This is a genomic window from Shinella lacus (genome assembly GCF_010994755.1).
Taxonomy (GTDB): Bacteria; Pseudomonadota; Alphaproteobacteria; order Rhizobiales; family Rhizobiaceae; genus Shinella; species Shinella lacus.
In genome coordinates this window covers 1-56357 of sequence record NZ_WHSB02000016.1, presented here as the reverse complement: position 1 = coordinate 56357, position 56357 = coordinate 1, and the positions used below count along the sequence as shown (strand labels likewise).

Sequence of the window (56357 nt, the reverse complement as noted above, 5' to 3'; positions counted from 1 at the left end):
ATGACGGCGGCATTGTCACCCAGCACCTGCCGGCAGATACGTTGCACCCGGCGCGCCATTTCTGAAGCCGCTCGCCGGGAAAACGTCATCAGCAGAATGCGCCGCGGATCGGCGCCGTTGACGATCAGATGGGCGACGCGATGCGCCAGGGTGTTGGTCTTGCCGGAGCCCGCGCCGGCGATGATAAGCAGCGGGCCGCCGATCTTCCCGTCGGGCAGACCAACGCCATGTTCGACGGCCTCGCGTTGCCGGTCGTTGAGTTTTTCGAGATGCGTAGCCGCCATTTGTCCCCAGCATGCCTAAGAAAAATTTCCTACCCCTCCGATCACCAGATATCTCCTTGATGCAGCTAAGGGATTCGTTTCAACGACTTAGCCGAGGAACAATTTCCGGACCGGAGGCCCGATTGACTCAGTTGGGCAATCGGAACAAATAATGAACATATCAGCTTAGAGAACCGCTGCAAACCCTGAAGGAGCAACAATTCTGCCGTGGCCAACCATGCCCTCAACCCCGTGCTGGCCGAGCTTCGCGAGCGCATTGAGCAGCTTGAAGGCGGCTCGCCGCGCGCAAGGCAGGTCCTGCCTTTCGGCGTTGCCGAGGTTGATCGGGTACTGCCGGGGGGAGGTCTGGCCTTCGGCGCTTTGCACGAGGTCGCCGGCGGCGGGGGAGGGACCGTCGATGGGGCCGCGGCTGCGTTGTTCGTCGCCGGCATCGCTGCCCGATCAAGAGGCAAGGTGCTCTGGTGCATGACGCGCCCTGACCTGTTTTTCCCTGCTGTCGCCCAGGCAGGGCTCCATCCAGACCGTGTGGTCTTTTGCGAAAGCGATCGGGAAGAGGAGGCGCTGTCCGCGATGGAGGAGGGATTGTCCTTCGGTGGGCTTGCTGCCGTGATCGGCGAGCTTGTCCGTCTGCCGATGACCGCCTCGCGGCGTCTGCAGCTCGCCGCCGAGAAGACGGGGGCCATGGGCATCGTGCTGCGGCGATGGCGAAGGCAAAACGAGGCCTCGGACTATGGGCAGCCGACCGCCTCGACGACGCGATGGCGCATCAGCACCTTGCCGTCGGAAAGACTGCCTGTTGCCGGCGTCGGGAGGGCGCGTTGGCTCGCAGAACTGATGCGCGTGAAAGCCGGCGAATGCGCCGAATTTGAAATTGGAGCCCCCGATGCCCAGGGTCGTATCTGTCTACTTCCCACAGCTCGCGACGGAGCGGATCAGACGGCACGCTGGCGAAGCCTTGCCGGCTGACAAGCCGCTAGTCGTGATTGCGCGCCGGGGATCCAAGCGATGGATCTCGGCCGCCGATCCGACAGCCCTGAAGCTCGGCCTGCGCGTCGGCATGGCCGCCAGCAAGGCGCAGGCTATGATCGCCGATCTCCTCATGGTCGACGCAGCGCCGTCCGAGGATGCGGCTGCGCTGGAGCGGCTGGCATTGTGGGCGCTCCGGCAATATAGCCCCGTCGTCGCCGTCGATGGCGCCGACGGTCTCGTTATCGATACCGAAGGCGCGGATCACCTGCGCGGCGGCGAGGCGCTGCTCGTGTCGGGCCTCGTCAACATGCTGCGCGGCCGCGGGCTGACGGCTCGCGCCGCTGTCGCCGATACATGGGGCGCCGCGCATGCGCTCGCCCGGCTGCTGGCGGCGGAAACGACGGTGGTGCCGGCGGGCGACGTCACGAAAGCCGTCATCGACCTGCCGATCGTCGCGCTACGGCTGCCGGCGGAGATCGTCCAGGGCCTGCGAGTCCTCGGCATCGACACGGTTGGCCAACTCTCGGCCATGCCGCGTGCGCCGCTGACGTTGCGGTTCGGGTCGGAGCCCGCACGTCGGCTCGACCAGATGTTCGGCCGCATCGCCGAACCGATCGAGCCGATCCGCACGCCGGAGCTTGTCGAGGTCGCCAAGAATTTTGCCGAGCCCATCGGTGCGCCGGAGACTATTGCCAAATATGTGCGCCGGCTGGTCGGCCAGCTCTCGGCGCGCCTTGCCGAGGATGGCCTCGGCGCGCGGCGCTGCGACCTTTTCATCCATCGCGTCGACAACACCAGGCAGCATCTGCGTGCTGGTCTTGCCAAACCTGTCCGCGATCCGGCCCGGCTGTCGAAGCTGCTCTGCGACCGCATCGAGACCATCGATCCCGGATTTGGCATCGAGAAGCTGGTGCTGGTCGCCGTCTTCGCCGAGCCGCTGGAGGAACGGCAGGTCGCTTCCTCGCTTATCGAGGAGGAGATCGCCGACATCACGCCGCTGGTCGACATCCTCGGCAATCGCGGCCACCGGCTGTTCCGTGTCGCGCCTGTCGCTTCCGACGTGCCGGAGCGTTCAATCCGGCGCATCGCCGCGACCGCGCCTGACATCGGCGAGGCCTGGGCGGTGAAATGGCCGCGACCGACGCGGCTCTTCGCAAACCCTGAACGCATTGAGGTCATCGCGCTCCTGCCGGACCAGCCGCCAGCGATATTCACCTGGCGCGGCAAGCGCCGGAAGGTCGTGCGCGCCGATGGCCCGGAACGGATTTTTGGCGAGTGGTGGCGCCGGCCGCGCGAGTTCCAGGCGGTCAGGGACTACTTCGTGGTCGAGGACGAGCTTGGCGGGCGTTACTGGGTCTACCGCGCCGGCGACGGTATCGATCCTGAGACCGGTTCGCATCTGTGGTTCGTGCATGGGGTGTTCGGATGAGGTATGCCGAGCTTCAGGTCACGACACACTTTTCATTTCTCCGCGGAGCATCCAGCGCCGATGAACTGTTTGCCACAGCGGCCGCACTCGGCATCGATGCGCTCGGCGTCGTCGATCGCAACAGCCTCGCCGGCATCGTGCGCGCGTGGGAGGCGGCCAAGGCGACCGGTGTTCGCCTGGTCGTCGGGTGTCGGCTTGACCTGACCGACGGCATGTCGATCCTGGTCTATCCGATGGACCGGCCAGCCTATTCGCGGCTGACGCGGCTGCTGTCGCTCGGGAAGAGCCGCGGCGGCAAGGGCAATTGCAGCATCGACTTTGCTGATGTCGCAGAGCATGCCGCCGGTATGATCGGCATGCTGGTGCCCGACGAAGCCGACGAGACCTGCGCCGTGCAGCTTCGCAAGATGTCAGAGCTGTTCGATGACCGGGCCTATGTCAGCCTCTGTCTGCGCCGACGGCCGAACGACCGCATGCGCCTGCACGGCATCGCCACCATGGCGGCGCGCTTCAAGGTTCGCACCGTCGTCACCAACGATGTGCTGTTTCATGAGCCGAGCCGGCGGCAGCTCCAGGATGTCGTGACCTGCATCCGCACCCGCACGACCATCGATGATGTGGGATTCGACCGCGAGCGTCATGCCGACCGCTTTCTCAAAACCCCGGAGGAGATGCACCGGCTTTTTGCCGAATACCCGGAAGCACTGGCGCGCGGACGCGAGATTGTCGAGCGGTGCAAGTTCGACCTCGCCGAGCTGCAATACCAGTATCCCGAGGAGGCGATCGTGCCGGGGCTCGATCCGCAGCAATCGCTGGTCAAGTTCACCTGGGAGGGAGCCGCCAATCGCTATCCCGAGGGCGTGCCTGACAAGGTCCAAAAATCCTTGCGCGACGAGCTGGAGCTGATCCGGGTCATGAACTATGCCCCCTATTTTCTGACCGTGTTTTCGATCGTCCGGTTCGCCCGGTCGAAGGGGATTCTTTGCCAGGGCAGGGGCTCAGCCGCCAATTCCGCCGTCTGCTATTGCCTCGGCGTCACCTCCATCGATCCCGATACCAATGACCTGCTCTTCGAGCGCTTTATCTCCCAGGAGCGCGATGAACCACCGGACATCGACGTGGATTTTGAACACGAGAGGAGGGAGGAGGTCATCCAGTGGATCTACAACACCTACGGTCGCAGCAAGGCGGCGCTCTGTTCGACGGTGACGCGGTATAGGGCCAAGGGCGCGCTGCGTGATGTCGGCAAGGCCCTCGGTCTGCCCGAAGACATGATCGGGCAGCTGTCGTCGGGCGTCTGGGGCTGGTCGGAAGGGGTTTCCGAACGCCAGATCCGGGAAAACAACCTCAACGCGGCTGATTACAGGCTGAAGCTGACGCTGGAACTGGCGCAGCAGCTGATGGGGGCGCCGCGCCATCTCGGTCAGCATCCCGGTGGCTTCGTCCTGACCAATGACCGGCTCGACGATCTCGTGCCGATCGAACCGGCGCGCATGGACGATCGCCAGGTCATCGAATGGGATAAGGACGACATCGAGGCACTGAAATTCATGAAGGTGGACGTGTTGGCCTTGGGCATGCTGACCTGCATGGCCAAGGCTTTCGCGCTGATGGCAGAGCACAAGGGTGAGGTTTGGGATCTCGCGTCCATTCCTTCCGAAGATTCCCGCACCTACGCCATGATCCGCAAGGCAGACACGCTCGGCACCTTCCAGATCGAAAGCCGGGCGCAGATGTCCATGCTTCCGCGCCTGAAACCGCGCACATTTTATGATCTGGTCGTGCAGGTGGCGATTGTTAGACCCGGGCCGATCCAGGGCGACATGGTGCATCCCTATCTCCGCCGGCGCGAAGGCAAGGAGCCGGTCGTCTATCCGACACCCGAACTGGAGGCGGTGCTCTCGAAAACCCTCGGTGTCCCGTTGTTTCAAGAGTCGGCCATGAAAGTCGCCATGGTCTGCGCCGGGTTTACTGGCGGCGAGGCGGACCAACTCCGGAAATCCATGGCGACCTTCAAGTTTTCCGGCGGGGTCAGCAAGTTCAAGGACAAGCTGATCGCCGGCATGGTTAGGAATGGCTACTCTGCGGAGTTCGCTGAGAACACATTCTCGCAGTTGGAAGGCTTCGGCAGCTACGGCTTTCCGGAAAGCCATGCTGCCAGCTTTGCATTGATTGCCTATGCGTCGAGCTGGGTCAAATGCCATCACCCAGATGCTTTCTGTGCCGCGCTTCTCAATTCACAGCCGATGGGTTTTTATGCGCCAGCTCAGATCGTGAGGGACGCCCTGCAGCATGGTGTCGAGATCAGGCCGGTCTGCGTCAACGCTTCGCGCTGGGACTGCACACTCGAGCAAGTCGATGGAAGCCGTCATTGCGCGGTCCGCCTCGGCTTGCGCATGGTGAAGGGGCTCTCGACGGCGGATGCAGCCCGGATCGTGGCGGCGCGCGCCGATGACCCCTTCGCGTCGGCCGACGACCTCTGGCGACGCTCCGGCGTGCCGACGGCTGCGCTGGTGAAGCTCGCCGAAGCCGACGCGTTTCTGCCATCGCTGCAGCTCCAGCGCCGTGATGCGCTATGGGCGATCAAGGGTCTGCGTGACGAGCCGCTTGAGCTTTGGGCCGCGGCCGCCGAGCGCGAGGAGCGGCGGATCGCTGAAATGCAGGAGCCGTCGGTTGCCTTGCCCTCCATGAGGGCAGGACACGAGGTCGTCGAGGATTACGCCCACACCGGCCTCACCCTCCGCCAGCACCCGATCACCTTCCTCCGCAAAGACCTTCGCCAGAAGGGCATGGTCACATGCGCCCATGCGATGGCCGAGCGCGACGGCCGCTGGCTGATGACCGGAGGTCTCGTGCTGGTGCGCCAGCGGCCGGGCTCGGCCAAGGGCGTGATGTTTCTGACGCTCGAAGACGAGACCGGCATCGTCAATGCGGTGGTCTGGCCGACGCTGTTCGAGCGTCAGCGCCGCGTTCTTCTCTCAGCTTCGATGATGGCGATCAACGGAAAAATCCAGCGGGAAGGTGATGTCGTTCATCTTCTGGCGCAGCGGCTGTTCGACCTGTCGGACGATCTCGGCCGGCTGGGAGAACAGGACGAGCAGTTTCTCTTGCCCCATGGCCGGGGCGACGAGTTCGCGCGCGGCAATGGTGCGCCGGATCCGCGCGAGCGGCCGAAGGCAGCGGCGCCGGCACGCGACATCTATACACCAGATCTTCTGATCGACCGGCTGAAGGTGAAGAGCCGGAATTTTCACTGATAGCCTGGGGCTCTCCGGCTCAGCGAAGAGCATTTCGCTCCAGCGTCCAGGCGGCGCCTATTCGATTTCCGGGAGGACGTATCGGGTAATCACGAGCGCGTCTTCCTCGACGGAAATCTCGATGATTTCATTGAGAAGCTCGTCACTGTTCGCCAGCTCGTCCAGCACGGTATCGAACATCTCGCGTTGCTGAGCCGGCAAAACTTGCGGGACGATGATGACGAGGCCCGCATGCAGCTCTTCCTTCGCATAGAGCTTTCGGAAGTCGCGGGCATTGTTCGTCACGAAGGTGAAATTGCCTTCGACGATGCGCGGCATGAGATCCCAATCGGTCTCTCCGCTCAATCCCAGCCAATTGACGTGAAAACACTCGTGGCCGCGGGTCTGAGCTACGGTCACGAGCGACGTATGAAGGCATTCATCAATCAGGAATTTCACGAATGCGAGCCTGCCGATGGCCGCGAGACGGATTTCAGAGGAACCTTCTTCGACTCCTTCAAGCGCAACCCCTGCTCGGAAAGCGTCTTGGGTCGGCCACGCGCCGGATGGGCGGCGGTCCAGATTTCTGCCAACTCGATCATACGCGTGGTGAGGGCAGGATAGCCGTCAAGCAACTCCTCAACCGCAGCGCCCTGTGCTCGCATGCCGGCGATAGCGCGGACGGGAACGCGGGTGCCTTTGAAAACGGCATCTCCACCGGCGACGCCTTTGACGCTGTGGATTGCAGCCTCAGCCTCCCGCAACGCATCGGCGCGAGCCGCCAGTTGCTGGCGCGCGCGGGCGACGTCGACGATAAGGTAATCGTCGGCCCGGACCGTCTCAGCTTTCGGATCATCGGCGATTGCATCGAAAAGACGCTTCCTGCGTTCGGCGGAGAGGATCGAACCAACACCATACCACAGCTTGAGGTGCAGAAGATCGTCGTCCGTCAACGCTCGACCGCCAGTCCTCGACGTCGCCGTCGAGACAATGCGCTTGTCGATGGCATTATGCACGGTCTTCACAGCAATCCCGCTGACCGCAGCTGCTTCAGCTGGGGTATACTCTCGATACGTCGCGGCCATAATTATTCTCCTTGTGGAGAATATATAAGTGGAATGGCCCAGAAAGTAAAGATGTTCAAGGCGGAAGCAGGTGAGGTCCTGCAAACCTATCAAGCGATGGTCTCGATGATTTCGTAGTTCGCAACAAACGCACCGGGTCCATCGTTCAGCAACGCCAAGACGCTGGACTGACAAATCGGGACCGTCTCCACCTTTTCGATATTCGTTGTCTCCCATTCCATGTCGGGATCGGCGGCGATGTCGTCGCGCATCGCAAGAACGGTGCTTTTCACGTCGTCGTAATTGTCGAAGAAAATATCGCGCAGCCCTGTCGGTTTCCAGCGCTCCTCGCGCGGGATGCGGGCGTCGGCATACGTGTAAAAAGTGAACACAAGACCTTCAGCCAACGGTTTCTCCTGAAGCAACTTCGGCGGTACGTCCCCGCCGTTCAATGCTCAATGACCCCATGATCGGGGGGTTGGAAACCGTGTGAAACGGCCCTGAGCTTTTAGTTCGGAGAACCTGGACATAGCGTCAGGCCCCCCGACCCAAAGGTCAAGGAGGTGATGCTGTATCGGCCAGCACCAACCGTTCACAGGGGTTTCCACGCCCCAAAGCGGCACGTACCGCTTCGGCGCGGAGGATAGGACATCCCGTTGAATTTGTCCTGAATTTCTTCGCGCGCTCGCGCGTGACACACCACTTTCCGAACCGGGAACGGGGGCGCGGGCGGCCGGGAATGGGGAGAGGGGATCGGCGGCGGGAGAGGGAGAGGGGGGCGGAACGGCGGCGGCGGGTTGAGAGGCTGGAGAGAGGCTCCGGCCGCTCGCCATGGAGCCGCACCATGCGTCACAATTCAAATGTGGATTCCGCGCACCAGCGATTTGCCACCCATAAGACACCGCCGGCGATATCGATTTCCCGCGCTTTCCCGTCGATTTCTATCCTTTCGCCGATCGCGGATCTTCTTGAACAAGGCGCGGCCGTCGCCATCGGCGTTTCGGGCGGAAAAGACAGCCAGGCCGCAGCCATGGCGACCTTCGACTATCTCGATCGGATCGGGCATTCCGGCCCGCGTCTACTGATCCATGCTGATCTCGGTTCGGTGGAATGGGCGGCTTCGCTGCCGACCTGCGAGCAATTGGCCGATCGCCTCGACGTCGAACTCATTGTCGTCCGCCGCAAGCAAGGTGGACTGATGGACCGCTGGGAAAGCCGCTGGCGATCCAACGTCGCGCGCTACGAAAACCTCAGCACCGTGACGCTCGTGCCATGCTGGAGCACGCCGGCGATGAGATTCTGCACGTCCGAGATGAAGACCTCGAAAATCCATGCCGAGCTTAAACGCCGGTTTTCCAGATTGCCGATCGTCAGCGTGACCGGCGTCCGGCGCGAGGAAAGCCCGCGGCGCGCCCGCTCCGAAATCTTCGATCACAAGCCGGGCGAGCGAATATGGACCTGGCGGCCGATACTCGACTGGTCCGAGGCGGAGGTCTTTTCGTCGCTGGATTTCTGGGGCATCGAACCCCACCCCGCCTATCGCCGATTTGGCCTCACGCGTGTGTCGTGCCGCTACTGTATCATGTCGAGCCTTCCCGATCTGGTAGCCGCGGCAGCGCAGCCCGAAGCACACGATCTCTATCGACAGATGGTTGGCCTGGAATGCCGCAGCACGTTTGCGTTTCAGAGCAGCCGGTGGCTAGGCGATATCGCCCCCCATCTCCTTGAGCCGAGAACCCGCGATCTCCTCGCCATGGCGAAGGAAAAGGCGGACCGCCGTCGTGAGGCGGAACACCGGCTGACGAAGCCGATGCTCTATGTGAAAGGATGGCCGGTTCGGATGCTGTCCGACAGGGAAGCAGACCTCCTCGCCGAGGTGCGCTCGGAGGTCAGCGCGATGCTGGGATTTCGTGCCCGCTACCGTGATCGGGCATCGATCCATGCACGCTATGCCGAGCTGCTCGACCTTCACGCCAGCCGGGGGAGGGCCGCATGATCGACACGTCACCCTCCCGCCGCCTGCTCATCCTGTCCTGCTCGATGACCAAACGCGGCGGCCCGCAATATATGCCGGCGCGCGACCGATACGATGGTCCGATCTGGCGCACACTCCGTCGTGTCGATCCCGACGAGCAGAAGGCACGGGTTGCCTTCCTGTCGGCCGAGTACGGTTTTCGCGAAGCCAAGACCACGATCGAAAACTACGATCGGCGGATGACGCCAGAAATCGCGGCCGTGATGAAAGCTGGCGGCCTCGGCACGCGATGGCCGCCGCCGAAAACGCAGCGGCGCGCGATACCATCGGGCGAGCATCCGGGCATGCACATTGCCTCGATGACGGAGCATGGTCGGCAACCGTTCGTCGATATCTGCCTGGTCGGTGGCGCTCTTTATCTCGACGTCATGCAGCACTTCGTCGACCTGTTCCAGGAGGATGGCTTTGTCACGGGGAGCGCGGCAATCACGGAAATCTGCGCGCCGATCGGCATCATGCGCCAGCAGATGACGATCTGGCTGAACAGGTGCTTGCGGGATGCCAGCGGCGACGCGGACGCTGGCGGCAGGCGGTGAGGGCGGTGGCCGGCAAAAGAGGGAGAGGGGGGAAGGGGCGTTCGTGGCGGATTGAGGTGGCTGGAGAGAGGCTCCGGCCGGTCCGCCGCGGAGAAATGACATGGCACAGGCCATTCAGAAAATCGCGCTCAACGTCGGGCGCGATATCCCCTTCAACAAGCTCGTCCTCAGCCAGCAGAACGTGCGCAAGACCAAGGCCGGCGTCTCGATCGAGGAACTTGCCGACGACATCGCTCGCCGCGGGCTGCTGACCAGCATCAACGTGCGCGCGGAACGCGACGCGGAGGGCAAGGAGACCGGCATCTACCGCATCCCGGCCGGCGGCCGCCGCTATCGTGCCCTCAAGCTGCTGGTCGACCGGAAGCAGCTGACGAAGACCACGGGCGTTCCCTGCATCGTCAGCGAAGGCGAAACGCTCGAAGCCGAGGACTCGCTCGCCGAAAACGTCAAGCGGGTCGACCTCCATCCGCTGGACGAGTTCCGCGCGATGATGGCTCTTCGCGAACAGGGGCTCGACGAGGAGGAGATCGCCGCTCGCTTCCACATCTCCGTTGCGACGGTGAAGCAGCGCCTCCGGCTGGCGTCTGTGTCGCCCCGCCTGCTCGAGCTCTATGGCGATGACCAGATGAAGCTCGGGCAGGTCATGGCGTTCTCGATCACCAAGGATCATGCCCGACAGGAGCAGGTCTGGGAGACGATTTCGCGCGCGCAAAGCACCGACCCCTATTACATCCGCCGGCTGCTGACCGAAACGGCGATCCGGGCGAGCGATCGCCGAGCGGTCTATGTCGGCATCGAAGCCTATGAGGCCGCTGGCGGCATTGTCATGCGTGATCTCTTCGAGCAGGACAACGGCGGATGGCTTCAGGATCCGGCGCTGCTCGAACAGCTCGTGTTGGAGAAGCTGACGGCTGATGCCGAAGTGCTGAAGGCCGAGGAGGGCTGGAAGTGGGTCGAATCCGCCATCGACTTCCACTTCGGCCACGCTTCCGGTCTTCGCCGCTTTTACGGCAAGCAGCCGGAGCTCACCGAGGAGGAACTCGCGCTGCATGATGCCCTGACGGCGGAGTTCGAGAAGCTCAACGCGGAATACGAAGCTGCCGACGACTATTCGGCGGAGACGGAAGGGCACCTCGATGATCTCGACGCTCAGCTGACGGCGCTGAATGAGCGCCCCTTTGTCCTCGATCCCGAGGACGTCGCTCGCGGCGGCGCCTTTATCTCGCTGGCCGGCAACGGCGAAATCAGGATCGAGCGCGGCTTCGTCCGGCCGGAAGACGAGCCTGTCATCGAGGCGCAGGATGGCGATGGCGCCGAGCAGGATGGTGACGATGGCGACAACACCGCCGCTGCGGCAGGGGGTGGTGTGACGATCAACGGCACGCCCGTTGGTGTCGAGGAGTCGGACGAGGACGACGGCAAGATCCGGCCGCTCTCGGAACGGCTCATCGAGGATCTGACCGCTGCCCGCACGCTTGCGCTCAGGAATGCGCTCGCCAACGAGCCGATGGTAGCCTTCATCGCTGTGCTGCACCTGCTCGTGCTGAACACGTTCTATCACTTCCGCACGACGTCGTGCCTGGAAATCTCGGTGCAGCATACGGTCTCGACCAAGACGCAGGGGCTTTCCGATACGGTCTGGGCGAAGGAGATCGAACAGCGCCAGGAAGCCTGGGGGCACGATCTTCCGGGTGACGCCGATGCGGTCTGGGCTTACCTGATTGCCCTCGATCACGACAGCCGGATGGCGCTGTTTGCGCATTGCGCGTCGACATCGCTGAACGCCACGATCCAGCAATGGAACCGCCGGACCAAGGAAAACAAGCATGCCGTGCAGCTGGCCCAGACGATCGGGTTCGGCATGGTGGGTGCGGGCTGGACGCCGACGGTCGACAACTATCTGGGCCGCGTGACCAAGGCGCACATCCTGCAGGCCGTTCGCGAAGCAAAGGGCGATCAGTCGGCCCAGCTTATCGATCACCTGAAGAAGCCGGACATGGCGCGGGAAGCGGCCCGGCTGCTCGACGGTAGCGGATGGCTCCCCGAAGTGCTGCGCTATCCCGCCGACGAAATCGCCGAGGAGGTCGGGACTGCGGAGACGAACGATGCGGTGACCGTTGACGACGAGGCCGTCGAAGCCGGCAACGTCATGCTGCCGGCCTTCCTGACCGAGGAGCTGGATGGCGAGCAGACTGCTGCCGACGCTGATGACGATCAGGACGGGCATCTCGAAGCCGCGGAATAAATCCTCGGACCAACAACGATCGATCCAGGGCCCGGCCGTCGCGCCGGGCCTTTCTGTTTCTCGAAACTCGGAGACGAACATGTCCGTCATGACCATCTACGAACGCGCGCCGATCGGCGCAATGATCGCCTTTCGCAATTCGGTTCCGAGGCCATCCGACGAGGACGCTGATGCCCTCGCCGCCTGGAAGAAATGCAATGGCACTGGTTGGCTCGTGCGGTGCACGCCGCCTCGTTCCAGCATCATCTGGTCGACGGCAGGCGCGATTACGCTCCTACCGGGCGAGTTTCAAATGGACCTCGATGCTGCGATCGCCGCCCGCGAAGCCTTTCCACTCGATAGCGATCTCTCGTTCGAGGTTGTCCGTCGCCCCGCCGCCGGCGAAGTTCGTGTTCTTCAGGAATACGGCGCCCACAGCATCCTGCTCTACCTTGCGGCAAACATGGCCGACGCCCGTCGTTGGATCGAAGAGAGCGGTCACATCAATATCCGCCTCGAGGAGGTTTGCGTCGAGGAAATCTGCGCGGATGCTGTCGAAGGGAGGGTGGCGTGATGTTGAACGATACCCCGCGCGCTGTGATCGTCCCCGACGAAGCCCGTCAGGATTTCCTGCCGGCCCTCTTCGGCCGTTCGCACCTGATCGTCGCCGAGAATGCCGTCTATGCCTGGATGGAAAGGCTTAGCCCTCTCGACTATCGTGGCGGTTCCTGGGATTTCTACGAGCATCAGGGCAAGCCGCTTTTCCTCGCACCGAGATCCAGGACACGTTTCCGGATTACCGGTGACGTCACATGCTTCCAGGGCGAGGTCACCGCGGAGGCCGCCGGCATCATCGCCACGATGTTCGCCTTCTCGCACCTGTCATTCCAGTTTCAGTCCGATCGACTCGTCGAAGGTTATGAGCACCTCTACGCTTATTCGGCGGATCATCCCGAGGCCTCCGAGATCTTCCAGGCAATCGATTGAAGCCCACTCGCACGACTGCGGGGCGCGGGTGTTCCGCAGTGAGCTGCGACCCACCGATCCATTCCCACTTCACCAGCCCGGTTGGCGCGATAGCGGCGACCGGGCTCTTTCGTTTCAGGAGCTTGAGATGCCCGACTATACCATTGAAACAAGCTACCGCCTGCCAGCTTACCGTCATCGCACCTACCAGGCCGACAGCGCTGCGCTCGCCTGCCGGCAAGCCATCGAGGACGATGACTGGTCCGGCGAGAAGCTCAGCTACGAAGACGCCGGCGAGAATTACATTTCCGGCATATGGAACGGAGTCGATGCCGCATATTCCGGCCAGGCGATCCCTGTTCCCTCGCACTTTTCAGAAACGGTCGAGCGAAAGGTCAGGCACTTCGAAATCCTGCTTGGCCTGCTGAAGCTGCTCCTCGCTGACGTCCAGGCCGGCCGGGCGGCCTCGGACGACTGGATCGAGCGCGCCATCTCTGCCGTCGCGCGCGGCGAGGCGATCCTCGCAGGCGCTCGCGATCCTGACGATCCTGCCGAGGGAGAGCGCCTATGACGCAATACAAAGTCGAAATCGGATTCTGGCTCAGCGCCTATGACGGGTTCTCTCGAGGCCGATAGCGATGCCGAGGCGATCGAGAAAGCCAAGGCAGCCGCCACCGTGGCCATGGAGGCATCCGATCAGCCGGAACACATCGAGATCGATCAACGGCGCGAAGGCACCATCATCTATATCGATCGCGTTACAGCGGACGGAACGGAACCCGTCATCGAAAATGTCGAGTTTGACGACGACCGCATTCACCCCGCGCCAGCGCGCTGAGCTTCATCCCTTTTCTTTCCACCGACCCGGCCCTCGCGCCGGGCTTTCACGTTTCAGGAGACGACTTATGAACACCATGATTTCCACCCCGCCCGCCGTATCCTCCGGCTTCAAGGTCGACATCTCGCGCGGCGAACGCATCGGCCGGGTATCGTCCGAATGGTTCTCTCGCCCGGACGACGAGCGTTATCTCTCGCTCTCCGACCTCCATCGCGCGGTCAGCGAGCGCACGGAACGCGCCCGTGTACGCACTGTCGAAAGCGCAGAGATCCGCGTCGAGGCGACGCGCGACAACGCCGAGCGCCTTTCCCTTGTGGTTCCCGGCAGCCGCGTGCCGCTGGCACCGACCCATTGGAGCTACGGCCAATTGTGCAGCCTTGTCGGCGCGCCGGCGAGCTACATGCGCCAGCTTCCCGCGCCGCTTGCTGCGATCAATCTCCAACATGGGCTGCTGAACCACAGCGCGGAACTGGTCAAGACCTTGGAAATGGACGACGGTCGCGTCGAGTTGCGCGCGGTGACCGGCCCCGAATACGGTCGTATCTGGGATAAGGAACTCGTTGCGGCGGTGATGAGCATCGCCGGGAACGGGACCGGCGACACGATCTGGAAGGTGCCTGGCGTCCTCGACTGGTCGACCATGACCCACAATCCTTTCGTCGACGTCACCAAGGATACGACGACGCTCTATGCCAGCGACAGGGACGTCTTCCTGTTCTTGGTGGACGACACGCACCCCATTGAGGCGGGCCGCCTGCCGAACGGCGAGCCGGACCTTTACTTCCGCGGCTTCTATGCCTGGAACTCGGAGGTCGGCTCGAAAACCCTCGGAATCGCGAGCTTCTACCTGCGGGCTGTGTGCATGAATCGCAACCTTTGGGGCTGCGAAAATTTCGAGGAAATCACCATTCGGCACTCGAAGTTCGCCGCAAAGCGCTTCGCGCACGAGGCCGCCCCGGCGCTGATGAATTTCGCGAACTCATCGCCCGCGCCGTTTATCAACGGCATCCGAGGTGCGCGCGAGAAGATCGTCGCCCGCAACGAAGAGGACCGGTCCAGTTTCCTGCGCAAGCGTGGTTTCTCGAAGGCGGAAACCGGCAAGATCATCGACACGGTGCTTGCCGAGGAAGGGCGCCCGCCGGAATCCATTTTCGATTTCGTGCAGGGCATCACCGCCCTCGCGCGCGGAAAAGCGCATCAGGACACGCGCCTGGAACTGGAGGGGAAAGCGCGCAAGCTGCTCGAAAGCGCGGCCTGACCACGTTCCGCTCCCGCACACACTCCCCCCTCTATCCCATCAGCGCCCGGCCACCGTGCCGGGCGTTCGCCATTCTGGAGAATTTGCAATGACCAGCTTTTCCTTTCACGCACAGGTCGCCGCGGAGGCGATCGAAAAGGTCGGCCGCCTTTTCAACGCCTCGATCGACGATATCCTCAACGAACTGCTCCAGAACGCACGGCGCGCTGGCGCCGCGAAGGTCTTGATCGACCAGATTGAGGATCCGCGGCTCGGGCCGGCAATCCGCATCGCCGATGACGGCGCGGGCCTCGACGATCCCCGCTCGCTCTTTTCTCTTGGAAAGAGCGAATGGTCGAAGGCTTTGTCCCAGTCTGAAGACGCCGCCGGCATGGGCTTCTTTTCTCTCGCCAATCGCGGAGCGAAGATTGTCGCCGGCCAGAAAGGCACGGACCAGACCTGGGCGATCGCGGCGACACCGGATGCCTTTCACGGCAAGGAACCGGTCACGGTCGATGCCGGTCCAGAGGGGCATCATGGGTTGACGGTGATCTTCCCGGAAAAGAAGGGTGAGCATTTTGCGGGTGCGGTCCGCCGCGCCGCTCGCTTTTTCCCTATCCCCGTCATCTTCAACGGCGAGGAAATGCCATCCTCGGACTTCCTCGACGGCGCGGATCATACCGAGGAATGGCAAGGAATCCGGATCGGCGTGTTTGGTCGGGACCTCTCCCGCTACCACGATGAGAACGTCAATTTCCATGGCGTGACGCTGAAAATTCCCTTGCCGGAGCTTCAGCAATCCTGGCATCGGAGCTATTTCGCACGCATCGATGTGGTCGATTGTGCCCACCTGAAGCTCGTGCTTCCGGCCCGCAAGGACGTTGTGCGCGATGCGATGTATGCCGCTCTCATGAAAGAGATCACGCGCCTATATTTTCGCATGGTCGCGGTCGGCGGTGCGCACAGCTTGAAGTTCAAGGACTATCACTTCGGCCGGACTCTTGGCATCGACCTGAAAGAGGCCGTCCCACTCCTGCGACCATTTACGCCTTCGTGCGCGGATACGGACCGGATTGTTGTTCTCGTGCCCGAGCCGGTCGAGGCAGGGGCGCTTGTCTTCGAAGGCGAGGGTCCGCTCGAAGAGCAGACGTTTGCCCGCGCAATCGCGCGACTGGACCGTCCTCCCCAGCTCTTCGAGCCTCACAGCGCGTTTAGCGGATACAGCTGGTACGACGGGCTACGTTGGATTCAGATCAGATCCTACAAGATGGAAGTTGGCGGCGCGGTCGAAGAAAAAGAGCCCTTCGATCTGTTCGCCGCAAACGGGCGGCCGGATCGCCTCGAACTGGTTCTGGACGTTTCGGGCGCAGAAAAGACGGAGTGGGTGCTGGACACCGACCTGATCGTTCAAGGGGTAGATTACGGTTCCCTGGACGAGGCGGAGATCCTCGTCACCATGCAGTCGTCTATCACGCCGTCAAATCTGACCACCTTCCTTGTCGATGCTCTCTATTCTCCCGCGGACGATGCGGAAGCCGGCTCCTACGAAGACCAGAAGCGATGGTTCTCCGACGAGGCGGAGGATCTGAGCATCGCCTTGCTGGAAACGGCGCACGCTGCCGACCTCAATGCGATCGTGCGTGTCGTCGAACGCGAACTGGTTTGGCGCGTGCCTCGCGAAGACGCGATTCTGATCAGGATCGAGCATCGAAAGATCTCGGTCGAAGGTCTTTCCCCACCTGTCGGTGGGTCGCCCGAGCCGCACGCGGCGACCTAGCCCCCAATCAAAAAACACCCATCAACCCGGCCATCGCGCCGGGTTTGTCGTACCGACTGAAAGGCAGTCCCATGAACAATCTCGAAACCCGAATTTACACCTATCCGCCAATTCCGCTTGCCGATATCACGCCGCTCGAAAAGCTCGTGCTGACCCACGTTCTCGAATGCAGCGAGACCGAAGCCGGGCTTGTCCTGTTCACCGACGTCGGCCCGATCAACCCGATCAATATGAAACGGCAGGCGCTTCTTGACGCCTTTGGAGCGTCGGCGCCACAGGCAGACAGCGCACTCAATGCCTTCATCGGCAGCCGCATTCTCGCGCTGTTGCCAACCTCGCCTGATGGTAATGATGTCGCTGCCGAAATCGATCTAAACGAGTTTCCGTGGCCATTCATCGTGCATGATATTGTTGCGCGCTCGCCGAGCCTGCCGGAGGTCACGGTGATCCAATGGATGAATCATCCTTCACAGCGGCTGGAGACCTACGGGGCCAGCGTTTCGCTCATCACCGGTAAAGGCATCCATCATGCGACAAGCGAGGAGCTGCTGAAGCGGTTTCGTTTGCAGGATCGTGCGCTCGTGCCGCCGGTCTCGCTGCCTGCGCTGCCAGACGGTTTTCCAGTCGTCGCCCCTCGTTCATTTACCGTTGGCGAGATGGAGACGGCTCTCTGCATCTGGGAGGCCATGCTCTATTTCCGTGGCCTTCACGAGGATCGCCGTCCGGTTCCCCATGGTGTTATCCGGATGTCCGAATTGTGGGATGCGACCGGCTGGCTGGCGATGCGGAGTCATGTCCTGGCGATCGTATCTCTTGCAGAGCAAGCGTACACCGATCTCTCGGATGCATTGGAGGAGGGCGGATTTACCTTCGATTTCGATTTCATTCCCGCTGTCGTAGGTGCTTTGGACTGGTCCGAATACGGGCCATATCGGGATGGCGAACCCGAGGAATTTCTCGAAACCGTCATGGCGTCGGTCGCCGGCCGCCGACGGGACGTTGCGGCCGAAGCACTCGCCAGCGAGAACCTCATCGCCCGAAAATCCTGATGCACGGTTTTCGTCAGTCTATGACGCGATCAGGCGCTGATTCCGGCAGGGGTCAGTGTCGCCTCGGATTCCGGCGACTGGCCGTGGGCCATCGAAGCAGCTTCGGTGCCCATCTCTTCGACCTCGACCACGTCGCTGGCGGCCTTCAGGTCGATGCGCCCCCAGATCGACGTTTCTTTCCGGGAGAGGCGTCGCCGATTCTTGAACTCGACGACGAACGGCTTTTTCTCAGGCTTCATGATGCTCCGGCTGAATGTGGCAGATGACTGTCTCCCGGCAGCTGTTCTTATTCGCGGCAACCTGTCAACGGCCTACGCAGGGAAGTCCACGATCAGGGAATTCGGGGGATCTCGCCATCGCCGACCCGCCAGATCCAAGGTGTGATCTCCGGTCTCGTCTCGATCATGTCGGCAAGCGCATGCTCGTATTCGTCGCCGGCACTCGCCGGCACGATGAACATCGCCACCGGCGCGGGCTTCTGCTCGGGTAGCGTCACCGACACGATCGGCGCGTCGCGCGGAAGGTTGAAGCGCAGGCCTTTCACGCTCTTCCGCTTCAGGTGGCTGAGCTTTTCCAGCAGGCGCAATTCGTTGATGTCCTCGAAGGGTAGCCAGTGCTCGTTCACCACCATCAAAGCGACTTCTTCGACCGACGCGATGCCGGAGGTCGAGATGCCGAAGGTGGCGATGACGACCAGATGGAACGCCTCGCTGGAACGCCACAGTTCGAGTTCGGTTTCGTAGCGGGCCGCCAGCCGCCGCCACGCGCCATCCTCGATCATCAGGGGGAAGGGCATGTGCCGCATCACGATCCTCTGTCCCTCGCGGGCCGGAGAGAACTCCTTCACCTCGGCGACGATCATCATCAGCTTGCGCGGCCCCGAACCTGCGGCCTGTACGGGTTTCAGCGCCGTGGCGCGCCGGGTGGCGATGCCGTCCTTGTCGTCTGCCTGATAGACCTCCGGCACATACAGCATGTCGCTGAGCGGTCCACCTCTCGCCGTCATCTGCGACGCCGCGTTGATTACGCTGGTGCGCACGCGGCCCCAGCCGCGCCGACCCGCCCAGACGGAACGCCATTCGGTCAGTTCGCCGGCCTCCCAGAGATAATGAAGCATCGCCTTGAGCGACAGCTTGCGCGGCTCGCTGCGAATAGCTGGCTCCGACTGTTCCGCCGCCGTACCGGCCGCGGTGCGCGGACCCCGTTTCGTCAGGGAGAAATCGAGCTTCAGATCGGCTTTGCCGCTGGCGTCGATCTGGATAGCGCTGCCGATGAGCGGCCCGAGGCCGGAAAGCTCGTATGGCGGTTCGTAGGAAGGGCAGGCCGGGTCGTGCTCGCGTCCGGATAGTGGCATGCGTTTTACAAGATACTGGTCGTCCATTCGGGCGATGTACATCGCAACAGCCGGCTGCCTGCACATGCACATCGGGCGGAGCCGCTCTTCATGGGCACGCGGAAGAAGCGCCCGGAATTCCGGGGAATTTTCCGAGAACACCTCATCGCCGATCGTGAATGTTCGCACTGTCGCTCTCTCCATCTCAGTCCCAACCCTGCGCGGCGTGGTGGCGTTATACTATCAAAAATACGTATAGTAAAACGTCGACCGTCGGCTTATCTGACCGGCCGAATAATGGGCGCAGCGCGATTTCCCGCAAGCACGAGCGCACTGCGGAAAGGAGATTGGCGATGTGGCGCGCGGCTGCTCACGCCTGAGGCACGTTTCTCCGCTGCCCCCTATGGACCGCCATCCATTCCAGCCGCCGGCAATCGCCGGCATTGTCCATTCCCCTTGAGCCCGGCCCCGCGCCGGGCTTTTGCAATTCAGGAGGTTCGTATGCCCGAAGTCATTGAAACCATGGTCTACAAATTCGAGGAATTGTCGGAAAAAGCGAAGGAGGAAGCTCGCACCTGGTACCGCGAGGGCGGCTTTGACTACGAGTGGTACGAGTTTGTCTTCGAGGATTTCGGCCGAATATGCGAATGCCTTGGCGTTCGCCTTAAAACGTCGCCGGTCCATCTTGTTGGCGGCGGCACACGGGATGAGCCAAGAATACACTTCACGGGCTTCTGGTCTCAAGGAGACGGTGCGTCTTTCCAGGCACTCTACTCCTATCGAAAGGGCTCGCCCCGGGCGATCCGGGACTATGCGCCGAAGGATACGACGCTGCACGGGATTGCCGACGGCCTGCGGGCGATCCAGCGCCGCAACTTCTACCAGCTTCGGGCCGATGTCAGCCATTGCGGGAACTACTATCACGAGTATTGCATGGCGATCTCTGTCACGAGGGAAAGTCTCAACTATCAGGACATGACCGCTGACGCCGAGGATACGGTCATCGAGGCTCTGCGGGATCTCGCCCGTTGGCTCTACCGTCAGCTCGAAAGCGAATACAACGCGCTGAACTCGGACGAAATGGTCGACGAGACCATCGTGGCCAATGCCTACACCTTCACTGCGTCCGGTCGTCGGTTCGGCTAATCCGACGGCGGCGCTCCTCCCCCTAGATCCGGACGCGAGGGAGAGGGCGGCTACGGGCCGGGCGGCCCGGCTGAGGTAAAGAGAGCGCGCCTTCCCGTGACAAAGTCGGTGGCATCTGCCACCGGCGTCATGTCCGCGACCGGATATCCCGCCGTTCATACTTTTCATGAAAGGATTCAACGATGACCGACATCACGGTTTTCCCGATGCGAAATCTACCGGACGGTTCTGCGGAAACCGCCGAGCATCCGTTTTTCCCGGAATTCTGGGACGTAGCCGTTCAGGCGGAGGATGGCGACCTTCTCGACGAGGCGGTGGATCTGGCCACCACCGAGGAGGCTGAGGCAGCTGTCGATGCGTTCCTCCTGAAATATCCCGAGGCAAACGTCAGCTACGCCTGACAGATTCCGCCGTGTCGGCTGTGCCCGTGATGCACGCTGGCCGACGCTCCCGTCGCCCGAACGACGCGCCCCGCGGCCCCACTGAATTTTGAACGGACTCCCACAATGTTGACCCACGAAACCCCGCGGCTCCGAGCCGCCGGGCGGCAACGCCTTTTGCGCGCGCTGAGCGGACGCCTGCTCGCAGTATGCTTTGGGGCCGGGGTGGATTCGACGGCAATGCTGATCGCCCTGCGTCTCGCAGGCCTCCGGCCGCACGTCATCACCTTCGCAGACGTTGCCGCCGAAAAGCCCGAAACCATGGCCCATCTCGACCGGATCGGCGCAATCCTGGCCGAATGGGGCTGGCCGCCGATCATCGTCTGCCGGAAGGTGCCTCTCGCATCGACCGGCTACGACAACCTCTACGGCAACTGCATCGTAAACGAGACCCTGCCGTCGTTGGCCTTCGGCATGAAAAGCTGCTCGATAAAATGGAAGCAGAAGCCGCAGGATCAGGCGTTGAAGGGATCGCGATCCGGCCCGAACGCCGCGCCACCGCACCCGATCTGGATCGAGGCGCGGCAGACAGGAAAGCGGATCGTCAAGCTGATCGGCTATGACTGCGGCCGCGCCGACATGCGCCGTTCACGCAATCTCCCGGCGGCCGATGCCGATTTCGACTTCGCATATCCTCTACAGATCCTTGGGTGGTCGCGGGAGGATTGCATCGACGTCATCACAGAGGTTCTCGGCCCCGAATTTGTGCCGATCAAGTCGGCCTGCTTCTTCTGCCCGGCGAGCAAAATCTGGGAGCTTTTCTGGCTTGCCGCACATCATCCGGACCTTCTAGAGCAGGCGCTGTTTCTTGAGCGCAACGCGCTGACCGGCAAGCATAGCCGGTTCGATGAGATCGAGTTCGGCGCGTCCTGGGAGGACCTCGTGCGCAACGCCGACCGCTTCCCCAGTTCGAACACCACGGTCGGGCTGGGGCGCAATTTTTCATGGAACCAGTGGGCGCGTGTCAACGGCGTCGTCGATGACGATTTCCATGTTCGGCGGGGCGACGCCAACCGCGCTCGCTTTCTGGCATCCGCCAGCGCGCATTGTGGGCACGCTATGCCGGATGACGGGGCGGCGGGCGGGGCGGCTGGCGGGCCGAGAGAGAGGGGGGCGGCGGGCCGGTCGGCCCGGCTGAAGGTTGGAGAGAGCGCACAGCCGGTCGGGCTCACCTCCGCGCGCTCCACGGACCACCGCCATGAATGATCCTCCCCTATCCGCGCCTTCGGCTTCGTGCGGATGCGAACTGGCGCACCGTTGTGCGCGCCGCTGCCTGCCAGATCGATCGCGGAATTCGGCATGACCCTGCCTTCCGCTTCGCGCGCAAGCGCTTTTACCGCTCGATGCTCGCAGAGCATCGAACCGACGCCGCGAACTTGCCAACGCCTTCCGCCTTTGACGTCTCGTAGCCCGAGGTATCGCCCTCGCCGGCGACCGCGACGCCTCACCTGTCTGGTGCCGGATTCTCCCCCGATGCGGTCGGGCGTCTTCGCTTTCCCCTCCACAAAAAAGGAATTTCACAATGCCGCAGATCGCGACAAACGTACTCAGGATTCTCGGCGCTGCCGTCGTCGAAGGCTCGAAGGTATCCTTGGTCGACCAGCTCGATCACAAGCTCTATGTCGAGATCGACAAGGTCCTTCAGGCCGCCGGTGGAAAATGGAACCGCTCCGCGAAGGCCCATATTTTCGAAGGGGATGCCGCCGAAGCGCTGGATCCGATCCTGCTTACCGGCGAATATTCCCGCACCAAACAGGACTTCGGCCAGTTCGATACGCCTCAACCCCTTGCCGGCGATGTGGTCGACCGCGCCGACATCAGGCCGCAGATGCGGGTCCTCGAACCGAGCGCCGGGCTCGGGAACATCGCCGTGGAAGCAATCGCCGCCGGCGGACAGGTCCATACAATCGAGATCGACGCAACGCGATGCGCTCGCCTGGCGCTCAGGATCGCAGATCTCCACATGCCGGCGGCATCATTCTGCACTGGGCAACAGGCCGATTTCCTCCGTATCCAGCCCGATGCTTCCTATGACCGCGTCGTCATGAACCCGCCCTTCGCCGGGCAGGACGACATCCGTCACGTCATGCATGCTTTCAGGTTCCTCAAGCCCAATGGCCGGCTGGTCGCGATCATGTCCGCCGGTGTGCTGTTCAGAACCAACAAGCTGACGGCAGCGTTTTGCGATCTCGTCGCCGACAACGGCGGAGCCATCGAACCACTTCCGGACGGCTCTTTCCGTTCGTCGGGAACGACGGTCAATACCTGCATGCTCACCCTGACGGCGGGAGGTGGATATGCCTAAGAAACTCTGGTTGATCGACTGGCGCATCGAAGGGACCCTGCAAGTTCTCGCCGAGGATGCTGACGAAGCGCAGCAGCTTTTCGACAAGGGATTCGGATCTCCGAATTTCCTCGATCCTCTGCGTGATGGCGAGGTTTCGAACGACCCGCCGTACCGCAACGCCACCAGAAACCGAAAGGAAGGCCACGATGCAAAATCGGCGTAAACCCCGTCCCGGCCAGCCCGGCTTGCATCTTGCCCATTCGCTCTACTCGGCCGAGCTCGGCGCACATGACCCCGGGCGATATCGCCTGACGCCGCCCTGCGCGCCCGATCTCCCGGCTCTGGTGCAGCCGGGCATGCCTGTTCGCACATCGTATGGGACGGGCGGCATCGTCGTCGCGGTCGAAGGCCCGACCATCCATCGCGGGCAGGATGGTCGTGAATATCCGCATTTCACGATCATCTATGTTCCGGCGAAGCGGTTCGGCCGGCATTCCGCCGCTGACCATTGCTGGATCAATGAATGCGTCGCGGTCGGCGGCCGCATCCTGATGCTGCTCGAAGCCAATCGCGACGAGGTTTTCATCGACACAGGTCCGTCTGCGAAAGCCTGACGGCAGCGGGCCGCCGCCCGCACCTCATCTTCATTTTCCCTGTCAGGTCCGGTCCTCCGAAAGGAGCGCCGGGCCTCTCCACATTTCGGGAGCGCACGAGAACCCTGTCCTTCCTGAAACAATCCGTCGAGACCGCGCCTGCGTCGCCTGATTTCATATAGCAGATCCCGCTCTCTCATCACGTCAACACCGACCTGCTCTGCCGCCGGGCACATAGCGCCCGGCGGCGCAGACGCCTGCACTAATGGAGAAGCATGATGCAGAACAAAACCAATTCCGCCCGCGTCGAAAACGTGGTCGGCGCGCCTGTGTACGGTGCGAGGGCGGCCCCTCGCTTCACCATCGCGGAGCATGTGCACACGTCGAGGGGCATCCCGATCTTCATTTGCGTTGTTGACGACCGAATCGATCAGGCCGAATACCGCGCACTCCGAAATCAGGCGCGCAAGCAGGGGGGATGGTACTCCCGTCCCTGGGAAAACGCGCCGGGCGGTTTCGCATTCATGGATCGTGCCGCGGCCGAACGCTTTGCCGAGCCCGTAGGTCCGGACGACGCGGAGGAAGCCGATTCTGCCCACGAGCCGGTTCCTCCCATTGCCGCGAAACTACGCGCCCTGGCGGAGGATATGCGGTTCGAGATTGACACCAACCTGGCGGAACGCTCGACCAGCACGCCGAAACGGCGGTTCTATGCAGCCCTAGCCTGGGTTGATGGCCACCGCCTTTTGCGCACCCAGGCCGCATTGTCTGCGCTCGCCGACGCTCACATCGCCAAGACGGTTCCAACCGAGCTCTCCGATATCGAAAGGATATCGGAGGTCTATGATCGCATGGGCACTCTGTTTGATCGATCCTCGGCCGAATATTATGACATCGGAATCGACACTGGCGAGCCGCAGTGCGACACGGCCGCGGCGCGCGCTCTTTGGCGTCTGATCGGGACCGAAGATCCCGTCGATCCCTCGGCCGAGCTCCTCGAGCAGGATGGCATATTGACATCCGCAGACCGCGCCTCAGATGATGCAGCAGGGCTTCCGAAGATGCAGCGCCTCGTAATTCATAAGCAGCGGCTGCCGATCTTAGCGGCACGCACGGATGAGATCTCGATCCCGCACTCCTCGACCCGGAGGAACTCCAAGGCTTCGACACCGATGAAATCGAACTCGTGGAATGACTGTGCTCAGTTTGAACATCATGGGCGCCGATGCGCCCACAACAGAGGAGGACATCGCGTGTTTCCCATCACGAAGGAGCAACGCCGCGCCATTCATCTGAAATGGCAACAGGCCGATCAGGGCCTTTCCTATCGCGCTTTCAGGAAGCTTGCCATTCCCGTCACCGCTGCCGACGGAGCCGTTGCACTCCCCTGGTGCGGGATGTGGTTGTGTATAGAGGCCGACGGCTACACGCATAGCTAGGCGGCCAATCCGGCCATTGGACCGCGTTTCTCGCTTGCGCAGCTGAACCTCAATGATGCGCGGGTGTCCCGATAGCGGTGATCCAGCCGCATTTCCAGAAGTTCTATCCGATCGATCAAACACGGTATCCGCCGCGGCATGCCGTGCGGACCCGTGCGTGACCTTATTGCCAGAAGGAGGAATCCGATGAAAAGGACCGTTAGAAAGAGTAGGCTTAAGGAGGGATCGCTGGTGTCAAAGCCTTTGACGCTCCGACCCGGCGAAACATTCTATCTCGACGACACTCGCGACGCGCCTGGAGCTCGACAGCTTTCCGGCGCCGTTCAAGCGGCGATGATCAATTCGCGAACGCTGACGGACCGGCGGTTCATTACATCCCGGTGGACCGCGGAGCAACCGTCGCCAGCCTGCGCCAAGCCCATTCTGGCGATCACCCGCGTCGACTCTGTCGCATTCTGGCAGCCGTAGGCGACTGCCCGCAATTCACCTTCCTCCCTCCCAACCAGGCCCGGTGCTCCGCAAGGAGCGCCGGGCCTTTCTGCATTTTCAGGAGAGCAACATGAGCCTTTCAGCCATCGCCTGCCCACCCATCGCCGCGCCGGTCTTTTTGAATTTCCGCTCCGAAGTGGTCGCGCCCGTGTGTTTCGCCATCGTCTATTGGGACGGTCCGGGCGACACACTCTACGCCTTCGAGGACCCTGACGCCTTCGATCGCCAGCGCCTCTGCGCCGAACGCAACCTCGTCCATGTCCAGCAACTGTCCGCCGTCGAAGCCGCAGCGTGGATTGCTGCAGGCGGCAAGGCTGTCCTGCACGAAGTCTCGGTCGGAGGCGTTGCGGCATTCGGAAACCTCAAGGTCGCGCCCGGCTGAGGGCCGGGCGCCGCCGCCCATGCCGCCGAGAGGGAGAGAGGGGCCGGGAAGGGGTGACCTGGCGGGCCTGGAGAGCGCCCGGCGGTCGGCTCTTTCCCGCTCTCGATGAGGTTTCCCATGAACGCTCGGTCCTCCTTTGCCACGAACCCGTTTGCCATCGCGCCCCGCTTGCCCGAACAACGCAGCCGCGCCAGCAACATCTTTGCAGCCGGGGGTGCGCTCCTGCCCCTTCTCGAAGCGGGCCAGTCCATCACATCGGCCCACCTGCGCGCCGTCCTCACCACGGAATCCGGCGGCTCGGACGCCGAGGGATTTTGGTCGTGGAAAGACGCCTACGAGGCGACCGAAGTCGCTCAGGTGCTCTTCCTTCGCAAATTCGGCTCGGCCATATCCGCACGGACGAATACGCCGGAGGCGGCCCTTTCCATCCTGACCAGGCTCGCGTCGCTCAACCCGACGCACACGCGCCGATCCGAGGAAACCCAGAGGCTCCAGCAGTTTTCCACGCCCGTCGAACTCGCCTATGTCGCAGCAAGGGCCGCCTCCATCATGGCGGACGACGTCCTGCTTGAGCCGTCCGCCGGGACCGGCCTCATGGCGATCTTCGGCGAACTCTCCCACGCGCGCCTCGTTCTCAACGAATATGCGCCGGTCCGTCATTCCCTCCTCGAACATCTGTTTCCCGGAACACCGGTCACGCACCACGACGCGGCCCATCTCGACGACTATCTCGATCGCGTCGCCCGTCCCACCGTCGTGCTGATGAACCCGCCGTTCTCGGCCGGCGTGCATGTGGAGGGGCGCATGGCCGATGCGGCGTGGCGGCATCTCACCTCGGCTTTCGCCCGCCTCGCGCCCGGCGGCCGCCTGGTTGCCATCACCGGCTCCAGCCTTTCTCCCGATAATCCGAAGTGGCGTGACGCCTTCGTTCGCTTGCAGGAGCGCGGTACGGTCGTGTTCAGCGCCGGGATCGCAGGCAGCATCTTTGCCCGTCACGGCACGACGATGGAAACCCGGCTGACGGTCATCGACAAGATTGCGGCTGCCGAGCCGACGAAGCTGGTCGCAAGCATGGGTGTCGCACCCAACCTCACCACATTGCTGTCCTGGATCTCGGGCCTGCCACCGCGCTCTCCGACGACCGCATCGAACTCCATCGGCGCGCTCTCCAACGGCATTCTGCGCGCCTGCGCCGCGAAGATGGCCGCGCGCAAGGCCGCCGAGACACTGCGCCCCGCCGCGGTGGCCGGATTGCGGTCGCGCCCCGCGCTCTCTCCCAGCGCACCGAACCGGGCGTCATTGACCCCCGCGCCCGTCCATGACGAGATCGTCGAACTCGCCTACGAGCTACGCGATACGCCGACGTCGACGAGGCTGGATGTCGCCGATGGCATCTACGAACCCTATGAGCTCCGGGCGATCCGCATTCCGGACGCCAGGCCGCATCCCGACAAGCTGGTCGAGTCCGTCGCCATGGCGTCGGTCGCGCCGCCCAAGCCCAGCTATCGGCCGCACCTCCCCAAGAATGTGATCATCACCGGCGATCTTTCGGACGCCCAGCTCGAAAGTGTGATCTATGCCGGCGAAGCCCATTCGGGCCATCTCGCCGGCTTTTGGAAAGTCGATGCCTCCTTCGACAATCTCACAGCCGTAAGCCCTGAAACCGAAGGCGCGGTGCGATATCGTCGAGGATGGTTTTTGGGCGACGGCACGGGAGCCGGGAAGGGTCGGCAGGCCGCGGGCATCATTCTCGACAATTGGCTGAAGGGCCGCCGGCGGCACGTCTGGATCTCGAAATCCGAGACCTTGATCGAAGATGCCCAGCGCGACTGGAGCGCGCTCGGCCAGGAGAAGCTGCTGGTCACGCCCCTGTCGCGCTTCCGGCAGGGCAAGCCGATCAAGCTGGACGAGGGCATCCTGTTCGTGACCTTCGCAACGCTCCGCAGCGACGAGCGCGAGGGCAAGCGGTCGCGCGTCCAGCAGATCGTCGACTGGCTCTGCGAGGGCGAGGATAAAGGGGGCACAGTCGATGAAGCCAGGATCTTCGACGGCGTCATCGTCTTCGACGAAGGCCATGCCATGGCCAATGCCGCGGGCGGAAAAACCGACCGTGGCGACAAGGCGGCCTCGCAGCAGGGCCGCGCCGGCCTTCGCCTTCAGCGCGCCTTGCCCGATGCACGCGTCGTCTATGTCTCGGCGACGGGTGCATCCGAGGTCGAGTCGCTCGCCTATGCGGAACGGCTCGGTCTTTGGGGCAGCGCCGACTTCCCCTTCGCCACGCGCAGCGAGTTCATTGCCGCCGTCGAGGATGGCGGCGTCGCGACCATGGAGGTGCTCGCCCGCGACCTCAAGGCGATGGGGCTTTATGCCTCTCGCTCGTTGTCGTTCGAGGGCGTCGAATACGAGATCCTCGAACATGCGCTGACCGAGGAGCAGGTCCGCATCTACGACTCCTATGCCGAAGCCTACCAGGTCATCCACAATCGGCTGGACCAGGCGCTGGAAGCCTGCAGCATCACCTCGGCGACTGGAACGCTCAACAAAAACGCCAAAGCCGCGGCGCGTTCCGCCTTCGAGAGCACGAAGCAGCGTTTCTTCAATCATCTTTTGACGAGCATGAAGACCCCGACGCTGATCGGCACGATCAACGAGGACGTGGCGGAGGGCCACGCCGCCATCGTCCAGCTGATTTCGACGGGACAGTCGATAACCGAACGCCGGCTTGCGGAAATCCCGACAGAGGAATGGAACGACATCCAGGTCGACGTGACCCCGCGCGAGATCGTCGCGGAGTACCTGATGAACTCGTTCCCGACCCAGCTCTTCGAGGAATATTCGGACAACGAGGGCAATCTGCTTTCCCGACCTGCCTATGACGGCGACGGCAATCCGGTCTTGTGCCGCGAGGCCGTCGCCCGCCGTGACGAATTGCTGGAAAAACTCGGTAGCCTGCCGGCGATCCCGGCCGCGCTCGACCAGATCGTCCAGCATTTCGGGGCGGACAAGGTTGCCGAGATCACCGGGCGCTCCCGTCGTATCGTTCGCCGGGATGGTGACGGTGCCTTTGCACGCTTCGCCGTCGAGAGCCGGCCGGGCAGCGCCAATCTCGACGAGACGCGCGCGTTCATGGACGACCAGAAACCGATCCTGATCTTTTCGGAAGCCGGTGGAACCGGGCGTTCCTATCATGCCGATCTCGGCGCGAAGAACCAGCGCCAGCGCCTGCACAACCTCCTCGAAGCCGGCTGGCGCGCCGATGTCGCGATCCAGGGCCTCGGGCGCAGCCATCGCACCAACCAGGCCCAGCCGCCGCGCTTCCGGATGGTCGCGACCGACGTGAAGGCCGAGCGCCGCTTCCTGTCGACGATCGCCCGGCGGCTCGACACGCTCGGCGCGATCACCCGTGGCCAGCGCCAGACCGGCGGGCAGGGCATGTTCCGCAGCGAGGACAATCTCGAATCCCAATACGCCCGCGATGCGCTCAGGCAATTCTACAAGCGCGTCCATAGCGGCGCGGTCGCCGGCTGCTCGCTGGAAACCTTCGAGACGATCACGGGCCTCTCACTCTGCGACGAGGAAGGGGGACTGAAGGATGAATTGCCGCCGATTCACACCTTCCTCAATCGCATGCTGGCGCTGACCATCACCATGCAAAACGTGCTGTTCGAGTCCTTCGAGGAACTGCTGGCAGCCCGCATCGAGGGCGCGATTGCCGCCGGCGTCTACGACAAGGGCCTGGAGACGCTGACGGCCGATCGCATGACGCTGAAGCATCGCAAGCTGGTCTACACTCATCCGGTCACGGGCGCGCAGTCGCACCTGCTGACCATCGAGCGCATGGACCGCAACCGGCCGATGCTCCTTGAGGATGCCCTTCATCTGGTAGCGCGAGATCCGCGCGCGAAGCTGATGATCAACGGAAAGTCCGATCGCGCCGCGGTCATGGCGCCGACGCGCTCCATCATGCTCGACGACGGCTCCGTGCAGCCGCGCGTCGCCCTGATCCGGCCGATGGACGAACTGCGCTTCGAGGTCCGCCAGCTTGAGGAGACGAACTGGGAGGAAGCGGACGAACAGGTGTTCGCCGCTGCCTGGAATGCTGAGGTTGCCAATGTGCCGGAATTCTCGACCTCGACGTTGCATGTCGTCTCGGGCCTGCTGCTGCCGATCTGGAAGCTGCTGCCGCAAGATTATTGCCGGGTCTATCGCCTGCAAACCGACGATGGCGAGCGCATCGTCGGCCGCGTGATCGCGCCTGCCGGCCTTTCACGGCTGTGCAACAATTTCGGGATCGACCGGAGCGAGGTGCTCGACCCGGAGCAGGCGTGGAGATCGGTGGTCGATGGCTCCTCCATCATCAGCCTTGCCGGTGAGATGACGTTGCGCCGCGTCCGGGTCATGAGTGACAATCGCGTCGAATTGACCGGCTTTACGGACGGCATGCGTGACTGGTTACGCTCCATCGGGCTGTTTTCGGAGATGATCGCATGGAAGCTGCGCTTCTTCATTCCGGTCACCGATGAAGGCGCTGCGATCCTTTCGCGCCTGATGCAGCGTCATCGCTTGCTCGATGTCGTCAGCCGGCACTGAAGGAGGACCGCTATGCTCTCGGCCTCCGAACTGGCGAACCGTCTCGCGCGCGATGCCGAGGCGGTCTGCCGGCATTATCTCTCCGCCGGCCGCAGGGCCGGCAACTACTGGATCGTCGGCGATACCGCCAACAGCAAGGGCAAGTCGCTCTATGTCCACCTCACCGGCCCGCGCGCCGGCCGGTGGGCCGACGGAGCCACGGCCGAGTATGGGGACCTGCTCGATCTCGTGCGCGAGACCTGCGGGCTGGTCGATTTCCGCGACGTTGCCGACGAAGCTCGGCGTTTCCTTAACGAGCCCCGTCCCGATCCGGCGGCGTCCCGCAGGGACGACGCCCGAACCGATCCGCCGGTCGACAGACCGGCAGACGAGCGCGCGCAGCGCCTGTTTCGCATGTCGCAGCCGCTGGCGGGGACTTTGGCGGACAGCTATCTGCGGCAGCGGGGCATCGTGCGGGCATCCCTGCATCCGTCGCTTCGCTATCATCCGTGCTGCTACTATCGCGATCTCGTGTCAGGCCGGACGACGAGTTTTCCCGCGCTGATCGCAGCCGTGACCGATCCCGGCGGCACGATCACCGGCGTGCATCGCACCTGGCTCGATCCCGACGGTTGCGGCAAGGCACAGGTCGAGGATCCGCGCCGCGCGCTTGGCGGTCTGCTCGGCAATGCGGTCCGCTTCGCCTTTCCTGTCTGCGGTCCCGTGCCTGTCATGGCGGCCGGCGAAGGTCTCGAAAGCATCCTGTCGCTGTCGCACGTCATGCCCGCCATGCCAATGGTCTCGGCGCTGACGGCCAATCACCTCGCGGCCTTCGAGCTGCCGCCTGAATGCGTGCGCCTCTACATCGCCGCGGACGCGGATGCAGCTGGCCGCAACGGCATCGAGCGACTGAGCCGCCGAGCGCAGGCTCGCGGGATCCTGCCGCTGGTGCTCGCTCCGGAACTCGGCGACTTCAACGACGATCTGCGGCTGGACCCGAGCCGGCTCATCGCCAGTCTCCGCGCACAGCTCGCCCCGGAGGACGCTACCGTCTTCCTGCCGTCGTGATGAGGCGGTGATGGGGAGATGCGGCGGGGCGGGAGCGTCAGAGGGGAGGGCAGGGCATGCCGGTCGCCGCACGGAGGAGCGCCCGCCCGCGGGCCTGCCGAGAGGCGACCCTTACCATCCGGCGTTCGGGCCTCCAACCGCCGGGGCCCCAAGTTTTTTCCCCGCGCCGGCGGAGCCGGCGCTCCTCGCGAAGCAAAAAACCTGTCCCCGGCGGCCCGGCGCTGCGCTGGGCCGCGGCGCGAGCGCCGCGGTTCCGGCCCGCTCGCCGGATGGAAGGGATCGCCGTCAGGCCGCGAGAGGCGCGGCCCCAACCGACGGAGACTATCATGAACGTCCTGCTTCCCATCGATGCCGCTGCCGAACCCCACGCCTCGTCCCCGACCGACCGCATCATCTACGAGATGCAGGTCTACGGTTATCGTCCCTTCCAGGACGAGCCGGACCCGCGCCCCCTGCCGGAGGAGCCGGTCGTCCAGTCCGCGCTGACCGCGATGTTCGACGCCATGTTCGAGATGCTCGGCGACACGCGCCTGGAACCCGATCTCGAAGACATGCTCTGGTCGACCGTCAATCTCTTCCACCGTGCCGGCGAGCGCATCCAGCGCGAGCTTCAGCGCAACGAGGACTCCCAGCGCAACGGACAGCGGGAGCAGGATGGATCGGAGGTGAAAAGCGTCGAGCTCGAACGCCATATCATGGAGGGCATCTCGCTCCTCGAGCGCCGCAACGCCTTCGAGTTCATGCGCGATTTCGCCAGTGACCTCTTCGAGGCCCAGACCGGCTCGACATGGCGGCCGCGAACCGGCTCCAAGGTCAATCACGCCAACATGACCGCGGCGATGATCGACTCCAGAGACTTCCTTTCTGCCCGCCGGCGCGCCGAGACCGAGGTTCTGATCCCGGCCGGCACCAAGATCGCCTTCGGAGGCGGCCTGGACTACAACGATCACGAGCGGATCTGGGCCGCCCTCGACAAGGCGCTCGCCAAGCACGCCGACATGGTGCTGCTGCACGGCGGCTCGCCGAAGGGCGCTGAACGCATCGCAGCGTGCTGGGCCGAATCCCGCGGCGTGACGCAGGTCGCCTTTAAGCCGAACTGGAGCAAGCACGCGAAAGCTGCTCCGTTCCGTCGCAACGACGAGATGCTCTCCGTGATGCCGGCAGGCGTCATCGTCTTCCCTGGCTCCGGCATCACCGAAAACCTGCGCGACAAGGCCCGCCGCTTCGGCATCACCGTCTGGGAACTGAAAGGAGAGGGCGCGTGAGCGCCCTTTCTCTCTTCAGGCTCTTTTCCGCCGGGCGTTCAGCCCGGCGTCGAAGCGTCCCTAGCGCTTCGGGCGAGGATGCCCCATCAGGCTCTCATATTCGCGGTCGGTCAATCGTTCGACGGTGCGCAGCTGCGCGGGAATGTCCATCCGTTCGTGGAGAACAGCGGCGACGACAAAAGTCGCGTCGTCCACAACGATATAGGCAGCATAGTGATGCTCGATCTTGTGGAGGCGGAACAGGGAATGGCCCACCCGCTCGTCCTTCTTCCTACGCACGCGGGCATAGGCTTCGGGAATCTCCTCGAAGCCTTTCCGAAGCAGGCGTCCATAGGCTTTCGCCTGCTGCGGCGACCAGATGCGCGCCGTCTCGCGGATCGCGAGGCGGTAGTTTTCCAACGCCGTCGGCAGGATAAGGATGCGGGGAGCCACTAACGCAGCTCTTCGTCCAGTTCCGCGTCGACGGCGTCCAGGTCGGACAGGGGCAGCATCTCCCCGCGCCGGAACTCTTCCTCCGCCTTCAGCAAGGAGCGGACCGCATATCGGCGGTCTTCCTCGCGCGCCATGTCCTCGCGGATCAGCGCGCGCACATATTCACTCGGCGTCGTGTATTGGTTCTTGCCGTTTGCGCGCATATCGACGAAGGCGCGCATTTCATCGGGCAAACTCACATGCAGGCTGCTGGTCATCGCCGCGCCCTCCCGGTTGGAATTGTCGAGGCGGATTTTCCCGCACCGGGACCTCAATGTCAATATTTGACATCGGGCTGGCGCTGCCGGCGTTGGCCACGATCCTCATCAGACGACTGGCACGGTCGGTTCCCGCTATCTCCCCGCGCAGCAAGCGCCGGCCGAAGGCCGGCCCGACCATCTGCCGGCCCGCGGAACGGCTTCGCCGTTCCGCTCCTTCGAGACGATGCGGTCGCCTAGAGGGAAGAGTTAGGCCAGGAGGGGGAGGGCTGTTGGTGGAAAAAGGAGAGCGACCATGGCGATGATATTCGTAGGCGGATCACGCGACATATTCGAACTGCCGGAACCGGTGATAGCGCGCATCGGCGCGATGATCGCCGCCGAGCATGGCGTGCTGGTCGGCGACGCGCCCGGAGCCGATGCGGAGGCGCAGAGCCTGCTCGCCGGCTATGGCTATGAGCATGTCGGCGTCTTCCATGCCGGCAGCGAGCCGCGCAACAATCTGGGCGACTGGGCGGCATATCACCGGCCCGCGCCCGGCGGCGCGCATGGCTACGCCTTTCATGCCGAAAAAGACCGCGAGATGGCGCGGCGCGCCGATTACGGACTGATGGTCTGGGATGGCGCTTCGCCGGGAACCTGCCTCAACATGCTGCGCCTTGCGGCAGCCGGCTCGCCCTGCGTCGTCTACGACACGATGCGCAGCGCGACGTTCACGCTTCGGAACGTTCCCGATTGGCATGAGATGCTGCGCAATGCCGGCCGGGATCTGGTGGGGCGGATCGAGGCACGAATGACCGCCGAGGAACGCGATCTCGCCAAGGGGAGATGACACGCCTGTTCGGCGGGTGGCGTGTCCGCCCGCCGAACAGGCGACAGCACGCCGGCGTTTGCCGATGGTCCCCGTGGCTTCCCGCCGCCCGTCAGGAAGCCGGCCCCTTGCGGGACCAGTCCGCTCGGCCTCTCCGGTGTCGTGCGCAGAAAGATCGTCTTCTCGCCTTCTTCGCCGCCGGGGCGACGGCCAGGACCGATGCGGAAGATAACGCCCGTCTCGAAGACCTCCATCCGGGACGAGACGCGGCATATCGGACCCGCTGCACGTCTCAACCTGGTCCCAACCCACGCCGTCGAACGCCGGGCGCTTGCGATGACGGCGGCACCCCGGAGCGCCCTCGCGGGGTGGCCGTGCGGGAAGGGCGGCGAAGGCAATGGCCGGCAGACCGACAGGCAAAGGCGCATCCACGAGCAGGTCTGGGCGCTGGCGGAGAGCCTGCAAGTCGGGACGCCACGGCAGGCATCGCCTCCGGTTCCACCCGGCCCGTTCCCATTGATGCCGACTTTGTAGAGGACTGCCTGCTTTTGCGGCCAACCCCTGAAGGGGTAAGACTCGACAGAAATTTTTGCAAAATTCGATTTCGGTTTGTCCGCTTTGGCGGCAAATCGAATTTTGCAAAATTTTCCGCCGAGCTGACCGCAGCAGATCAGCCCTCTCCTTTGCCGCCATCGGGAACGGTCCCGATGGAACCGAAGGAGAACTACCATGGCATCCACGATCGCAAACCTCACCACCAAGACCGACGGCTCGATGGAAGGCGTCTTCGCCACGCTCCGCGTCAATGCCCCGATCGCCGTCCTCCCCAACGCCCACAAGTCCCGCGAGGACGCCCCGGACTACCGCGTCATCAACAAGCGCACCGGGTTCGAGATCGGCGCGGGCTGGAACCGGGTCTCGCCGCGCAGCGGGGCAGAATACGTCTCGATCCGGATGGAGGCCCCCGAGATCGGCGTCATCTTCGGGAACCTGGCCCCCGCACCCGGCGGCGAAGAAGGCAAGAAGGTGCTCCTCTGGAACAACCCGGAGTGACCCGAACCGAACCGGCCCCGCAAGGGGCCGGCTTCCTCGCGTGCTTCCAGCCACGATCGCGAACCGGCGCGCATGTCAGGGTGCCCCACGAGAGGAAGGTCTGTCTGCTCAGAAGACCAAGTCTGCCATGACGGAGCGGCGCGCGTCAAAACCGCGCGGTACCCCCAATTTTTCCGCCGAACCGCTGAAGCGGCTCGACAAAAAAATCGGCTCCCCCACGCGCGAGCCGCTAAAGCGGGTTTTGACCCGCACCGCTCCGTCATGGCCGACACCGTCATCTTTCACATCAACAAGGAGATGACGACGATGACGATGACCCTCGAAAACCACATCGAAGAACTGCGCCGCGAAGCGAACCACTGCGACCCGGCTGAGCGCGCCCAGATCGAGGCCGAGCTGGAACAGGCCCGCGCCGAACTGGCCGCGCTCATCGCCGCCGAAGACGCCGAGCCTCCCCACTGAGGGAGGCTTTTGCCTTGAACGATGGGGCCGACGCGCCGGATCGACCGGCGCCTCGGCCCGAGGCTGCGCCTCACCCTAACGTCGCCATCTTCACCAAGGATCACCCGCCCTTCAGTGCCTCAGTGTGTCTTGCCCGGTATCCATGGGCACGCCTCTCCCGAAGCAGGTCGAGAAACAGCGCGACAGCATCTTCCTCCGGCTCGAAATGATGCACCATTGTCCGCCCCAGCGTCCCGATTCTGCCCCAGCGACGCAGCAGACGCGGCGTCCCGAACAGGGTTGGTTCGATCGCGAGCGTATAGAACCGTGCCATGTTCCGGTCAGGATCCACGCGCTCGACATAGAGGTGATAGGGCTGGATGAGCATTGTCGGAGAATCGCCGGTCCAGCTTCCGGCGTCCAACGACAGTTTCGAATCGATCCCGATGCTCCGATTCATTTTCGTGATGGTTGGTCACTCAGGATAGCGGGTGATTTGGGCGAGCCGGCCTGCGGCCGACCGCGTGCTATTCGCTACGCTCACGGAGCCCGCAAGCGGTCTCCGCCCATGCGGGTAACGCCCACATCTCGCAGGATGAACCGTCCGGATCGACCGGCCGCTTCATCACGAGGGGATTCCCCTCGATCTCCCCCCGGCTGGTCGCCGGATGCGGACCGCGCCCCAGGGGCGCGGGGGTTCTTCTTCTGACGTCCAACTATACGCCAGCCCAACGGGCCTCAAGGACGGCGCGGATAGGCTGATTTTCTGCAGCCGCCCAAGAGGCGACATCAGAAAATCAGCCTATCCGCTTGCAAGCCGCGTTCCGCGGTCCTTGACCCCCGCCGGGCAACAACGTGGACACCTTCCGTCAGAAGACGAAAGGAGACATATCATGATGACGTTCAACGCACGCGCACTCGTCCCGACCATCGCTGGCTTCCGCGACGAAGTTCTCGCGAGCCGCACCGCATGCACGGCCGCGTTCGCGGCCGCCCTGCATGACACGCTTGCCGCGAAGCTCGACAGAGCGGTTGCCGCTCTTCACGAGGAGGCCGAGACGGAAATGCGGCTCGCCGCCGGCAAGGGAACCGAGGACGGCGATTTCCTGTACGAGATTTACCACACCTGCACGACCTTCGAGCATCTGTGGATGGAAAGCGGGCCGATCTCGATCCTCGACGAGATTTACGAGGATGTCGTCGCGGAGGGAGAAACCTGCCGGGTCGGTCTGGACTACACCGTCATTCCCACAGAGCAGCTGGGAGAAATCGGCGGGATCCTCGACCGCATCCGGCGCGAGACCGGCATTGAGTTCATCGCCGCGCGCGTCTGAACAATAGGAAGGGAGGCGTCCGCGCCTCCCTTCATTCTTGCAATCGGCAACGCGTCACCTCGCTACGACGTGATGACGGTTCTCTCCAATAGGGCGCGCCGATCTTTGGTTGCCTCGCTCACCCGCCGAGACTAGACTCACTGAAATCCGAGAGTATGCGCCGTCTGTCGATGATGGCGCGACCTTCCAGAACAAGGGTGTTGTCGCCGTGATCGAGGAACCAGCCATTGTCGATGTGAACGCACGGCCCGAAGAGCGGAATCCGCTTTTTCGCCCGATGCGATATGTCGCCCGGGCGCTAGTTGCCCTGCCGGTCGCAGTCGCCCGCGGCATCTTCTTTTGCGCTTGGTCCCTCGCCTATTCCGTCCTCAGCCTGCTCCGGCCGGTCGTAGACGTGCTGATGCTCGGCGGTCTCATCATGCCGCTGGTCGCCTTCGTCGCCTTCGTGAAACCGGAAGCGGCCAACGGGATACCATTTTGGGTTTTCCTCCTGATGGCCGCCGGCTTTGTCGGCGTCTCTATCGGCTATTCGAAATTCGTCGATTGGATCGAACCGCCGCGCTAGGCCCCATCGTCGTGGCTGCCCGATGCGATCGCTACGCCGCTGACCGACCGAGCGATGTGCCCGCTGCGCGCATCGCGGCTTCTCCCTTTGGTCACCCTTTCCGCGCCGCCAGAACGCTGGCGACCGTTCCCACGACGATCAGAATCCCCGCCTGGATCAATACCCACAAATCCGGTCCGTAGACGATGCACCAAAGCGCGGCCAATAATGCGACAAGCACGCTCAGGATCAGGCACTTCACGCGCCACGAAAGACGCTTTCCCCGCTGTGACATGAAAAGATAGAGCACGTTCGCAATCGCGATCAGACCACCAAGCGTAAATAACAGTTCCATGAAATTCCTCTCGATCTGAAATCATTCAGAGGCACATTCCGTCCTTCCCTTCTCAGTGCCTTCGCTTGCCAATAGGCACGCAGCCTCCTGTCGCAACATAGTGATTTTGGTCCAATCGGCTCCCCAAGTTCTTGCGAATGAAAAGTCTGGTTTCCGGGGGCTGGCTTCCTGCAATTCGGATTCGCCCAAAATGCTGAACGTCTCAGGGGCTGCGCTTGACGAAGCGATTGGTCCTCGCGACGGAATCCATTTCCCTGCGTCGGAAATAGATCGCGCGCCCGCAACGGATCGGGCTGTGTCCCTGCACGATAATGATCTGCTCGTCCTTGCGCATCGATTGCGTGATCTCGTGCGGCATGATCAGCGGCCGGCGCTGGAAGTTGAGGCTTTCGGATTTCCGCGAGGAACTGATTTTCGTATCCCAGCCGATATTGCGCGAACTGCCCTTCACTTCGACGGTCATTTCCCCACATTGCGCCGAGACGTTGCGCGCCGTATCGAGCGCCTTGATCGCGGCATAGCTCGCGAACGCGCAGCCGTCGATCCATGACACCGCGCCGTCCTTGCCGAAATGCCGCTCAAGCTGGCCGACGGACTGGTACATCAGCATCATGCTGATCCCGTATTTGCGGCCGCGATCGCGCGCTTCCTCCAGCACCCGCATATAGCCAAGCAGGTCGACCTCATCGAGCATGAACAGGGCTCGGCGCTGAAACGCGCCGTCGGCCTCGATCATCGCATTGATCAGCGAGCCGATGATCACCCTGCCGATGCCCGGATAGGACCGAAGGATCGAAGCGGGGATATTGAGGAACACGTCTTTCCTGCCTTCGGCGATCTCGGACGATTTGAACGTGTTGCCGCAGACGAGGGCAGCGTAGTTGTCGAGCGACAGCCACTGCGTATCCTTCGATGCCGTCGAATAGACGCCCGAGAAGGTTTGCTCCGTCATGTTGACGAACACGCCCAGCGTTTCACGGATGAAGGCGGAGGCCGAATGCTCCTGAACGTCGCGGAGCATGGCGAGCACAGAGGTCTCCGGTTCCGAGACGATCTGGCGAAGGCTGCGCAGATTGCGCCGATCGGCAAATTCCGGCGACAGCATCACATGCGCCAGAAGTCCGGTCAGCAGATTGTGCGCCTGGTTCTGGAAGTAGGAGCCGGTGGAACTTTCGAAGCGCACGCTTTCCGACAGCAGCATATGGGCGATGCCGACGATGTCCTCCTCCTTCTTCGTCGACGCCTCGATCCCGTCGAGCACGTTGAAGCCCATGATCGGGTTGGTCGGATCGAGCACCATGACCTCCCGTCGCAACGCCTTCCGGCGATGCTCGACGACCATCGGCGCGACCTCGGTTGACGGATCGAGGCAAATGATCGGACCGGTGTAACGCAGCGCGGTTGGTACGACGTTGCTGGTCGTCTTGTAGCCGCCGGACCCGGCGAAGAAGAGCATGTGCGTGGAATCGAAGTCCTGCTTGTAGGTGAGCAGCGGCGCTGTTCCGCCCTTGCCCCATGTCGACGGATCGATCGGATCGAACGGCAGCGCGTGGACGAGTTCCTTGTCGACGCGATAGCGTTCTCCGACGACGATCTCACCATCGTCGGGGAAGAGCCGCGCGGCCGCCCCCATCGGCAGCCAATCCGCGTCGCCGAAGGTTCCGTGCTTGGCGCGCTTGACCGGTTCGGGCACGACACTGGAGATGCGCGCCGACACTGCCGCCGCCATGAAACCGACCGCCGCGCTGGCAACTGCCACCATATCGAGGAACGATAGCGCCTGATCCCAGCTCAATGCGCCGCGCTCGACATAGGGTGAAAGCCGGGCGACCTCGCGAAGCCCATAAAACCCCGCCATCAGCAGAAAGCAGACGAAGCTTGCCATCGCGATCGGCCGACGCCGATGCAGCGGTAGCGCCCAGACCGTGAGCAACCCCGCGAGCGGTCCGAACAAAAGGACGGGAACCGGCGACGTCCGCAGGAACCAATACTGCGTCTTTCCGGACATGCCGGTCGCCAGCTCCGGCCAGCGCCAGTTGGCGACATAGAACGCAAAACCGGAAACGACGATCGGCACGAAAATGAGCAACAGGCTCGGATGCGGTTTGGCTCGTCCCATCACTCAGCAGCCTCCAGTATCGGACGGTCGCCATCGAGGACCGGAGCCTTGAAGGCTTCCTCGCCCGCATCGCGCAACCGCCGATATTCCGGCGAACCGGACACGACGCGCGCCAGTTCGATGAGCCCACCGAGTAGAAATGCCCGGTCGGCCTTCGACAGTCCGGCGCGCACGACGATCCCGCCGAGCAGGAATTTCTCGCGGGCTTCCTTCTTGCGATCAGCCGTCATGAGAAACCTCCGTCGCCGCTCCAGTCCCGCCACCTGGCTGTCCACGCGGCGAAGCAGCTGCGCCACCAGCCCCTTTCTTCTCCGCTTTGCGAAATCGCGCGGCGATCTCTTCGAAGATGCGATCGACCTCCTCGTCGGCGATCTCCATCTCCGCCAGCCCCGCCTTGGTGGCCGCGCGTGCAAATCGGTCCGCAGATTTTACTATCAAAGTTTTACGACGTTCACGCAGCTTCTCGATTTGCGCGTCGATATCCAGAATTGACGATTTTGCAGCCATTTACCGGGTTTCCTCTCTCGAAATGAATATTGTCACTGGTCTCTCATACTGACTAGAAAACGATAGTAAAATAAGCTACCTTGTGCAAGTCCCCAAAACGTCGATGCCGGAATTCCGGCTTGGGCCGTCTTCCGGAAAAGCGGCATCGGACCTGCGGTCCGATCGATTTGAGGGCGCAATATACGTCGCTGGCGCGACGTGCTTGGGAGATCGGGAGACGTCAGTGGCGATCATGTTCGTCAGAGCGCAGGTGATCAGCAGGGGAGCGGGACGCAGTATCGTCTCGGCCGCCGCCTACCGTCACCGCGCCCGGATGATGGACGAGCAGGTCGGTACCTCCTTCAGCTATCGCGGCGGCGCCGCCGAACTGAAGCATGAGGAGCTTGCGCTGCCGGACCAGGTTCCGGCCTGGCTGCGGATCGCTATCGAAGGGAAGAACGTTGCCGGCGCGAGCGAGGCGCTGTGGAATGCGGTGGAGGCCTTCGAGACGCGGGCGGACGCCCAGCTTGCCCGCGAGCTGATCATCGCCCTGCCGGAGGAACTGACGCGGGCGGAGAACATCGCCCTGGTCCAGGAATTCGTCCGGGACAATCTGACCTCGCAGGGCATGATCGCCGACTGGGTCTATCACGACAAGGACGGCAATCCGCATATCCATCTGATGACAGCGCTGCGGCCTCTTACGGAGGAGGGGTTCGGGCCGAAGAAGGTGCCGGTGCTCGGCGACGACGGCGAGCCATTGCGTGTCGTCACGCCGGACCGGCCGAAGGGCAAGATCGTCTACAAGCTCTGGGCAGGCGACAAGGAAACGATGAAAGCATGGAAGATCGGTTGGGCGGAAACGGCCAACCGACATCTGGCGCTCGCTGGCCATGATATCCGTCTCGACGGGCGCTCCTACGCCGAGCAGGGCCTCGATGGCATTGCACAGAAACATCTTGGCCCGGAAAAAGCGGCACTCGCCCGCAAGGGTGTCGAGATGTATTTTGCGCCCGCCGATCTGGCGCGGCGGCAGGACATGGCCGACCGGCTGCTCGCCGAGCCGGAGCTTCTGCTGAAGCAGCTCGCCAACGAACGCTCGACCTTCGACGAGAAGGATATCGCCAAGGCGCTGCATCGCTATGTCGACGACCCCATGGATTTCGCCAACATTCGCGCGCGCCTTATGGCGTCCGACGATCTGGTTCTGTTGAAGCCACAGCAGGCCGACCGGCAGACCCGCAAGGTGGCGGAGCCGGCGGTCTTCACCACGCGCGAGATCCTCCGCATCGAATACGACATGGCGCAGTCTGCGGAAGTCCTGTCGCAGCGCACCGGCTTCGGTGTTGCCAATGCGAAGGTCGCCAAAGCCGTGCGTCAGGTCGAAACGGCCGATCCGGAAAAGCCCTTCAAGCTCGACCGGGAGCAAGTCGACGCCGTCCGTCACGTCACCGGCGACAGTGCGATCGCGGCCGTCGTCGGGCTTGCCGGCGCGGGAAAGTCTACGCTGCTTGCCGCCGCGCGTGTCGCCTGGGAAGGTGAACATCGTCGTGTCTTTGGCGCGGCCCTTGCCGGCAAGGCGGCAGAAGGGCTGGAAGACAGTTCCGGCATCAAGTCGCGCACGCTCGCGTCATGGGAATTGGCCTGGGAGAACGGGCGCGATCTGCTCGATCGTGGCGACGTCTTCGTCATCGACGAGGCCGGCATGGTGCCGTCGCAGCAGATGGCGCGTGTCTTGAAGGCGGTCGAAGATGCCGGCGCGAAGGCGGTTCTGGTCGGAGACGCCATGCAGCTTCAGCCGATCCAGGCCGGCGCGGCTTTCCGGGCGATATCGGAACGGATCGGTTCCGCCGAGCTTGCCGGTGTTCGCCGGCAGCGGGAAGCATGGGCGCGCGATGCCTCGCGTCTCTTCGCCCGCGGCAAGGTCCAGGAGGGTTTGGACGCCTACGCCCAGAGAGGACGGATCGTCGAGACCGAGCAGCGCGTCGAAGTCGTCGAGCGGATCGTCGCGGACTGGAGCGCGGCGCGCCAAGAAGCAATCGCGCGGTCACAGGCGGAAGGTCACCACGGCCGGCTGCGGGGCGACGAGATGCTCGTGCTTGCCCATACCAACGAGGACGTGAAGCGCCTCAATGAATCGCTGCGCGGCGTGATGAATGCTGCCGGCGCGCTGACGGGCGCACGGGAGTTTCAGACCGAGCGCGGCGCGCGCGAATTCGCTGCCGGCGACCGCATCATCTTTCTCGAAAATGCCCGCTTCCTCGAACCGCGGGCGCGCCGCCTCGGGCCGCAATATGTGAAGAACGGCATGCTTGGAACGGTCGTTGCGACCGGAGATCAGCGCGGAGGGCCGTTGCTGTCGGTTCGTCTCGACAATGGCCGCGACGTCGTCATCAGCGAGGACAGCTATCGCAATGTCGATCACGGCTATGCCGCGACGATCCACAAATCCCAAGGCGCTACTGTCGACCGGACCTTCGTGCTCGCCACCGGCATGATGGACCAGCATCTGACCTATGTGTCGATGACCCGTCATCGCGATCAGGCAACGCTCTATGCGGCGCGCGAGGATTTCGAGGCGAAGCCGGAATGGGGCCGCAAGCCGCGCGCCGATCACGCAGCCGGCGTCACCGGCGAACTCGTGGAGACCGGCGAGGCCAAGTTCCGGCCGGAAGATGAGGATGCCAAGGAAAGCCCCTATGCCGATGTCCGCACGGATGACGGAACCGTCCAGCGTGTCTGGGGTGTGAGCCTGCCGAAGGCTCTGGCCAAGGGCGGCGTTTTTGTCGGCGATACGGTCACGCTTCGCAAGGATGGTACCGAAACGGTCAAGGTGGACGTTGTCGTGACCGATGAGGAGACACGCGAGAAGCGAACGGAGAAACGCGAGGTTCAGCGCAATGTCTGGACGGCGGAGCTGAAGGAATCGGCCGATGCACGTCAGGAGCGGATCGAGCGCGAAAGCCATCGGCCGGAATTGTTCAAGCAGATGGTCGAACGTCTCGGCCGTTCGGGCGCGAAGACCACGACGCTCGATTTCGAGAGCGAGGCTGGCTACCAGACGCACGCCCGCGACTTTGCCCGTCGCCGCGGCATCGACACATTCGCCGAGGTCGCGGCCGGGATGGAGGAGGGAGCTGTCCGGCGGTTGGCGTGGCTTGCGGAAAAGCGCGGGCAGGTGGCGAAGTTGTGGGAGCGCGCCAGCGTGGCGCTTGGCTTTGCCATCGAGCGTGAGAAGAGCATCTCCTATAATGAGAAGCGTTCGGAAACCGTCGCGGCGCAAATTCCCGCGGACCGGCCGTACCTTATCCCGCCGACGACGCGATTTGCCCGGAGCATCGAGGAGGATTCCCGCCGGGCGCAACTGGCCTCGGATCGATGGAAGGAGCGGGAGGCAATTCTTCATCCCGTCCTGGAGAAAATCTATCGCGATCCTGACGGCGCGCTGGCTAGGCTGAATGCGCTGGCGTCGGGTGCCGGGATGGAGCCGCGCCGCCTTGCTGAAGATCTTGCGATGCGCCCGCAGCGTCTCGGCCGCCTGCATGGATCGGACCATCTGGTCGATGGCCGCGCCGCGCGGGACGAACGGAATGCAGCGATGGCAGCCCTATCGGATCTGCTGCCGCTCGCCCGGTCGCATGCGACGGAATTCCGCATACAGGCGGAGCGGTTCGGCATTCGCGAGGAACAGAGGCGTGGGCATATGTCCCTCTCCATTCCCGCGCTCTCGAAACCCGCCATGGCACGTCTTGTCGAAATCGAGGCGGTCCGCGAGCGCGGCGGCCCCGACGCCTACAAGACCGCTTTCGCCTATGCTGTCGAGGACCGTTTGCTGGTCCAGGAGGTCAAGGCGGTCAATGAGGCGCTGACGGCGCGCTTTGGATGGTCCGCCTTCACAGAGAAAGCCGATGCTATCGCGGAGCGCAACATGGTTGAGCGTATGCCGGACGATCTTGGTTCCGATCGACGCGAGAAACTGACGCGGCTCTTCAAGGTCGTGCGCAGGTTTGCCGAGGAACAGCATCTTGCGGAAAAGAAGGACCGCTCGAAGGTGGTTGCCGGCGCCAGCGTCGAGCCGGGGAAGGAGACGAGTGCCGTGTTGCCGATGCTTGCCGCCGTAACGGAGTTCAAGACCTCGGTCGAAGACGAGGCGCGGGTGAGGGCGCGCGAGGTTGCCCACTACGGTCACAATCGCGCGGCCCTTGTCGAAACGGCCGGGCGCATCTGGCGCGATCCCGTCGGCGCCGTCAACAAGATCGAAGCCCTCATCGTGAAAGGTTTTTCGGGCGAGCGGATCGCGGCGGCCGTTGCGAACGACCCTGCGGCCTATGGTGCGCTGCGCGGCTCCGATCGGATCATGGACAAATTGCTCGCTGTCGGCCGCGAGCGAAAAGACGCGCTTCAGGCTGTGCCGGAAGCGGAGAGTCGCGTCCGGTCGCTGGGCTCGTCCTATGCCACAGCCCTCGCCACCGCGTCGCAGGCGATCACTGAGGAGCGCAAACGCATGGGCGTCGCCATTCCCGGCCTATCGCCGGTGGCGGACGAGGCGTTGCGCGAGCTTGCGGCGGCCATGAAGAAGAAGGACGCCAAGCTCAATGTCGCAGCCGGTTCGCTCGATGCCCGCATATGGGAGGAATTTGCAGGCGTCAGCCGGTCCCTTGATCTGCGGTTCGGCCGCGATGCGATCCTGCGCGGCGAGAAGGACGTGATCAACCGCGTGTCGCCTGGGCAGCGCCGTCCATTCGAAGCGATGCAGGAGCGCCTGAAGATATTGCAGCAGACCGTCCGCATGGGCAGCAGCCAGCAGATTGTAGCGGAACGCCAGCGCCGGGCGATCGACCGGGGCCGCGGCGTCATCCGGTGAGCATTTCGACGATATAGAGAAGGAGAAGACCATGACGGAACAGGAAGTCCCTTACGACGCGATCGTCCGCGCCGAAATCGCCATCGAGATCCTCAACCACGCGCGCGCCATCGTCACGGCGCGGGTCTATGAGCTCGAAGCTGCCGATCCCGATGCTGCCGAAGCGTTGCGGTCGCGCCGTCGTGAACTGATCGCCCTGCAGCAAAGCATCAACGTCACCGACCGCGGTTCTGTCGAGAGCGTCATCGCGCTCTGGGGGCCGCGCGTAAAGGACGATGCCCGGTTCTGGGCGGAGTTCTGATCATGGCGGACGATCAGGCATCCGGCCCGCTCTCACTGGCGCGGAATGAGAGCATTTTCCGCAACGACATTCTTCCCGATTATCTGCCGGAGACGATAAGGCCGGCGGAGCTGCCGCGGATGATCCTGCTCGGCGGCCAGCCCGGGGCTGGCAAAACGGCGGTTCTGATCGCGAGCCAGACGGAGCTCGAACAATCGGGGCCGACGATCCGCATCGTCGGCGACGATCTGCGCTCCTATCACCCACAGTTTCGTGCGTTCCAGAAACAGGATCCGGAGACCGCGTCGCAGTTCACCCAGGCCGATGCCGGGCGGTGGACGGAGAAGCTGCTGGCGGCGGCCGCCGAGCGCCAGGTGAACATCGTGTTCGAAACCACGATGCGCACACCGGAGAATGTCGCCCGCGTCATCGGCATGGCCCGCGCCGCCGGTTACGAGGTCGAGGCTCGAGCGGTTGCCGTCAATCCGCGGCTCAGCTGGCAGGGAAACCACTATCGCTTCGAGGAGATGCTGCATGCCGGCGACGCAGCGCGCATTCCGCCGCAGCACGTTCACGATGCGGCTGTCACCGGATTGCGCATGAGCCTCGAGAAGGTCGAGACGGAAAACCTCGTCGACCGTGTCCAGCTTCGAACGCGGGGTGGCACAATCCTTTACGACAATGAGCGAGGTGCGGCCGGCTGGTCGCGACCCTCAGAGGCGCGGGCCAATCTCGAGCGCGAGCAAACACGGCCAATGACGCGCGGCGAACTACAGCGTTTTTCCGATGATTGGAGCCATGTTCTCGCCCGCATGGAGGAGCGGCATGCGCCCGAGGACCGCGTAGCGGCCGTCAGGACACGAGCCGTCGAGGACGTGAACCATTTGCTTGCGCAACGCCGCGAGGCGGACGGCGATGATGGATCTCGGCGCGCGCGGTCGATGTTCCAGACACGCGCTGACGCGCTTGCTATGTTCGTCGAGCTCTACGACAATGCGCTACGCGACGCCGAGCGCCGCCCGATCGGCAACATCGAGGCGCATGCGGTCGGGCGACTGTCACAGAGTTACATGGCATTGAAACTGGTCGAAACCGCCCGCGACCTTGGCCTTTTGCCCGATGACAGCACGATCGTCGCAACACGCGCCATGGTTCAGGATAAGCGCGGTGCCCGAGAGTTTCCCGCCGCCCATCGCCTGCCGGCCGATCTCGCTGTCGAAATGCCGAATGGCGAGCGCAAGCGGCTGACCGAGCATTTCGATGTGGGGCTCAACCAGGTTGCCGTCGATCGCGATGTCTTCGCTCGAACGGACCGCCTGTCCCGTATGGCCAATGTCGTCGATTCCTGGCTGGAAGCCGCCGGTATGCGCAAGACGCTGGTGCGGGCAGCAAACGCCGTCGCGTCCAGACGCATGTCGGCGAGTGCTGCCATGTCCGATATCGTGGAGCCGGGATACGCTGCAGCGGTGGCCCGCACCCGCCAGCGCCTGGATCGGAACATGGCACTTGCCGAGCGGACTACCATCGCCACCTCGATCGTCGATCAACGCGGTGAACCGTTCCGCGCGATGGTCGACGACCTGCGACTGCGAACCGGCGATCTTGAAAACCGGGCGCGGGCGAAGGCCATGATGGAGGTAATTCTGGATGAGACCGCGCGGCATGAACGGCTTGACGTTGAGCGGCGGCGCGTGGCCGAGGAATTTGCGCGCGGCATAGCCGATAACGAGCGCAGTCTCGGCGCGCGCCAGACGTTAGGGCGCGGCGCCGGTCGCCCCGACGTTCTGGTCGCTGGTCGGGACCTTCCGGATTTGACCGAGAAGGAGATTGCCGGCAAGCTGTATGGTTCCGCACGCCTCGCCGACAAGCGCGCCGAGATCGAAAACCTGTCGCGACTGGTCTTCGGCAATAGCCAGGCGGTGGCACCGTCAGTGCTGAGCATTCGCGATGCGCGAAGTGGTGCGGCCGCTGGCGATGATGTCCGCGAGGGCCGTCTGGGGGAAATGGCTGGGGAGGGGAAAGGCTGGTTGCGGGGTCCAAGTCCCGCGCGACAGTCCGCCGAAGCTCACGCGCCGCAGCTTGCGGCCGCATTGGCCGACTACGGACAGGCGATGGATTTCGAGCGACACCAGATCGTGAGCCAACATCGTGAAGCGCAGGCGCGGCAGCGGGTCGAAATCCCGGCGCCGTCCGCGAAGCTCACCGAAGCCTTGAGGAGCGATGGTCACGATCAGGCGCGCCGCCTGAACAGCGAGCCATCCCTTCGTCGCGAGCTGGAGGCGATGAACTTTGCGATCAGCAGGCGTCTATCGCCGGCAGACAAGGCAGACCTGAAGGAGGGAAATGTCGGTCGGCTCGCCTCTTCGCTTGGCACAACGCGCGACCAGGCGGCATCACTGAGAGAGATCCACGACCAGGCACGTGCGCTGCAGGAGCGGAACCTCCGCCAGAACCGCGACCTCGCTCGTGGAAGCCAGTTGGGAATCCGCCGTTGACTACGACCGCGGCAGGCTCAGAGCAGCCTGCCGCTCAGCATTTCTGGCCGTCTCAAGGTGTCGTGCCGCCCACTTTGAAGGGCACGTCGCCGGCTGCCTGCCACTCGAGCGCTTGAGCGTGGACAGTGGTAACTGCAGCAAGCTGGCCTTGCAGCAGCATTCGAATGCCGCAGAAGACGACCAAGTTTTTTCCTTCGACCCGCATCTGAAGGCCTTCGTCGGCCGGCCGAATAATCGCGCGGGCGTCTTCGAAGGTAAGAAGCTTGTCGGCGTCAGTAACGTCGATCGCTAGGCAATACTCGCAACATTTCGTGCAGAGCGTTTCAGCAACCCATCGGGCATGCGCGACCGGCACGAAGGCTTCCGCAACATGTTTGTACATTGGATCAACTCCAGGCTTTAGAGGCACTCCAGCCGAGCGGAGCGTGTAGGCCGGAGGACGGCAGCTCATGCGGGTATCCGCGCCGGTTCGAGGATCGCCCGGGCCGGGAAGGCGGGCCGACGGTAAAGCCGGTCGCTGACCTTGAGCTTTTCCCGCATCGCAGCCAGGACACGGTTCGAAACCTCAAACGCGCCGCAGCAGACGGGTAAGCGGCCATACCCATCGGACCGGCCGAGCTCATCGAGTTCCGCGCCGGCCTTTTGGTAAACGCGCTTCATATGCGGTTCGTAGTTCGAGATCATCGTATGGATGCCGCTGTCGAGCGCGACCTCGCACAATGCCAGAAGCAAAAGGCAAAACGCGCGATCGGGTCGTATTTCCGGTGCAATCGCGTCTTCGTCGATGCACATCCTTGTGCCTTCCCAGATGCCCGGTGCGACCAGATCGCACGCATCGGGAAATGTATCCCTGAACACGTCATAGAGCAGGGTCGGGCCTGTCGTCGGCATCAGACGAACGGAGCCAAAGAGGCGTCGCTTCTCCTCGTCGCACCACAACAGATAGGCCGGATGTAGGTCATCGTATTGGTCCCGTTCGCGCGGGCCGGACACGGCAACCTCCCAGCCGAGCTTGTCTGCGAAAACCTTCTTCCTGAGCCTGAACGACTGATCGAGAAGATCGCGATGTTTTTGGTACTCGTGCGCCTGAACAAGAATATACATGTGTGCCTCCATAGGTTGATGGAGGTCATCATGCGGATCAAAAGACGTGCGATAAATTCCCCAGAAGGATACCCTCAGCTGGGGGTATTGCCAAATGGATGAATCAGGCGCAGCTGAATCGCTCGGGCGATCGTATAGGTGATCGTGCCGCCACCGAGCTTGTTGCGAGCGGACTTGAGGTAGGCCCGAGTGGTGTGCTCGGACAGTTTCAGCATGAGGGCGATATCGACGCTGTCCTTGCCGAGGGCCCTCCAATGCAGGCATTCGATTTCGCGCGCTGAGAGCTGTGGAATGGGATCGTGCTCTCCGTAGAGTTCGTAGATCGCTTTGTGATGGATCAGGAACGCGAGTTCCAGCCATTCCTCCCGATACTGGGCGATGGTTGCGCTCCAATCATCGCCTGGTAGGCGCGAATTCAGTGAGAGCAGCGCCCGCCGCGATTTGTCGACAATCGGGATCGAGTAGCCATTCGCGCCAATGTCATGGCGTTGCGCATCCAGCAGGAACGCGTGAGCCGTTGGCGGGACATCGACTTCGCGCCAGTCGAAGGGCAATTGACGTACGAGACCTTCGCGGAGAATGGGATCGATCTTGACGTAATCGCGCAGGAGATAACGGGAAATCCAGGCGGCGTCGTACGTCGTGCGCACATAGGGGGTATCGACGACGTCCACTATCGTGAATGCGAGGTGATATGTTGAGAAATCAACGCCGTATGCGAGGTGGAATATCTGAAGTGCGTCTTGAATGCTATCGGCCTCCTCGACCTCGAGCATAATCCTGTCAAAGCGGGACCGTCTTTCTGCTTTCATTTAGTTGCTCCAGAAGTGCGGGGTACACCGATGCCCATGTCAGACTATTTCCTACTCAACAATAGTTCGTTATGTTATAACATATCGCATAATCTATCTTATGGAACTTGATCGCCTTTGCCACGTCACGCCGCGACGTAACTAGAGAACTTCCCGGGATCGATGAATCGATTGCGATTTTGTAACGGGGCATAGGATCATCGCAGGAGGCAGTTAAACGCCATCATCGCCATGAGTGAATTGTAGAGGGTAGAAACGGGGTTCGAGGAGGGCATGCCTGCACCCGAACTCGTCTCCGCGAGGAAATGTTCTTGTCTATCATACCCAATCTCTTCGGCGTCTGGAAAAAGAACTGGTAGTGGGCCTAGGAATATCCGGGAGTGCAAAAGCAACCCGGTATGCGCTCACCCGGCAGGAATTGCTCGAACGCTTCCTCATTGGCGCTCTCAGAACCTGACCAGCGCTATTCAAGGGTGGCCGGCAGAAGACTTAGACGCGCTTATGCCGTGGGGCTTCGAGCCCGACACCATCAGCTGAGCGTTATTCTCCTTCATTTGATGCGTCCACTTTCTTGATCCTTCCCAGCTTCAGCAGAACCAGAGCGATGTGCCGGTCGCGTCAATCTCTGCGGATCAATGACTTCGGAAATCAAGAACTCAGAGATATCCGGGTTTCCGGCTATTACTTCTTGAATGGGTTTACCCGAGGCCAAAACTTCTTTCGCCAATTCAGCCGCGCGCTCATAGCCGATGGCGGGCGTCAAGGCAGTTGCGATGGCAGCGCTTGCGTCCAGATGCTTGCGGCAGACGTCCGGGTTGGCTGTGATACCGGCAATGCATTTCACCCGAAGCAGGTCTACGGCGTTGGTCAGAAGGTAAAGTGCATGAAGAATGTTATAGGCGATGACCGGCTCCATGACATTCAACTGGAGTTGACCGGCTTCAGCCGCAAGCGTGATTGTCACGTCGTAACCAATGATCTGGAAAGCCACTTGGTTGACGACTTCCGGTACCACCGGATTGACCTTGCCGGGCATAATCGAGGAGCCGGGCTGAAGGGGCGGTAGGTTGATCTCATTCAAACCGCCACGAGGCCCGCTGGAAAGCAGGCGAAGGTCGTTGCAGATTTTCGACAGCTTCGTGGCCGTTCGCTTTAACATTCCGGAAAACAGGACGAATGCTCCGGTATCCCAGCAGGCTTCTATCAGGTTTTTGGCGGGAATCAGAGGAAGGCCGCAGATTGAACGAAGCTCCGCCACGGCGGCGGCCTGATATTCCGGATTGGTATTGATGCCGGTCCCGATCGCTGTGCCACCGAGATTGATTTCATGAAGAATGGACGCGATCTCGCCAAGACGATCGACATCCTCGCGAAGCGTTGCGGCGAAAGCCTGGAGCTCCTGCCCAAGCGTCATCGGCACGGCATCCTGCAATTGAGTTCGCCCGAGCTTTATGACATCGGAAAAGAGCGCTCCCTTATTCTCGAATTCGTCTGAAAGCTGGGTAATTGCATCCTGCAATTGACGATAGGACAGCAGTATCGCCAAGCGTATCGCCGTCGGATAGACATCGTTCGTGGATTGCGAGAGATTGACATCGTCGTTCGGGTGCAGGGAGCCATATTGTCCACGAGGCAATCCCATCAGATCCAGGCCACGATTGGCGATGACCTCGTTAATGTTCATGTTGGTCGAGGTGCCCGCGCCGCCTTGGAACACGTCGAGGGGAAACTCCTGCAGATGCTGGCCGTCAGCAATTTCCGCGCAGACCTGGCAGATAATGTCAGCTTTCCGTTGTTCCAGCTCTCCAAGCCTGGCGTTCGCACGCGCGGCGGCCATCTTCACATAAGCGAGCGACTTGATGAAGTTGGGAAAATGATTGATCGCGATCCCTGAAACCGGGAAATTTGCGATACCCCGTGCCGTTTGTGGACCATAGTAAGCTTTTGCCGGGATCGCGACTGGCCCAAGCGGGTCCTTTTCAACACGTTCCATTGGCATGATATCCATCATATTCATCTCTCGACACATTGGGACAGGGATGCGCCATGCATTTCGCATGGGTCATTGCAGCCCGAAGCCGTGGTCCTGTCGCCAAACTCTGAAGCCGCCGCACAGGAGGTTGCCCTTGGGCACGCGGTGCCGCGGCATCCAAGGGCCTCCGGCAGAAGTAAATATGGTGTCAGGGGCACCAGGTCGCTTCGTAGTGCACAGACCGGTCGTCGAAGCGCGTCAGGAACGCTTGCGTATCCAGCGGCACAACGGCCTTCGTGTTATCTTCGCCGGCAAAGGCGATGATCGAGTCCATCGACTCCCAGAATGTGATTTCGACAAACTCGACCTCACCGGTGTCGAGCGGACGCCGCATGAAATACGACCCTTTGTATCCCGCCACCCGATGAAGGGCGGGAAGCGTCGTCTTCGTGAGGAGTTCCTCGTATGAATCCGCCATTTCGGGCTTGGCCCATCCACGCCAGACGCGTCCAATCATGTTCATCTCCACTGTTCAGGGTTAAGGTTGTTCAATCTTCCAGGACGTGTATGCTGTCCGGCGAGATCTTGAGTTCCACCTTGTCACCGACCGCGTAGAACTGGCCGGCGGGGGCAAGGCAACGGATCATGTGTCCGCCGAGGTCAAGCACATAGCGGGTGCGCGCACCGAGGAAGATCTGTGTAACGACGGACGCGATCAGCGCTCCCCGGCTTAGCGCAGCGTTGTCGGGCTCAGGCGCGAGGATGGCATCCTCCTGCCGGAACATGATGGTCGCTCGCTTCTTCGCCGAGTGCTTGGCCCTCAGCAGCAGAACCTGTCCGTCGGAAAGCAGCGCACGTGCGCCATCGCCATGGGGCTGCAATTCGGCATCGATGAGATTCGTCGATCCCATGAACGAGGCGGCAAACCGTGTTCGCGGCACCGAATAGAGGGCCTTCGGGGCTCCCTCCTGCTCGATCCTGCCGCCGTTGAGCAGGATGACGCGGTCCGACAAGCTCAGCGCTTCTTCCTGATCGTGGGTCACGAACACGGTGGTAAGGCCGGTCTGCCGGTGCAGGAGGATCAACTCCTCCTGCATGCTTTCACGCAGCCGCGCATCGAGGTTCGAAAGCGGCTCGTCTAGCAGCAGCACCTGTGGTGAAGAAACCACCGCACGGGCAACCGCGACACGCTGTTGCTGGCCGCCTGAAAGAGCGCGGGGCCGCCGGTCGGTCAGATGGTCGAGCTGGACCAGCTTCAGCGCGGCGACGGCGCGGTCACGCTGTTCCGCCCGGTTGCCGATCTTGCGCATGCGCAACGGGAACATCACGTTCTCTAGGACCGTCAGATGCGGAAGCAGGGCATAGGATTGGAACACCATCGCGATGTCGCGAAGCTCGGGTGGCAAGCGTGTCGAATCCTTACCGCCGATGTGGATCGTCCCGCTCGTGGCCCCTTCCAGGCCCGCGATCATCCGCAGCAGGGTGGTCTTTCCGCATCCGCTCGGACCAAGCAGGCTGACGAACTCGCCTTTCGCGATGGAAAGCGAAATGTTCTTGATGACCTGAACATTGCCGAAGGACTTGGAGATATTGTCGAGTTGTACAGCATTCATGATATCACCCCGCCACGCGCTGGATGCCGAGCACGCGATCAATGACAAAGATGAGCACGACGGTCAGTCCGATCATCAGGGCCGAGGCGGCAGCGATGGATGGGTCAGGGCTGTATTCAAGCTGTGTGTAGATCTGAATGGGCAACGTGATGACCTCTGGTGAGCGAAGGAACAGGGAGACGATCGCTTCGTCGAAGGATATGTTGAAGGCGAAGAACGCCCCGGCCGCGATGCCCGGCATCGCTTGCGGCACGACGACGTGAAGGATGGCCTTCCACGGTCCCGCTCCCATCGTCCGCGCAGCCTCTTCGAGATATCTGTCGGAGGTGGATAGAACGGCGAGGGTCGTGCGGATAACGTAGGGAACGGCGATGACGGTATGACCGATCCACAAGGCCGCGAACGAGGTGCGCCCGAAATAGGCACTCCAGAAGATAAGCAGTCCCAATGCGAAGATGATTGTCGGGAGCACCAGCGGCGCCAGAAAAAGGGCCGAAAGCACAGACGTGCCCGGCAATCTCCCCCTGTGAATCACGGTCGCGACCGAAGCGCCGATGATCGTCGCGGAGATCGTCACGACCACCGCCAGCTTCAGGCTGGTGATAGCTGCGCCCATGTATACGGACGAGGAAAGCACCGCCTCGTACCACCGCAGGCTCAGCCCCTGAGGCGGAAAGGTGATGTAGTCGCCGGCCGTGAAGGAGACGCCGACGACCACTGCCAGCGGACCCAGGACAAAGGCAACGATTGCGACCAGATAGATGACCGCCGCAATGCGGACAGACGTGGGGGCGGATTCAACCATTGGCGCGCCTCGACAGTCTTGCATAGGGGATGAGAAGCATGAGGACTCCGACAACGAGGATGATGGATTGAGCGGCGGCGAAGGGCCAGTCCAGCGTGCGGGTTGCTGTTTCGTAGATCGAACCGGCCAGAACCGGCAGGCGCGCACCCCCGAGCAGCGAAGGCGTGATGAAATAACTGGCCGACAGGGTGAAGACGAGAAGCGAACCGGCAATCACCCCCGGAATGGCAAGCGGCAGGACAACCAGGCGCAGCGACTTCAGGAATGTGCAACCCATGACGCGGGACGCTTCTTCCAGACGGATGTCGATACGCATGACGACGCCGAGAATCGACAGGACCATGAAGGGGAAGAGCACCTGCGTCATGCCCAGGACAACCGCGGTCTCGGTCTGCATGAGTGAGTAGTTACGCCTGACCAATCCGAGCATATTGAGCGTATCGGGTATCAGCCCGCCGCGGCCGAGCAGGACCATCCAGCCGAAGGTTCGAACCACGACGCTGGTCATGAGAGGCAGCGTAATGCTGATAATCAGCCACAGGCGGAGCCGTGCGGACCCGCGCGCCATGATGTAGGCGAGCGGGAAACCGGCCACGATGCACAGCGCCGTGATGATGAGCGAGAGCTTTACGGTCCGCCAGGCGATTTCGAGATAAAAAGGATCGGTCAGAAACCGGCTCAGGTGTGTCGCCGTGAGCACCCCGTTGGCATCCCTGACGCCGAGAAGCAATATCCCGGCGACAGGAATGAGGAACCCCACCATAAGGAGGAGAAACCCGGGCGCAGCAATGAGAAGATCTGTTCGGAGTTTGTTCATGTCTACCCCCTTGGTTTCTCCTCTGAACTTCAGCGCGAGATCAACTTCTTCCAGTTTTCGACGAGCACGTTGCGGATTTCGTCAACCTGCACAGGATCGAACCGGACCATCGATTTGATCGCATCGCCGTAGACCACATCCTGCGCCACATCCGGCGTGAGCTCGGTCTTGCTGTTGGTGGGCGAGTAGCGCATCTCGCGGGCGAATGCGGCCTGCACCTCCGGCGACAATTCGAAATCGATCAGCTTCTTGGCCAGATCCTGGTTCGGCCGATTGGCAACGAGGTTGGCGGTGAAGTACACGGCGGGAGCGCCTTCCTTGGGGATTATGAACTTCACCGGAAGGCCGCTCTGGCGGATGGTGTAGGCATAGTCCTGGGCGAACGCCGCCAACCAGGCATCGTTCTGCGCGAAGTTCTGCTGGACCTCGGGAGACGAGCTGATGATGACGGATCGATCGAGCAGCTCGCCAGCTTTCTCAAGGCCGGGCGCGGTGTCGGCGAGCGTTCCGCCCCAGATCTGATTCATCATCAGGAGTCCGAGCATGCCGAAGGAGTTGGACAGGTCCGTCAAGATGAGGTGATCGCCATACTCGTCGCTCCACAGATCCTTCCAAGAATCCGGGGCTCTCGGCACCTTTTCTTCGTTGTAAAGCAGGCCGACCGTCGTCACGAGGTGAACCGGTCCCTCCCCTCGGGCCAATCCTTCGGCGGCGAAGGGATAGAGGTCGGCGGCGTTGGTGAGTTCTTCCGGCTTGATCGGCGCCAGAAGCCCCTCCCTCGCGGCGATCACCTCCTGGCCGCCTGAAAAATGCACCACGTCGTATTGCGGGGCATCCTTCTGTGCTCGCAATTGCGCGAGCGTATCGGCCGAGTAGAGCGTGACCACCTCGATCTTGACGTTGTTCGCCTTCTCGAAGGGTTCGAAGACAAGCTTCTTGTGCAGCTTCTCATAGGGGCCACCCCACGAATTGACGATGAGGGTCGGCTTCTCCTGAGCGAAGCTTGCAGTCGTGGTCAGCATCATGACCATGGCGATGGACGACAGGTATTTTTTCATTGTGATTCCCCTTTTCTTTGGTCGGTTGATAAATCAGTTTCACCCCTTTT

At 62.6% G+C, this 56357-nt stretch carries 55 protein-coding genes (1 of these 55 running past the window's edge); 33 read left to right on the top strand and 22 right to left on the bottom strand.

The window, feature by feature from the left end:
* On the bottom strand, positions 1–284 hold the beginning of the coding sequence (locus GB927_RS28310) for an ATP-dependent helicase (RefSeq protein ID WP_256120575.1). It extends 1786 nt beyond the left edge of the window; only the first 284 of its 2070 coding nucleotides appear in the window; its start codon is at positions 282–284; its stop codon lies off the left edge, out of view.
* Between the two features lie 207 nt (positions 285–491).
* Here GB927_RS28310 and GB927_RS28305 point away from each other — a divergent pair, with 207 nt between their 5' ends.
* The 3 genes from GB927_RS28305 to GB927_RS28295 are packed head-to-tail and all read left to right on the top strand — an operon-like array spanning position 492 to position 5939.
* Positions 492–1250 (top strand): ImuA family protein, encoded by a 759-nt coding sequence (locus tag GB927_RS28305; RefSeq protein WP_256120574.1) that lies wholly within the window; start codon positions 492–494, stop codon positions 1248–1250.
* Complete coding sequence (locus GB927_RS28300; RefSeq protein WP_256120573.1) at positions 1168–2682, top strand: Y-family DNA polymerase; 1515 nt, start codon at positions 1168–1170, stop codon at positions 2680–2682. Before GB927_RS28305 ends, GB927_RS28300 begins: the two co-directional genes overlap by 83 nt.
* Entirely contained in the window at positions 2679–5939 is a 3261-nt protein-coding gene (locus GB927_RS28295) for an error-prone DNA polymerase (protein WP_256120572.1), read from the top strand. Before GB927_RS28300 ends, GB927_RS28295 begins: the two co-directional genes overlap by 4 nt.
* Before the next feature lie 57 nt (positions 5940–5996).
* Here GB927_RS28295 and GB927_RS28290 read toward each other — a convergent pair whose 3' ends face one another.
* The 3 genes from GB927_RS28290 to GB927_RS28280 form a co-directional block, all read right to left on the bottom strand.
* Positions 5997–6377, bottom strand: coding sequence for a DUF5615 family PIN-like protein (locus tag GB927_RS28290; protein WP_256120571.1), 381 nt, complete (start codon positions 6375–6377; stop codon positions 5997–5999).
* Positions 6374–7003 carry a DUF433 domain-containing protein gene (locus GB927_RS28285; protein ID WP_256120570.1) on the bottom strand — a complete coding sequence of 210 codons (630 nt, stop codon included), beginning with the start codon at positions 7001–7003 and terminating at the stop codon, positions 6374–6376. The genes GB927_RS28290 and GB927_RS28285 overlap by 4 nt, the downstream gene beginning before the upstream one ends.
* Before the next feature lie 89 nt (positions 7004–7092).
* On the bottom strand, positions 7093–7389 hold the full coding sequence (locus tag GB927_RS28280) for a hypothetical protein (RefSeq protein ID WP_256120569.1): 297 nt from the start codon (positions 7387–7389) through the stop codon (positions 7093–7095).
* A gap of 437 nt (positions 7390–7826) precedes the next feature.
* On the opposite strand from GB927_RS28280, the gene GB927_RS28275 reads away from it, so the two are divergent.
* The 10 genes from GB927_RS28275 (at position 7827) to GB927_RS28230 (ending at position 17644) form a co-directional block, all read left to right on the top strand.
* Positions 7827–8978 (top strand): phosphoadenosine phosphosulfate reductase domain-containing protein, encoded by a 1152-nt coding sequence (locus GB927_RS28275; RefSeq protein WP_256120568.1) that lies wholly within the window; start codon positions 7827–7829, stop codon positions 8976–8978.
* The gene (locus GB927_RS28270) at positions 8975–9553 is read left to right on the top strand and encodes a hypothetical protein (RefSeq protein WP_256120567.1); all 579 of its coding nucleotides are present in this window, start codon (positions 8975–8977) and stop codon (positions 9551–9553) included. Before GB927_RS28275 ends, GB927_RS28270 begins: the two co-directional genes overlap by 4 nt.
* A gap of 100 nt (positions 9554–9653) precedes the next feature.
* Complete coding sequence (locus GB927_RS28265; protein WP_256120566.1) at positions 9654–11798, top strand: ParB/RepB/Spo0J family partition protein; 2145 nt, start codon at positions 9654–9656, stop codon at positions 11796–11798.
* Between the two features lie 79 nt (positions 11799–11877).
* On the top strand, positions 11878–12351 hold the full coding sequence (locus GB927_RS28260; protein ID WP_256120565.1) for a UCP036055 family protein: 474 nt from the start codon (positions 11878–11880) through the stop codon (positions 12349–12351).
* Positions 12351–12764 (top strand): antirestriction protein, encoded by a 414-nt coding sequence (locus GB927_RS28255; protein WP_256120564.1) that lies wholly within the window; start codon positions 12351–12353, stop codon positions 12762–12764. The genes GB927_RS28260 and GB927_RS28255 overlap by 1 nt, the downstream gene beginning before the upstream one ends.
* A 127-nt stretch (positions 12765–12891) precedes the next feature.
* A complete protein-coding gene (locus GB927_RS28250; protein ID WP_256120563.1) occupies positions 12892–13314 on the top strand; it encodes a hypothetical protein in 423 nt (140 codons plus the stop codon).
* Positions 13315–13353: 39 nt separating this feature from the next.
* Entirely contained in the window at positions 13354–13581 is a 228-nt protein-coding gene (locus GB927_RS28245; protein WP_256120562.1) for a hypothetical protein, read from the top strand.
* 67 nt (positions 13582–13648) lie between these two features.
* A complete protein-coding gene (locus GB927_RS28240) occupies positions 13649–14839 on the top strand; it encodes a DUF932 domain-containing protein (RefSeq protein ID WP_256120561.1) in 1191 nt (396 codons plus the stop codon).
* Positions 14840–14927: 88 nt separating this feature from the next.
* On the top strand, positions 14928–16595 hold the full coding sequence (locus tag GB927_RS28235) for an ATP-binding protein (RefSeq protein ID WP_256120560.1): 1668 nt from the start codon (positions 14928–14930) through the stop codon (positions 16593–16595).
* 71 nt (positions 16596–16666) lie between these two features.
* A complete protein-coding gene (locus GB927_RS28230) occupies positions 16667–17644 on the top strand; it encodes a hypothetical protein (protein WP_256120559.1) in 978 nt (325 codons plus the stop codon).
* Between the two features lie 29 nt (positions 17645–17673).
* Here GB927_RS28230 and GB927_RS28225 read toward each other — a convergent pair whose 3' ends face one another.
* Complete coding sequence (locus tag GB927_RS28225) at positions 17674–17883, bottom strand: hypothetical protein (protein WP_256120558.1); 210 nt, start codon at positions 17881–17883, stop codon at positions 17674–17676.
* Positions 17884–17975: 92 nt separating this feature from the next.
* On the bottom strand, positions 17976–19166 hold the full coding sequence (locus tag GB927_RS28220; RefSeq protein WP_256120557.1) for a DUF1173 domain-containing protein: 1191 nt from the start codon (positions 19164–19166) through the stop codon (positions 17976–17978).
* A gap of 312 nt (positions 19167–19478) precedes the next feature.
* Here GB927_RS28220 and GB927_RS28215 point away from each other — a divergent pair, with 312 nt between their 5' ends.
* From GB927_RS28215 to GB927_RS28160, 12 genes are all read left to right on the top strand, one after another.
* Complete coding sequence (locus GB927_RS28215; protein WP_256120556.1) at positions 19479–20123, top strand: DUF8835 domain-containing pootine; 645 nt, start codon at positions 19479–19481, stop codon at positions 20121–20123.
* Positions 20124–20305: 182 nt separating this feature from the next.
* On the top strand, positions 20306–20524 hold the full coding sequence (locus tag GB927_RS28210; RefSeq protein ID WP_256120555.1) for a hypothetical protein: 219 nt from the start codon (positions 20306–20308) through the stop codon (positions 20522–20524).
* 105 nt (positions 20525–20629) lie between these two features.
* Positions 20630–21769, top strand: a complete 1140-nt coding sequence (locus tag GB927_RS28205; protein ID WP_256120554.1) for a hypothetical protein — start codon at positions 20630–20632, stop codon at positions 21767–21769.
* Positions 21766–21972, top strand: coding sequence for a hypothetical protein (locus tag GB927_RS28200; RefSeq protein ID WP_256120553.1), 207 nt, complete (start codon positions 21766–21768; stop codon positions 21970–21972). The genes GB927_RS28205 and GB927_RS28200 overlap by 4 nt, the downstream gene beginning before the upstream one ends.
* Before the next feature lie 113 nt (positions 21973–22085).
* Positions 22086–22868, top strand: a complete 783-nt coding sequence (locus tag GB927_RS28195) for an RsmD family RNA methyltransferase (protein WP_256120552.1) — start codon at positions 22086–22088, stop codon at positions 22866–22868.
* A complete protein-coding gene (locus GB927_RS28190) occupies positions 22861–23073 on the top strand; it encodes a hypothetical protein (protein ID WP_256120551.1) in 213 nt (70 codons plus the stop codon). The genes GB927_RS28195 and GB927_RS28190 overlap by 8 nt, the downstream gene beginning before the upstream one ends.
* Positions 23057–23464 carry a hypothetical protein gene (locus GB927_RS28185; protein ID WP_256120550.1) on the top strand — a complete coding sequence of 136 codons (408 nt, stop codon included), beginning with the start codon at positions 23057–23059 and terminating at the stop codon, positions 23462–23464. The genes GB927_RS28190 and GB927_RS28185 overlap by 17 nt, the downstream gene beginning before the upstream one ends.
* Positions 23465–23721: 257 nt before the next feature.
* Complete coding sequence (locus GB927_RS28180; protein ID WP_256120549.1) at positions 23722–24882, top strand: hypothetical protein; 1161 nt, start codon at positions 23722–23724, stop codon at positions 24880–24882.
* 559 nt (positions 24883–25441) lie between these two features.
* Positions 25442–25753, top strand: a complete 312-nt coding sequence (locus tag GB927_RS28175; protein ID WP_256120548.1) for a hypothetical protein — start codon at positions 25442–25444, stop codon at positions 25751–25753.
* A gap of 117 nt (positions 25754–25870) precedes the next feature.
* The gene (locus tag GB927_RS28170) at positions 25871–30343 is read left to right on the top strand and encodes a bifunctional class I SAM-dependent methyltransferase/DEAD/DEAH box helicase (RefSeq protein WP_256120547.1); all 4473 of its coding nucleotides are present in this window, start codon (positions 25871–25873) and stop codon (positions 30341–30343) included.
* A 12-nt stretch (positions 30344–30355) separates the two neighbouring features.
* Positions 30356–31390 carry a DUF7146 domain-containing protein gene (locus GB927_RS28165; RefSeq protein WP_256120546.1) on the top strand — a complete coding sequence of 345 codons (1035 nt, stop codon included), beginning with the start codon at positions 30356–30358 and terminating at the stop codon, positions 31388–31390.
* Positions 31391–31716: 326 nt separating this feature from the next.
* The gene (locus tag GB927_RS28160; RefSeq protein WP_256120545.1) at positions 31717–32655 is read left to right on the top strand and encodes a DUF2493 domain-containing protein; all 939 of its coding nucleotides are present in this window, start codon (positions 31717–31719) and stop codon (positions 32653–32655) included.
* A 60-nt stretch (positions 32656–32715) separates the two neighbouring features.
* On the opposite strand, the gene GB927_RS28155 is transcribed toward GB927_RS28160, so the two are convergent.
* Both GB927_RS28155 and GB927_RS28150 read right to left on the bottom strand, forming a co-directional pair.
* Positions 32716–33087 carry a type II toxin-antitoxin system RelE/ParE family toxin gene (locus GB927_RS28155; RefSeq protein WP_256120544.1) on the bottom strand — a complete coding sequence of 124 codons (372 nt, stop codon included), beginning with the start codon at positions 33085–33087 and terminating at the stop codon, positions 32716–32718.
* Complete coding sequence (locus GB927_RS28150) at positions 33087–33344, bottom strand: ribbon-helix-helix domain-containing protein (protein ID WP_256120543.1); 258 nt, start codon at positions 33342–33344, stop codon at positions 33087–33089. Before GB927_RS28150 ends, GB927_RS28155 begins: the two co-directional genes overlap by 1 nt.
* A gap of 295 nt (positions 33345–33639) precedes the next feature.
* On the opposite strand from GB927_RS28150, the gene GB927_RS28145 reads away from it, so the two are divergent.
* The 3 genes from GB927_RS28145 to GB927_RS28135 all read left to right on the top strand — a co-directional run bounded on the left by GB927_RS28145 (position 33640) and on the right by GB927_RS28135 (position 35670).
* A complete protein-coding gene (locus GB927_RS28145) occupies positions 33640–34176 on the top strand; it encodes a hypothetical protein (protein WP_006472598.1) in 537 nt (178 codons plus the stop codon).
* A 708-nt stretch (positions 34177–34884) separates the two neighbouring features.
* Positions 34885–35208, top strand: coding sequence for a DUF736 domain-containing protein (locus tag GB927_RS28140; protein WP_006472600.1), 324 nt, complete (start codon positions 34885–34887; stop codon positions 35206–35208).
* A 261-nt stretch (positions 35209–35469) separates the two neighbouring features.
* Positions 35470–35670 (top strand): hypothetical protein, encoded by a 201-nt coding sequence (locus GB927_RS28135; protein ID WP_006472601.1) that lies wholly within the window; start codon positions 35470–35472, stop codon positions 35668–35670.
* A 100-nt stretch (positions 35671–35770) separates the two neighbouring features.
* On the opposite strand, the gene GB927_RS28130 is transcribed toward GB927_RS28135, so the two are convergent.
* On the bottom strand, positions 35771–36037 hold the full coding sequence (locus tag GB927_RS28130; protein WP_439655542.1) for a WGR domain-containing protein: 267 nt from the start codon (positions 36035–36037) through the stop codon (positions 35771–35773).
* Between the two features lie 505 nt (positions 36038–36542).
* On the opposite strand from GB927_RS28130, the gene GB927_RS28125 reads away from it, so the two are divergent.
* Complete coding sequence (locus tag GB927_RS28125; RefSeq protein WP_006472603.1) at positions 36543–36983, top strand: hypothetical protein; 441 nt, start codon at positions 36543–36545, stop codon at positions 36981–36983.
* A gap of 208 nt (positions 36984–37191) precedes the next feature.
* Complete coding sequence (locus tag GB927_RS28120; RefSeq protein WP_006472604.1) at positions 37192–37548, top strand: hypothetical protein; 357 nt, start codon at positions 37192–37194, stop codon at positions 37546–37548.
* Between the two features lie 91 nt (positions 37549–37639).
* Here GB927_RS28120 and GB927_RS28115 read toward each other — a convergent pair whose 3' ends face one another.
* The 4 genes from GB927_RS28115 to GB927_RS28100 form a co-directional block, all read right to left on the bottom strand.
* Positions 37640–37882, bottom strand: coding sequence for a hypothetical protein (locus tag GB927_RS28115; RefSeq protein ID WP_006472605.1), 243 nt, complete (start codon positions 37880–37882; stop codon positions 37640–37642).
* A gap of 202 nt (positions 37883–38084) precedes the next feature.
* Complete coding sequence (gene traG / locus GB927_RS28110) at positions 38085–40001, bottom strand: Ti-type conjugative transfer system protein TraG (protein WP_305112748.1); 1917 nt, start codon at positions 39999–40001, stop codon at positions 38085–38087.
* Positions 40001–40231 carry a conjugal transfer protein TraD gene (locus GB927_RS28105; RefSeq protein WP_006472607.1) on the bottom strand — a complete coding sequence of 77 codons (231 nt, stop codon included), beginning with the start codon at positions 40229–40231 and terminating at the stop codon, positions 40001–40003. The genes traG and GB927_RS28105 overlap by 1 nt, the downstream gene beginning before the upstream one ends.
* Positions 40221–40508 carry a TraC family protein gene (locus tag GB927_RS28100; protein ID WP_256120540.1) on the bottom strand — a complete coding sequence of 96 codons (288 nt, stop codon included), beginning with the start codon at positions 40506–40508 and terminating at the stop codon, positions 40221–40223. The genes GB927_RS28105 and GB927_RS28100 overlap by 11 nt, the downstream gene beginning before the upstream one ends.
* A gap of 223 nt (positions 40509–40731) precedes the next feature.
* Here GB927_RS28100 and traA point away from each other — a divergent pair, with 223 nt between their 5' ends.
* From traA to GB927_RS28085, 3 genes are read left to right on the top strand one after another with little or no spacing between them, the layout of a single operon-like run.
* On the top strand, positions 40732–45351 hold the full coding sequence (traA, locus tag GB927_RS28095; protein WP_256120539.1) for a Ti-type conjugative transfer relaxase TraA: 4620 nt from the start codon (positions 40732–40734) through the stop codon (positions 45349–45351).
* A gap of 31 nt (positions 45352–45382) precedes the next feature.
* Positions 45383–45652 carry a hypothetical protein gene (locus GB927_RS28090; RefSeq protein WP_256120538.1) on the top strand — a complete coding sequence of 90 codons (270 nt, stop codon included), beginning with the start codon at positions 45383–45385 and terminating at the stop codon, positions 45650–45652.
* 2 nt (positions 45653–45654) lie between these two features.
* Positions 45655–48126, top strand: a complete 2472-nt coding sequence (locus GB927_RS28085; protein ID WP_256120537.1) for a zeta toxin family protein — start codon at positions 45655–45657, stop codon at positions 48124–48126.
* A gap of 52 nt (positions 48127–48178) precedes the next feature.
* Here GB927_RS28085 and rctB read toward each other — a convergent pair whose 3' ends face one another.
* The 9 genes from rctB to GB927_RS28040 all read right to left on the bottom strand — a co-directional run bounded on the left by rctB (position 48179) and on the right by GB927_RS28040 (position 56307).
* Positions 48179–48508 carry an SMa0974 family conjugal transfer regulator gene (rctB, locus tag GB927_RS28080; protein ID WP_256120536.1) on the bottom strand — a complete coding sequence of 110 codons (330 nt, stop codon included), beginning with the start codon at positions 48506–48508 and terminating at the stop codon, positions 48179–48181.
* Between the two features lie 65 nt (positions 48509–48573).
* The gene (locus tag GB927_RS28075; RefSeq protein ID WP_256120535.1) at positions 48574–49230 is read right to left on the bottom strand and encodes an acyl-homoserine-lactone synthase; all 657 of its coding nucleotides are present in this window, start codon (positions 49228–49230) and stop codon (positions 48574–48576) included.
* A gap of 74 nt (positions 49231–49304) precedes the next feature.
* Complete coding sequence (locus GB927_RS28070) at positions 49305–50042, bottom strand: LuxR family transcriptional regulator (RefSeq protein WP_256120534.1); 738 nt, start codon at positions 50040–50042, stop codon at positions 49305–49307.
* Positions 50043–50592: 550 nt separating this feature from the next.
* Positions 50593–52050, bottom strand: a complete 1458-nt coding sequence (locus GB927_RS28065) for an aspartate ammonia-lyase (protein WP_439655541.1) — start codon at positions 52048–52050, stop codon at positions 50593–50595.
* Between the two features lie 172 nt (positions 52051–52222).
* On the bottom strand, positions 52223–52531 hold the full coding sequence (locus GB927_RS28060) for an antibiotic biosynthesis monooxygenase (RefSeq protein ID WP_256120532.1): 309 nt from the start codon (positions 52529–52531) through the stop codon (positions 52223–52225).
* Between the two features lie 31 nt (positions 52532–52562).
* Positions 52563–53627, bottom strand: coding sequence for an ABC transporter ATP-binding protein (locus GB927_RS28055; protein WP_256120531.1), 1065 nt, complete (start codon positions 53625–53627; stop codon positions 52563–52565).
* A gap of 4 nt (positions 53628–53631) precedes the next feature.
* Positions 53632–54432: an ABC transporter permease gene (locus tag GB927_RS28050; RefSeq protein WP_256120530.1), complete on the bottom strand. Its 801-nt coding sequence runs from the start codon at positions 54430–54432 to the stop codon at positions 53632–53634.
* Complete coding sequence (locus GB927_RS28045; protein WP_256120529.1) at positions 54425–55249, bottom strand: ABC transporter permease; 825 nt, start codon at positions 55247–55249, stop codon at positions 54425–54427. The genes GB927_RS28050 and GB927_RS28045 overlap by 8 nt, the downstream gene beginning before the upstream one ends.
* 29 nt (positions 55250–55278) lie before the next feature.
* On the bottom strand, positions 55279–56307 hold the full coding sequence (locus GB927_RS28040) for an ABC transporter substrate-binding protein (RefSeq protein WP_256120528.1): 1029 nt from the start codon (positions 56305–56307) through the stop codon (positions 55279–55281).
* Between the last annotated feature and the right edge of the window lie 50 nt (positions 56308–56357).

Excerpts from the sequence above, each read along its gene's own strand:
- GB927_RS28300 (WP_256120573.1), top strand. The coding sequence starts at position 1,168 with ATGCCCAGGGTCGTATCTGTCTACTTCCCACAGCTCGCGACGGAGCGG.
- GB927_RS28295 (WP_256120572.1), top strand. The coding sequence starts at position 2,679 with ATGAGGTATGCCGAGCTTCAGGTCACGACACACTTTTCATTTCTCCGC.
- GB927_RS28285 (WP_256120570.1), bottom strand. The coding sequence starts at position 7,003 with ATGGCCGCGACGTATCGAGAGTATACCCCAGCTGAAGCAGCTGCGGTC.
- GB927_RS28275 (WP_256120568.1), top strand. The coding sequence starts at position 7,827 with ATGCGTCACAATTCAAATGTGGATTCCGCGCACCAGCGATTTGCCACC.
- GB927_RS28270 (WP_256120567.1), top strand. The coding sequence starts at position 8,975 with ATGATCGACACGTCACCCTCCCGCCGCCTGCTCATCCTGTCCTGCTCG.
- GB927_RS28265 (WP_256120566.1), top strand. The coding sequence starts at position 9,654 with ATGGCACAGGCCATTCAGAAAATCGCGCTCAACGTCGGGCGCGATATC.
- GB927_RS28260 (WP_256120565.1), top strand. The coding sequence starts at position 11,878 with ATGTCCGTCATGACCATCTACGAACGCGCGCCGATCGGCGCAATGATC.
- GB927_RS28255 (WP_256120564.1), top strand. The coding sequence starts at position 12,351 with ATGTTGAACGATACCCCGCGCGCTGTGATCGTCCCCGACGAAGCCCGT.
- GB927_RS28250 (WP_256120563.1), top strand. The coding sequence starts at position 12,892 with ATGCCCGACTATACCATTGAAACAAGCTACCGCCTGCCAGCTTACCGT.
- GB927_RS28245 (WP_256120562.1), top strand. The coding sequence starts at position 13,354 with ATGACGGGTTCTCTCGAGGCCGATAGCGATGCCGAGGCGATCGAGAAA.
- GB927_RS28240 (WP_256120561.1), top strand. The coding sequence starts at position 13,649 with ATGAACACCATGATTTCCACCCCGCCCGCCGTATCCTCCGGCTTCAAG.
- GB927_RS28235 (WP_256120560.1), top strand. The coding sequence starts at position 14,928 with ATGACCAGCTTTTCCTTTCACGCACAGGTCGCCGCGGAGGCGATCGAA.
- GB927_RS28230 (WP_256120559.1), top strand. The coding sequence starts at position 16,667 with ATGAACAATCTCGAAACCCGAATTTACACCTATCCGCCAATTCCGCTT.
- GB927_RS28225 (WP_256120558.1), bottom strand. The coding sequence starts at position 17,883 with ATGAAGCCTGAGAAAAAGCCGTTCGTCGTCGAGTTCAAGAATCGGCGA.
- GB927_RS28215 (WP_256120556.1), top strand. The coding sequence starts at position 19,479 with ATGCCCGAAGTCATTGAAACCATGGTCTACAAATTCGAGGAATTGTCG.
- GB927_RS28210 (WP_256120555.1), top strand. The coding sequence starts at position 20,306 with ATGACCGACATCACGGTTTTCCCGATGCGAAATCTACCGGACGGTTCT.
- GB927_RS28205 (WP_256120554.1), top strand. The coding sequence starts at position 20,630 with ATGTTGACCCACGAAACCCCGCGGCTCCGAGCCGCCGGGCGGCAACGC.
- GB927_RS28200 (WP_256120553.1), top strand. The coding sequence starts at position 21,766 with ATGATCCTCCCCTATCCGCGCCTTCGGCTTCGTGCGGATGCGAACTGG.
- GB927_RS28195 (WP_256120552.1), top strand. The coding sequence starts at position 22,086 with ATGCCGCAGATCGCGACAAACGTACTCAGGATTCTCGGCGCTGCCGTC.
- GB927_RS28190 (WP_256120551.1), top strand. The coding sequence starts at position 22,861 with ATGCCTAAGAAACTCTGGTTGATCGACTGGCGCATCGAAGGGACCCTG.
- GB927_RS28185 (WP_256120550.1), top strand. The coding sequence starts at position 23,057 with ATGCAAAATCGGCGTAAACCCCGTCCCGGCCAGCCCGGCTTGCATCTT.
- GB927_RS28180 (WP_256120549.1), top strand. The coding sequence starts at position 23,722 with ATGCAGAACAAAACCAATTCCGCCCGCGTCGAAAACGTGGTCGGCGCG.
- GB927_RS28175 (WP_256120548.1), top strand. The coding sequence starts at position 25,442 with ATGAGCCTTTCAGCCATCGCCTGCCCACCCATCGCCGCGCCGGTCTTT.
- GB927_RS28170 (WP_256120547.1), top strand. The coding sequence starts at position 25,871 with ATGAACGCTCGGTCCTCCTTTGCCACGAACCCGTTTGCCATCGCGCCC.
- GB927_RS28165 (WP_256120546.1), top strand. The coding sequence starts at position 30,356 with ATGCTCTCGGCCTCCGAACTGGCGAACCGTCTCGCGCGCGATGCCGAG.
- GB927_RS28160 (WP_256120545.1), top strand. The coding sequence starts at position 31,717 with ATGAACGTCCTGCTTCCCATCGATGCCGCTGCCGAACCCCACGCCTCG.
- GB927_RS28150 (WP_256120543.1), bottom strand. The coding sequence starts at position 33,344 with ATGACCAGCAGCCTGCATGTGAGTTTGCCCGATGAAATGCGCGCCTTC.
- GB927_RS28145 (WP_006472598.1), top strand. The coding sequence starts at position 33,640 with ATGGCGATGATATTCGTAGGCGGATCACGCGACATATTCGAACTGCCG.
- GB927_RS28140 (WP_006472600.1), top strand. The coding sequence starts at position 34,885 with ATGGCATCCACGATCGCAAACCTCACCACCAAGACCGACGGCTCGATG.
- GB927_RS28135 (WP_006472601.1), top strand. The coding sequence starts at position 35,470 with ATGGCCGACACCGTCATCTTTCACATCAACAAGGAGATGACGACGATG.
- GB927_RS28130 (WP_439655542.1), bottom strand. The coding sequence starts at position 36,037 with ATGCTCATCCAGCCCTATCACCTCTATGTCGAGCGCGTGGATCCTGAC.
- GB927_RS28125 (WP_006472603.1), top strand. The coding sequence starts at position 36,543 with ATGATGACGTTCAACGCACGCGCACTCGTCCCGACCATCGCTGGCTTC.
- GB927_RS28115 (WP_006472605.1), bottom strand. The coding sequence starts at position 37,882 with ATGGAACTGTTATTTACGCTTGGTGGTCTGATCGCGATTGCGAACGTG.
- traG (WP_305112748.1), bottom strand. The coding sequence starts at position 40,001 with ATGGGACGAGCCAAACCGCATCCGAGCCTGTTGCTCATTTTCGTGCCG.
- GB927_RS28105 (WP_006472607.1), bottom strand. The coding sequence starts at position 40,231 with ATGACGGCTGATCGCAAGAAGGAAGCCCGCGAGAAATTCCTGCTCGGC.
- GB927_RS28100 (WP_256120540.1), bottom strand. The coding sequence starts at position 40,508 with ATGGCTGCAAAATCGTCAATTCTGGATATCGACGCGCAAATCGAGAAG.
- GB927_RS28090 (WP_256120538.1), top strand. The coding sequence starts at position 45,383 with ATGACGGAACAGGAAGTCCCTTACGACGCGATCGTCCGCGCCGAAATC.
- GB927_RS28085 (WP_256120537.1), top strand. The coding sequence starts at position 45,655 with ATGGCGGACGATCAGGCATCCGGCCCGCTCTCACTGGCGCGGAATGAG.
- rctB (WP_256120536.1), bottom strand. The coding sequence starts at position 48,508 with ATGTACAAACATGTTGCGGAAGCCTTCGTGCCGGTCGCGCATGCCCGA.
- GB927_RS28075 (WP_256120535.1), bottom strand. The coding sequence starts at position 49,230 with ATGTATATTCTTGTTCAGGCGCACGAGTACCAAAAACATCGCGATCTT.
- GB927_RS28070 (WP_256120534.1), bottom strand. The coding sequence starts at position 50,042 with ATGAAAGCAGAAAGACGGTCCCGCTTTGACAGGATTATGCTCGAGGTC.
- GB927_RS28065 (WP_439655541.1), bottom strand. The coding sequence starts at position 52,050 with ATGGATATCATGCCAATGGAACGTGTTGAAAAGGACCCGCTTGGGCCA.
- GB927_RS28060 (WP_256120532.1), bottom strand. The coding sequence starts at position 52,531 with ATGATTGGACGCGTCTGGCGTGGATGGGCCAAGCCCGAAATGGCGGAT.
- GB927_RS28055 (WP_256120531.1), bottom strand. The coding sequence starts at position 53,627 with ATGAATGCTGTACAACTCGACAATATCTCCAAGTCCTTCGGCAATGTT.
- GB927_RS28050 (WP_256120530.1), bottom strand. The coding sequence starts at position 54,432 with ATGGTTGAATCCGCCCCCACGTCTGTCCGCATTGCGGCGGTCATCTAT.
- GB927_RS28045 (WP_256120529.1), bottom strand. The coding sequence starts at position 55,249 with ATGAACAAACTCCGAACAGATCTTCTCATTGCTGCGCCCGGGTTTCTC.
- GB927_RS28040 (WP_256120528.1), bottom strand. The coding sequence starts at position 56,307 with ATGAAAAAATACCTGTCGTCCATCGCCATGGTCATGATGCTGACCACG.